The sequence below is a fragment of the Salipaludibacillus neizhouensis genome, assembly GCF_002886185.1.
Lineage (GTDB): Bacteria > Bacillota > Bacilli > Bacillales > Salisediminibacteriaceae > Salipaludibacillus > Salipaludibacillus neizhouensis.
This window is the reverse complement of record NZ_KZ614147.1, coordinates 926,229-983,899: the sequence shown is the minus strand read 5'-3', so window position 1 is coordinate 983,899 and position 57,671 is coordinate 926,229. Positions and strand designations below refer to the sequence as shown.

Sequence of the window (57,671 nt, the reverse complement as noted above, 5' to 3'; positions counted from 1 at the left end):
GGAACTTTACGTGAGTTACAGGACACAAAGAAATTACTAGCAGCCAGCGAAGCGCGAGAAGATAAACAAAAAAAGAATCTCGTCATCAATAATGAGGAATTTAACAAAGACCTTCTCGAGAAAATAGATCAGCACCGTAAAAGCACAGATGAAAAAATGAGAAGAATGGAGGAACGTGATAACAGGATAACGGAAAATTTACGAGAATTAAAGGAAACAAAAAAACTGTTAGTTACCAGCAAAGAGAGAGAAGATAAACAGACAAAGAAATGGTGGGCATTTTGGAAATAATATTTTCGTACAGCGTCAAATATCTCAAACACATACAATGATTTCTCCCCGTTACAAACAAAAAAAGAAGAGGGCATCCTCTTCTTTTTCATCGCCTTATTTAATGAAAACAACCTGATCCTTGTTCAAAATGAAGCAGAGAACCGTCCCCTTGTTTCCTTGCCTACACCATCCTACGAAGCCATTCAAAGCTTTTTTCTCCTGACACTTCATGCCCTCCGTCAAATTGGTCAAATCCAAAAAATGAGCCATTGTCATACTTTTGGTAATGCTGATTAACTTCTCGAATTGCCGTTTCTGCTGCGTTTCGCGGGAACACTTTATCATGAATTCCGCATTCAAAATACAACGGTCGCGGAGCAATGAGCATAAGCCATTCAGGTAAATCGGCATCCTCATACATATGTGGAATGTAATTATCAATGCAGTGAACGCGATCCAATATACTTCCCTGAAACGTACTAGGGAATCCCGACAATACACCACCTTGAATTTCCTTCGCTAAAATCATGGAGTAAGCAGCGATAAGGGCGCCACCTGAAAACCCGACAATTCCTATCCGGTTCGAGTCAACGACAGGATCTTCCTGTATCAACCGCAGTAAAGATCGAACTTCTGCTACTCTTTTTCCTGCTAAAGTTTTCCCTTTAAGGAGTAAAGCGGTTCCGAGTCTTGAGCAAGAAGAGAGATTTCCTTCTGATATATCACGTTTTAAACGCCTTTTTCCGAAACCGATTATTTCTGGGATAAATACTTTAAATCCCTTTTGAACGAGAGAAACACCAAATTGGTGGTGAATTTCTCCGTCTTCTTCATCAACACCTAGAACCGCTTCCTGTCCATACTTGCCATGACCGTGAAGCGCAATGACTGCCGGATAGCGCTCTTTATCCTTTTTCGGAGTAAGAATATACATCGGAAAGGCGCCGTGGTCTTCGGAGATCACCTCCACATACTCTTTTAGATAATCTCCTTCATCCGAACGGCTCATCACACGATTTATCGTTATGTCTCCGGTAAATGCAAATTCACCTAAAGACTCATCTAGTTTTTTAATGAGTTCACAGTTTTCTTGCGTATGATTACTTTTAGGCGGTTCTATTAATTGCTGATAATAATCAGTAGGAGCCCATGTATTTTCAGCCATTATATTCCTCTCCTTTTTAAGCTAATTTATTGAACTATTCATATACTGACTATATACTAAAAATAGGACAGCGATAACAACGTTGTTACCACTGGTATATCAGGAGGGTTGCTATCATGAGTGTAACGATAAAAGATATTGCAAAAACAGCTGGTGTCAGTTATTCGACTGTTTCAAAAGCTTTAAGAGACAGTCCCTTAGTAAAAGCCCCAACCAAGAAAAAAATTACGGCGATTGCGAATGAACTTGGATATCAACCGAATGCGGCTGCTCAAAGTCTTGTGTCAAAAAAGTCACAAACAATCGGTGTCGTATGGTCGAGTTTAGAACGTGAAGCACAAGCTGCTCTTCTTACACATATAAATAAAGCCCTTGAAAATCGACAGTATACAACACTCGTTTCGATCAATGAAATGAAGCAAGCTGTCAATACATTTCAACGCTTCCAAGTCGATGCTATTTTAGTATTTAATGAAAATAAAGATATTCCATCTATCCAAGCTTCTCCCATTCCAATTTTAAGTTACGGAATTGCTGAAGGTGCATGCTTTCCAACTGTGGATGCTAATAGACAGGAAGCCATACGAATCGCTGTTGACCACTTCGCTAATGAAGGACATCAAAATATCCTTTACGTCGGAATGTGCTCCGAAAACGATGCTTTGCAGGATGATAAATTCAGTGGTTATTGTACAGGAATTAAAAAGCAATTCGGACCGTTAAAACAAGCTCTTTATGCAGATACATCAGGCTTAAACAGACATGATGGTTATTTAGCTATGAAAAAATTTTTAAGTACACAAGAGCTGCCCGATTCGATTATTATCGGCAGCTATGATTTAGCACGTGGATCCATTCAGGCTTTATCGGAAGATTCCCGACCTCGTGTGAAGGATATTCCGATAATCAGTTACGACAATCTTCCTCAAGTAGATAAATTAGAGATTCCACTCATGAAAGTTGGCGTTCCTCTCGAAAAAATTGTTGAAACGATCGTTGATTCATTAATAAAAATGATTGAAAATGACGTACCTGTCACAACATCGATTCTCCAGCCTGAGTTAACACTGATAACTCGGCAATTCTAAGAAAAGCGGCATAGCCGTCTTTTGTTAAATACAGCGTGATCTTTAAAGCCACCCCCGAGTAGCACCTACGTATTGCGTGTAGGTGCTACTCGAAAGGAAGCGAACTTCCCTTGACACGCGCGGCGTAAAGATAGCTGTCAACTTATAAATTCTTAACTTCCTAAAAAAATGTGTCAAAAGACCAAAAAATCTTTTGACACATCCTTAAAAACAACGAACAGGGCCACCGCAGTTTTTAAAGGCGATTACAAGTGTATTTCTCATAATCAGCACTCGAACAACGAAGGCATTGCATGTATTTTTTAATGTACCCTTATCTTTTTTCCTTTTCAATAAAGCCTTCCAATAATGCAAATGACGAGTCCGGATCATCAACATAAATTGGGACGATCGCATAAAGCTTTTCGTCATTCAATAACTCAGAAAAAACATCGCTGTGGTGGAGGGGATAGGCATAAACGTTTGATTGATCATCTTCAGGCAATGAATCTAGAACCACATCTGGTACCTGTAAAAGATCCTCTGGAAAATAATCATCAAAGGCATATAATCCTTCTGAGTCGACAGTCATATCTAAGACTTCATCATTTACTAGTAAAATATCGCCATTGTGACTGGCAATTTCAATTAACAGTCGTTCATGAAGTGGCAGAAAAAACTGGGATTCCACCGGTTTCATTTCGCTTTTTGAATTCCACAAGTCACCTACTAGATCATCAATCTCAGACTGTGCAACCTCATCAAAAAGTGATTCAGAGAATACTAGTACCTCTAAGTTTTCACCTTCTTCTCCTGCACATCCAATCAAAAGAAGTATCATGATCCCACTGAAAATTTGGATAAAATGGATTTTCCTCATCGTTCCACCTACATTTCTGAAGTTATACCTGATTTTTATGATAACGATGCATCTGAATACTTGATAAAATAAATGCTCCTACACCGTGTAAATCATTGTCTACTGTTTCACGCTCCATATAGTAATCGTACACACCGATGGACGTGCCAATACAAACCCCTGAAAGGATTAATCGATCGCCTTCAAAACGAACTTTATGTTTGAGAATCCCTTCATAGCCCTTTTTCGCATATTCATAGTATGATTGATCAACATATCCTTGGTTAACCGCACGAATAATCGTCAGTAAGAACAGACTCGTACATGACGTTTCCAGCCAATTATCCTTGTTTTCCCCTTTATCGACAACTTGATGCCATAATCCAGTTTCTTTATCCTGATATCGAACCAAATCTTTAATCAGATCCGCTAAGACAACGATTAATTCCTGACGTCCAGGATGGTCTTCCGGCAGTAATTCTATTAACATCGTTAAAGCCATTCCATACCACCCTAGTGCACGTCCCCAAATTTCCGGAGCATGCCCTTTTTCTGGCACTGCCCAATCCGTTGATATGCTTTCATCCCAGCCATGGTGATAGAGACCGGTAGCCTCACTTTTCGTAAATCTACGCATTAATTTTTCTTGATGTAAAACAAACTCGATCAGTTCAGGTTCATCATACTTCAAACCATATTGCATCGTAAAAGGACCTGCCATATAGAGACCATCCAGCCACATTTGGTAAGGGTATTTATCTTTATGCCACAAACCATTTGATTTTGTCCGATTAACTGTTTCCAGTAGGTTTCTTAATTTGTCCAATGCAACCTTATAGCGTTTATCATCTTCTCTTTCAATAAGTGGATAAAGCAATAACCCTGGCTGAATAGCATCCAGTTCATCACGCCGAAAATAAAAATTCCCCTCTTCATCGACGAGATCATCGACATACTTTTTCACGTATTGGTAATACGCCTCTTTCCCCGTATCTCTCCAGACATCCAATACCCCACAAAGAAATACACCTTGATGATAATGCCAACGATTTGCCGGTGGCAGCTGCAGTGGCTCATCATACTGCTTCATTAAAGACTCACTCGCAATCTCTGCCCATTCCATAGCCGTTTTACCTTGGTATAGTGTTTGATTACCCATTCATATTTCCCCCTCTAAGAAAAACGCAAAGCGTCTTTTATTAAATACAGCGTGATCTTTAAAGCCACCATCATTTAAGCATCAAGGCGAACTTCCCTTGATGCGTGTGGCGTAAAGATAGCTGTCAACTTATAAATTATTAACTTCTAAGAAAAACTGCATTGCAGTCTTTAAAAAATTTTGTGTCTTTGTTATCACTGAAAATTGGAAGAATTACCGCTCGCTTTCCGTGGATGATCCGCGGATTCAAGCACCTCCCTACAAAACACTCACCTCAGTTTATCCAAAAGGAATGTACCCTTGTAAATCCATCGCTTTTCCTTGCCTGTTCATGAAAAGAACCGATACCGATTTGAGCACCTACCCAGTGCCCTTTCACTGCTTGAAACGAAGAACCAATCGGCTCAAATTGTGCATCTTTTCTTTCCTTAAAAAACAACTGACATTCCCCACCGTCTTTTAATTCCAGCCTAAAATAAAGGTCCTCATGATTTGTCATTGCACAAACCCGCTCCCGTTTCTCTCGTGGAAAACTCTGATCAGAATCCCCATTCATAAGATAGAGAATCGTTTCCTTTGCTTCCTTCGTCACAACTAATCCGCTATATTGATACCCAAACATTCCGAAAACAAAAGAGTCACCGGGCTGCTCCCCATGAAAATCAATGACCGTTTCAAACGTACAAGAAGGTGCCGGAATTTTTTGCGTTAAAATTTGCGGAGTATCGTAAAGATCATGAACGCCCAAAGGCTGGGCTCGACAAAAGAGAATTAAACTGTCATCCTTCAACGTATACCACTCTTGTTTTTGATTGCCGCGCCATTGCCACTGTTTTTCGAGATTTCCACCGCTAAAATCATCTGAAGTTGCTGGTACAGTGATATCCACAGCAGAGGAAACGTTCGGTTTTTGCCATTCAGTTACCGGTACGCCTCTTCCTGTCGAAGGATCCAATTGACCAATCACTGGCCAATCATCCTGCCATTGCATCGGTTGCAGATGGGTAACTCGACCATAAGGACCTTTATCCTGAAAATGGATAAACCAGTCTTCCCCGTCTTCCGTAGTCACCCATCCACCTTGATGAGGTCCATTTGTAATGCTATCCCCTTGCTCCATGACAATTTTATCTTCGTACGGTCCCCATACAGATCGGGAACGAAGCACGGTTTGCCAGCCGAACTCCACACCTCCGGCTGGGGCAAATATATAGTAGAAACCATTTCGTTTGTGCATTTTCGGTCCTTCGATTGTCGGATGACGTTCCTCATCAAAAAAGATGATTTCTCCCTCGGAAAGAAGGCTTTCTCCATCTGGAGCCATCTCACATACTTGTAGTCTATGTTTAAAACCGATTCGGCTTCTCGCAAAGGCATGAACAAGATAGGCTTTTCCATCCTCATCCCAAAAAGGACAAGGATCTATCCAGCCATTAGCCTTTTTCACTAAATGAAGCGGAATCCAAGTACCATTCGGATCCTTCGTCTTACTCATGAAGATCCCTTCATCCGGACAGCCAATAAACATCCAAAACCAACCGTCGTGATAACGCAAGCTCGGTGCCCATAGACCATCGCCGTGACGAACACGGTCATAACTCGAATCCGGGAAATCAACCGTGACATGGTTGATAATCGACCAGTTTACCAAGTCTTTCGAATGAAGCACTGGAATCCCAGGTGACATGTTAAAACTTGAAGCGATCAGATAAAAATCATCCTCCACTCGGACCACATCTGGATCCGAATAATCCGCATACAGAATCGGATTCTGATATCGCCCATTTCCTAAATCACTTTTCCAGATAAACCTGTCTTCCATCTTATGTCCCTCCTTATTCAATTGACTGATATTCAAACCATTCAAAATCAGCGGTTTGATTAGACGAATCCCCATTGCTGCTGCAATATATACCGATCACTGCACCGGTAAATCCGCCGGCATGATCGATACTGAGAATTCGACCATCAACTTTTTCGGCAACGGTAATCCATTGTTCAGTACCAAAACCAACAGAGAATCGATACTCCTGACCGTGAGCCTCCACTTTCAAGTAAAAGATCTGCTCGGAAAAATGCTGCGCCGCAATCATCGTTTCCACACCACGGTCCCGTTGAAATAAACATACTTTTTCTTCCCCATCTTGCCACCTTTTCACAAATCGGTAGTGATGGTCCGTGTCTTGGAAAAGGACGATCCCTGCCTCTTCCGTATGTTTTGGTTTGAAGTCAATTTTTGTCGCAACAGCAAAACTTTGATGCTGCTGTCTTCTCCCAATAAAACTAGGATGAACCGCTTCCGATATTCTCTCATTTCTCGCATATAACCTGAGATAACCGGGCCTCTCAGTTAAGGAATAACTAGTCTCATTCGGTGTTCGGATCATCATCCACTCATCCCGCAACTGTGGTCCTGAAAAATGATCACACGCTGGAATTGAATCCCATCGCTTTACGGCTAATTGCGGACGCTTCATGACAAACTCGATTTTCCCTTGTCCTGGACAGACAACCGGCCAATCATTCTCCCAAACTACCGGTGCTAGAAACGTTTCACGCCCTAAATTCCGGTAATAACCTCCATAAGGTCTTGAGCCGAGACAGAACATCCACCATTCTCCTGTTTGCGTCTCGACCAGCTCACCATGGCCAACATTTGTAATCGGATGGGAAGATCCCAGGTGTCTATGCGTCAGAATTGGATTGTGTTTGCAAACCTCATATGGTCCCTCGATAGTCTGACTTCGAGCGATCGTGACAGAATGAGTAAATCCCGTTCCACCTTCTGCAATCATTAAATAATAATACCCATTTCGTTTAAATTGGCGAGGCCCTTCCTGAGCATGGATTTGTTTAAGCGCCCCGTCCCAAAGTGACACACGCTCTCCGACGAGCTGTTGTTTCTCGAGGTCTAGTTCCTGCATCCATATTTCTACGTGCTTTGGATATTCAGGACCGGCTGGAGGTGGACGGTTACCGGTATAATACACTTTCCCATCGTCATCAAAAAATAGAGACGGGTCAATACCTGGTGCATCCTCTAACCAAATCGGTTCAGACCATGAACCAGCTGGATCTTCCGCTGTGACATAAAAGTTTCGTCGTTTCCCTTCCTTACTTTCAACAAATGTCGTCACAACGTAGAACAAGCCTTCGTGATAACGGATCGTTGCAGCATAAATCCCTTTTGAACAAGGCACACCTTGCAAGTTTAACTGTGATGGGCGATCCAACACATGACCAATCTGCTGCCAATGTACTAAATCCTTGCTTGTAAAAATAGGTACTCCGGGATAATACTCAAACGTAGATGCCACTAAATAATAGTCATCTCCAACTCTGCACACCGACGGATCCGGGTAAAAGCCTGGAATAACAGGATTATTAAAGGTCATGAGGAAGCCCCCTTTTCAAAGAAAATTAGATTTCTACCTTTGTCTTATCATCGGTTTGTAGATACCGGAAAGGATCTCGTTGGTACTCTCTGCTGTTTATAGAAAAATCCTTACAGTTCGCAGCAGAAATGACCGGTATGTTCGAATGAAGATGTTTCATTTTAAACTGAAGCACTTCAATATCCTGACTGTCTGAAATCGTCAGAGCGGAACCTTGACGCGTTTCTACTCTCACTTGGTTCAAACTTAGACCATCTACATACCGGATAAACATCCCATCCCCAGCTTTTAAAACAGTCTCTTTCACCATATCTGGTTCTCCACCTTCTTCATTCGGATCGGTTGTCATTTCAACATCGATATTCGATAAGTGAAGGTTTCTGATCGGCATTTCCGGAAGTCCATATATAAACGCTGCCGCTGCTCGTGCATTTCTAACCATAATATGACTAATTGAAATATCCTTTATGATCGGCGTTTTTTCAGACACCTCAATCGCATGTGGGGCATTCATATCGGGATTATTCTCGTCGACGCCGTAACGGTAGAAGGAATTAATCGCGATCGGGCAAAACACATCTTCCATATAAATATTCGAGATTAATAACTGTTTAATATAGGATCCACGTGCTCTGTTCGTCTTTAGACGAATGCCACGATCCGTCCCGATAAAGACACAATTCGTCACCGTGACATTTTTGATGCCACCAGAACTCTCACTGCCGAATACGATGCCACCGTGGCCGCTTGCCATCGTGCAGTTCGTGACGACCACATTTTCTGTTGGACGATTTACGCGCCGTCCGTCCTCGTTAATTCCGGATTTTAGACAGAGACAATCATCGCCTACATCAAAATGACAGTCGGTGATTCGAACATTGGAACAAGAGTCGATATCGAGCCCATCCCCATTCGGAGTGTCCGCAGGATTTTTAATCGTCACGCCGCGCACACTGACATGGTCACAATATACAAGGTGTGTATTCCAAAATGGTGACCGCTCTAATGTCACCCCTTCAATCGTTACACGCTTACAATTCAGCAGCTGCAATAATGGTGGTCTTAAAAACTGTGTCTCCCATTCCAGCACATTCGTTTTTAACGCACCAACATACTCGTCATTTTTTTCACGAATTTCTTTCGTTCTTCCGTTTTCAAACCATTGGTCTTGTTTAATTCCATTGGCAATGTCCCACCAGGCTTGTCCTTGCCCGTCAATGGTCCCTTCCCCGCAGATGGTTACATCCTCTAAGTTCTCGCCGAATAAAAGAGGATGAAACCCGTAGCATTCATACCCTGACCAGCGCGTCCGTGTTGCAGGATATGCCTCAAAGTCATCCGTGAAACGAATTCTCGCTCCTGGTTCGAGGTATAACTTTAACTGACTAACTAATTCAATTGGTCCCGTTACATAATCGCCACTCGGGACAATGATCGTTCCACCATTTGCTTCTTCAATAGCAGCAATCGCTTTTGCAAAAGCATCCGTATTCAACGTTTTACCGTCAGGAACGCCCCCAAAGTCTATAACAGATAGTTGCATCATTTAACCTCCAAATCTTCTTCTATACGTCACTTTTCCCTTGATAGTGGTAGGAATAAAGCTTTGCACTTCCTTTGCCTGTCACCTCAATGCCAGGTCTCAAGCTTAAAAAGCCACCTAATGTATTGTGGTTTAATCCGGATGTGTCGAGAACTTTATCATAGTTCTGCCATTCCGCTTCTTCTGAATCGCGGTACTGAAAACGGACGATATGATCATGATTTATGATTTTTAAGCGTATCTTATTTTTCACAGTAACCGGCTTTTTCCCGACTTGCTTGTAAGGCCTTAAAACTCGGATACCGTCTTGACTGAAGCCAATTCCGACATAATGGTCCTGGTCATAGAAAACGAGTAACTGTAATTCAGCATCACCGGTTACACTAGCTTCTATTTCAAAGGTGTAATAACGATGTCTTGCCATATAGAGCATCGGGGAATAATCACCACTATCCGCCGTACCGAGAATTTTCAACGGTCCAGACTGTTCATACCAATAACGAAATAGAGGAACGGTCCTTTTCCACTGCCAGTAAAGGGAGAGAGATCCTTCCCTGAAACGATCTGCACTCTCTTCTACACTTTCCGCAGGGGCATCCAGCGCTTTCCACTCATTATTCGCCACATCAACCCGATACCAGCCATCTTCGGTCCATGTAATCGGAGAAATTAATGTCTGCCTTCCAATCGTATGGAGATTTTCTTCATACGCATGGTAAACGATGTACCACTGCTCATCAGGTCCTTCAAATATCGTTCCATGGCCTTTCGACCACCATTTTTCATCCTTTGATTTCGTCCTGATAATCGGGTTTTCCGGCGAATGTTCCCAAGGTCCTGTCGGAGTCTTTGACCTGGAACTAACAATCATATGGCTCGTTGGTGGACCAGATGTTCCTCCGAGGGCAATCGTATAGTAATAGTAATCAGCTTTCTTTACTAACTTCGGTCCTTCAGGGCTACAACCTTCTACAATCCAGTCGCTCGGGTATATCCAGTGCTCATAAACCTTTTTTAGTTCGCCCTCTACTTTTAAACCGTCATCTGATAGTTCGACAACATGACCACCTGCCAGATGTAAATACCGTGTTCCGTGATCATCCGTAATATGTCCCGGATCAATCACGTTGACTTCTAAAGGAATCGGTCGACTCCAATCTCCTCTTGGGTCTTTTGTTTTTGTGACCCAATTCATTCGGTTTGCCGGAAAATAGATGACAAACTCCCCCTGCTCATAAACAAGTTCCGGGGCCCAGACAATGCCGTTAAATTCCTTTAATGCTGCCCCAACCGCTTCCCAGTGAATCAGGTCTGTCGAGTGCCAAATGATTAAGCCTGGCATATATTCATAAGAGCTGTGGGTCATATAATAATCGTTGCCGACTTTTACAATCGATGGATCCGCGTAATTGCCACGTACAATTGGAAGTGCCTCGTCATTGACTGTTTTTTGATAATAATCAGTCATTTTTATTCAACAGATCTTCGCGAAGAGGAGTGAAGATATCCAATAAGCGACTTTTCTCCAGAGCAAGAGCATCATGCACCGTGCCGCCTGGAATGACAAGGGACTCTCCAGCTGAAATCACCCGTTTTTCACCATTCAATGTAAATTCGAGCTTACCTTCTAAACAATACGTCAACTGTTCATGCGGATGTGAGTGCTCCGCTCCTACACCACCTTGAGCAAATCTTACCTCCATCGCCATCAATGCCTCTCCAGGCTCGTGTATTTTCCGCATTACCTTTTCATTCACTTGTTCCCACGTATCTAGTTCGCTCATTGTTCATTCCTCCTTGAAATAAGTGTTGGTGTTTCTTCAATTAGCCGTGGTACAAATAATTGCATGCCTAAGACGGCTGCCAGTACCCACGGAATGGTGTCTGTGTTAAGTTCTTGTGCAAATACCATAAACACAATAATTCCGAAACCACGTCCCGCGTTTGTAATCGTTTCTCTAAGTACGACACTTTCCACCCGGAAATGATCTTTCAGTGGGATCACTCCTAGCCATTGAAAATAATGAGCAGCATAGGCATTTGCCTGTATCGGTTTAAAAATCGCGCTTACCGCCATAAACACGATAAAGGTCCAAATCGTGATATCAATAAACAACACGAGTACAGACACGATAAATCCAATTGCTGCCACTGTTAAATAACTACGTGTTTTACTAACATCAGCAATCCGAGATATGACGTAACTCGCTAAGATTGAGATGAATAAGAACAGCACATTTAAATAACCAACCGTGCTTTCTTCGAGTAAAATCGTGTACAGCAAAATCGGAGGGACATACATTAAAATCCCTTGTGGAAATCCGATGATAAACCAACCGATTAACGCCCGTTTAAAACCAGGTGCTCTTTTCATTATTAGTGGTAAATACTTCATATAATATTCGCGGTGATGCGTCGTCATTCTTTTCATCCTAAAGCTGCCAAACGTGGCGATCGTGAACATGACGAAGGCCATTGCGAACACAATCAAATAACCACTTAGCCCTTCAAATTGACTGATGATCGCACCTGATGCTGCAGGTCCAATTAAATTAGCGGATCCCATGGTGATTTGATTCCACCCGAGATACCGGTGACGGTTCAAATCATTGGAAACTTCAAACATGAGTGTAAAATACCCTAACCAATATAACGATTGCGCGATTCCCCGCAAAATCGCAAATAGATAGAAAAATTCAACGATATGCTCTTGTGTCAGTAGTATCGCAAAATAAAACAGTGCCGTTAGCAAGATCCCGTATCGGTATATCGTCAAGCGATCCTTTTGTTTCGCAACCTTCCCGATTGAGAGTGTCATCATTGCTTGGGTAAGAATTGCGATTAAGTTAAAAAGACCATTGATCCATAAATCATTTGTCAACCGCCACAAATATAAATTAAGAAAAATGAGCGACAGAGAATTCCCGAAATGAAAGATTGTGTGATTCATTAACGTTGTGACTGCCAGGGATGATAATCGTTTTTCTTTCTGCAAAGAAAACCAAGACATTAGATGGTCCCTTCTCCGAAAAATTGAGCCGCCCCTTTAACCGGAACGGTTGGGTCTTCTCCAAGCAGTTCACGGCACCGCATTCTAATAAGCGTCGCTTGCGTACTGGCATTCATGTCTCCTTCTACCAATCCTCTGCCAAGATTCACTGCTGGGGGCATATTTGGATAATCATGTCCGGGTTTGACTTGAGCCACATTTGGAGCCGGAGGGGAAGCATGTCTTTCTCTTGAAAAACCGCCATCATCCCGTTTAAATTGACGGATGTTGTTAACCGTAATCTCAACAATTTCAAGACGCTCTTCTTTTGAAATAGGCAAACGAATGTAATGAAGTAAATCTAGTGGATTACGGCTGTAACACATATCAAATGCTTCCTCATGACGAAGCGTCTCGAGAACAGTTTGATAGATCAGCTCTTTGTTTGGCATCTCGATTTGGTGACGCGAATAAAACGTATGAAGCTTAAAAGTTCCAGACAATTGTTCATATAAACTTCCTTCGCCCCAAAAACCGGTCTTTTGATTTTGGATCGAAGCGAGATAGGCTTCCGCTTCCCTTAGAAATTTCTGCCGGCTGTTCTTTTCCATAAGAGAAATGTACACGCAAGAAGTCGCTATTAAATCACAACCTCTCCAGCTATTGGATAAATCAATACTTTTCCATTTTTCTAAGTAAGATTCCGGGCTTTTCGTGTACGCAGGAGCTGCCTTCGCTTCAACGGGAAGAGGATACAATGGCTGACTACCAAGTCTTCTTAAAGCACCCGTCGCGTAGCTTAATGCCCGGTGAACCATCACTTCATCTTGTTTCATCAATGGATTTTCATCATAAAAATAACCGCTCTCTGGATCTTGTTTTGCCTGGTAGAAACGGGTAATACTTTTAATCATTTCTTGAGGGAGTTTTGAAAAAAATTCGTTTCTTACCATAATATTAATTGCCTGAGAGGTTGACTCTATATCGGGAGGAAACCCGCCTGTGTGTCTTGAGCTTTTTGCGTAATAGAATCCTCCACTTTCTTTGTCGTATTGGTTCCAGAGCCAAGAATAAAACCCTTCAAACTGATTTTCCAATTCGTCTAAAAGTGCTTTTTCACTCACGGTATCCACCTCCTTTTTACTGGTTGTTTCGCTTCAAAATATTAAGGTTTTCAAATCCGTGAGACTCCTGTGGAAGAATGATCCAAGCGAGACTCCCGAGCGTTCGTTTGCTCGAGGCGGCTCGCAGATCGCCCACGGAAAGAGAGCGGTAATTCTTCTAAATAACCTTCATATAGATATTATCCTTTTACTGACCCTAATAGAGCCCCTTTGGCAAAGTACTTCTGTAAGAATGGATAGACGATCAAAATTGGAATCGTAGCAACCACAATCGTGGCCATTTTGACTGTTTGTTCCGGTGGTGGTATATTGGTATATTCCCCGCCGTCATAGTTCAATCCACTTGCCAGTACGACAATCTGTCTTAGGAGAACTTGCACCGGCCATTTAGCTGAATCGCTTATATAAAGAATCGCGTGCATATACGTATTCCAATACGTTACTGCATAAAAAAGTGATATCGTTGCTAACGCAGGTTTTGATATCGGTAATACAATTCTGAATAAAATTCCAAAATCGTTACAGCCATCAATTTTTGCTGATTCCTCTAAACTTGTCGGTACATTTTGAAAGAAACTTCTCAAAATGATCATGTTAAATGCATTAATGGAAACTGGAATAATTAATGCGGCTAACGAGTTCATCAAGCCTGTTTGCTGCACAATGAGGAATGTTGGAATCATCCCACCGTTAAACAGCATTGTGAAAATGATCAAAAACTGAATTTTACCTCGTCCAAGTAAATCACGTCTTGATAAACCATAGGCCATAAGTGTCGTCATAAACATACTCCACAAGGTCCCTGCAACGGTGACAAAAATCGAGACTCCCATTGCCTTCATAATCGTATCTGTAGAAAAGATATATCGATACGCATCTAAACTCCAGACTGTTGGAATTAATACAAATCGTCTTGCCGCAAGTTCTGCACTCGTTGTAAAAGACGCAGCAACAACATGTAAGAACGGCAATATTGTTAATAGTGCAATAATGCCTAACAATGTAATATTAAAAACATTAAAGAGTCTGCCACTGACTGACCGATCTTCTAGCATAGTAATTTCCTCCTTCTTCTGTCGTTTTAATAAACGCCCTCTTCACCGAATTTCTTAGCGAGCCTGTTGGCTAACATAACTAAGATTAAGCCTACAATACCTTTAAAGAAACCAACCGCTGTCGCATAACTGAACTGCCCTTGCTTTAACCCAGCCGTATACACGTAAGTATCAAATATTTCTCCAACCTCTCTGTTAGAACCATTTAATAACAAGTAAACGTGTTCAAAACCTAGCTCAAGAACATCTCCTATTTTCAAGATTAACAATACGACAATGACACTACGGATCGATGGAAGTGTGATATGCCACATTTGGCGGAGTCTTCCTGCACCGTCCATCCGTGCCGCTTCATATAATTCTATATTTACAGCTGAGATAGCTGCCAAAAATATAATCGTCCCCCAACCTGCTTCTCGCCAAATAACTTGTATAATGTACATTGGATGGAACCACTCAGAACTCATTAAGAAATTGATTGGACCGAAGCCCATCATTTCTAATAAACCGTTTACAATCCCCCCGTCAAGTGTTAGTACGACGTAACTAATCGATACAATGACAACCCATGACATAAAGTGAGGAATATAAATTAACGTCTGAACACTTCTCTTGTACCAATTCGATCTTATTTCATTTAACATCAGCGATAAGATAATTGGTATCGGGAAAAACACGACTAACTGTAAACCGAATAAGGTTAACGTATTTCGGAATATGATCCAAAAATCGGTTCCTTGGAATAACCTTATAAAGTGTTCTAATCCTACCCAATCGGATGCTAAAATCCCCAAATATGGTTTGTAATCCTTAAATGCGATAATAAGTCCATACATCGGAATGTACTTATAGATGAAAAAGTAAATTAATCCTGGTACGAGCATTAAATAGAGCAACTTGTTCTTTTTGATGCTTTTTATCATTTCTTGTTTTTTAACTTGCCGTTTTTCCTGTTTTGACAGGAAGACTGGTTCCGTGTTTTGATTGTAGTTTAAATTTGGCCCACTCATTTTTTCATCACCCTTTCTCCCTTAGAAGTTAACTAAAATTTTTTTACCTAACGAACAACTGAATTGACGACTTGAAAATGGAATAACTAACTTGTCTTATACTCCATACATTAAAATAGAATAGAGGTAACATCTATAATCATTATGATATATTGATTATCAAAACCGTTGATACAACAGGTTATTTTAAAGCGAACTAAGATAATGATTACTTGATTTGTAAACGGTTACAATAATCTTCAATCAAATGACTGTCTTTTTCAAACCAATTATTACACCATGGGACACGTTCTTCAGAAGCTCCTTCTCCATGGGAATGTATTTCTGTATATCTTGCCGTTTGTTCATTCGCCTCATTTCGCCAATTATCCCAGCCGGCTGTTAAAATGTGACGTCCCAACTTACAATCGTAGAACACCGTATGTGCATATGGGCGCCATGGCCTTCCTAGGTATACTTTATCAGCTTCATTGTCAGCGGTAAGTTCACAACGCAAGAATACAAATCCTGACAGAGCATCTTTTGGTGTGCTAGCCGCAGTAATGTATCCATTTCTTCTTGAATGAATGACACAATCTTCAAATACCACGGATCCTCCCCCAAAGATGAAATCAACATCCCCTTCTATTCGACAATGTAAAAAACGCTGCGTTCCCTTGCTTGAATAAAAAGTATCCTGATAACCTATAAGGCTCACGTTTTCAAATGCGATTCTTTCTCCGTGTGCCGCTACTGCCAATGCTTGACCATACTTTTCCCCAACGCCAACATCATTCTCTATCGTCAAATTAGAAAAAGATATGTCATCACTGAATATTTCTACCGTAGCAGTCTTGAAAGTTCCTAGTGGATTCCCTAGGGTGTCTTTATCTTTCGCCCCTAATCCATTCACAATTATCGTCTCGTTTTCTCCAGATCCCATGAAGTTTATCTCAGTTAAATGTGGCGGTATCATGATTCGTTCCCGATAGATTCCTGGCGCCACTTTAATCGTGACTGCCTCCAATCCATGAGGTCGCAAGTAATTTACAGCGTCTTGAATACATGTAAAACAATTTTCCTCCCCTTGCTTTTCTTGATTAACGATAAGAATCATAATCATATTCCTCCTATAAGAAAAACGGCGTAGCCGTCTTTTATTAAAAAAATGGAGGTCTCCATGGTCTTTAATACCATGATGAGACCTCCTTGATTTTACATTTTACAGATCAGCTAAATGATTATTGTTGCGCTTGATAGCTTTCTGTAAACTCAGCCATAATTGCTTCTCCACCTTCACTCTTCCATTCTTCTACAGTCGCGTTGAATTCATCTAAGTCAATTTGACCGAGCATATATTGGTGCGTAGCATCATTCATCATTTGATCTAAACGGTCACCGTAAGTAATGTGACTTTCAGAATCAAGTGTAATTGTCGGATCATGAACAAGATATTCCTCATTTTCGATCGTTAACTTATCTGCTTCCGCTTTCACGTCGTATGTGGAAGCCATTTCATAACGTCCGCTTGTTGCCGGCTCACCAATTTCAAGTGATAAAAACGGGCGTATATCATTGTCGACTTCATTCAGATTATCCTCAATCCAGTTAACTCCTTCACCTTCCATTTCATAGTGTCTACCTTCTTCTCCCCATACTAAAAGGTTAGCACCTTCAGGAGTCATTAACTTGTCATAAAAGGCAAGAACTTTGCGCAGTTCATTTTCATCTTCATAAGCAGACTTAGGGAATAATACGACACTTCCAAATCCAGGGATTGCCCAAACATTATATTCCCCATCTGGTCCTTCTACATAATTGAATACGCCATATTCAGCATCAGGGTTTAATTCAGTAGCATCAGTATGAATACTAAGTACGTCACCCATTGAGCCTACATAAATACCAGCACCACCGTTTTTAAACATCGCTTGCTGATCATCTTTACTTGTAACCGGAAAATCCTGGTTCATATAGCCATTAGAATGCATTTCTTTTACAAAATCCATCGTTTCGATATACTCGTCAAACATAAATTCCGGTTTAACCTCTCCGTCAACTACTCCCCAATTATTCGGTGTACCAAACCAAGAAGACATCGTTTTAAAAGCACCGTAGACGAGATCACTGCGATCTGTCAGCCCTATTGTGTCATCAGAACCTGAACCATTCGGATCATCTTCTGTGAAGGCTCGAGCCATTTCCATGAATTCTTCTGTAGTTGTTGGTTCTTCAATTCCTAGATTATCCGCCCAGTCTTTTCGATAAATGACACCTTGTCTTGATAGCGGGCGCCCTTGATAAAGCGAGTAAAGTTTGCCGTCAACACGTGTGTTATCAAGTATTTCCGGGTTTAGTTTTGAAAGGTTTTCGAACTCCTCTAAATAAGGTTCAATTTCCCAGAACTGATCGGCCCGAATCGGATCTTTAAATTGATTAAACATATCAAATCCCATCGGTACAACCATTGGTAATGTGTCGGTAGCGAAAGCCGTATTTAAACGCTCTTCATAGTTACCATCCGGTACCCATTGAATATCTAACTCTACATTATACTTTTCTTCTAATTTATCTTTAAGGAAATCACCAGGCGTTTCTGGAGTGTGCAAGTTCGCCATCATTTCAATCGTTACCGGCTCATCATCCAACTCCTCTGTACTTACTTCACTGTTATTTGAAGCATCAGCATTTGCATTTGCCTCTGTGTTTCCCTCATTGTTTCCACCACATGCAGCTAAAATCATCGACGACAACGTAACTGTTCCAACTACTGCCAACCTTTTAGATAATTTGATTCTTTTCATGCCATTCACTCTCCTTCTTTTAATAGGTGCGAATTTCGTTTTTCTCTGGCAAATGCCCCTCTACATATACATGTAAAAAATAAATGATAACGGTTACAAATTTGAAAATGATGCGACTAAACTTAATTTCCAATCCCCCTTTTATTTGAATCAACTCACAATAACAACGTGGTTATTATATTTTCAGTTTACAGGGCTATCACAAGTTTCGTATATAATCATCTCTACAGACTCATATTAGGAAAACGTTTACAAAGCCGTTTTAACAGCTTATATGAGATAATGATTGTTTCCGTTCAGCTGTGTACTTTTAAAAGGTACACTCAGATTCTATTGGTCAAAGAGTCTGAGTGTAACCACTTAGTTAATTATATTCCATTTTCTTTTCGATACTGCCCAGGTGTCATATCTGCGTACTTTTTAAATGATCGGATGAAATTCTGTGAGTTATTGTATTGAAGTCTTTCTGCAATTTCCTTCACAGGCATGTCAGTTTTAATCAGCCACTCCTTTGCTTTTTTAAATCGATGCATGGCCAAATATTCACTGAATGTATGCTTCGTCTCCTGCTTAAAAACGCTGCTTAAATAATTTGCATTGTAATGGAGTTGATTTGCACACTGTTCTAATGTCAGTTCGTGATCATACTGTTCGTGAATCATATCGATCATTTTTTCTGACAAGTTCTTAAACTGAGAATCTCTTTTTCTTAAAAATTCATTGTAGAGAGGTGTAATTAATTTTTCGGTGAACCATTCATAAATCATTTTTTTATCGGACAGTTGAAACAGTTCTTCATAGTAATATTCTTTTTGCTGGTGTTCTTGATCTATTTGAATGAGATTTTCATGATAGACCAAAATGAGATTGTTCAAGAGACGCATCATCGAAATTTGATAATCCTGAAGGGAATGATCCTGTTTAAAAACCTTTCCCATCCATCCCTCAAATGAAGTCACCGTCTTTTCCCAGTCCGCTGTTTTGATAGATAAGAGGAGATCCTCTTCCAGTTTCACTGGATAACTGTACATAATCGAATGCTTTCCTTCATTAATATGTCCATAAGGAATGATCACACCTTTGCCAAGACGAATCCGGTGTTTCAATGCTTCAATCGCTTCTTGATACGCACGATCAGATTTTCTCATATCGCTATAAGACATACTCAGCCCAATACTAACAATAATATTGGTCAGTTTTTCGATCGTATCTTTCAGTCTTTCAGCAATTTGATTAAGAGTAATTTCTAGCTCTTCTTGATCAGCTCGATCATCACTGACTAGACAAACAAGTGTATTTTGAATCCATATCGGCTCAAAGTGCTCTGTCTCAGCTAAGATTTCTTCTAAAATATTTACGATGGAGAAAGTGATCAAATCCCAATCCTTAAATTCGAATCGTGAAGAACTGATAGAATCTATTTCTAACGTCATAACGATATGGTTACGCCAGTGCTCTTTTTTCATCTTAAAAAATGTTAAATTCTCTTCTAATTGCTGCTGATCGACATCTCCAATGAACATTCTTGTCAAGAACATTGTTTTTGCTTGCTTATTATGTTTATCAAGCTCTGACTCCATGATGAACTTCGATGAGAATAAGGATTTAAAACGGTTTTCAATAACTTTTATATCATCCCTGTCGGCGTTGGAATACTCATTTGGATCTCCGCTACCTTCATCAATAAGACTGCGAACGTTTTTGAGGGGGCGGTATAAATATCGACTAGCGATCAGGATAAATAATAAAGACCCGACGGATACGATAATAATCAAACTGATCATCACGAGAGCAATTGATTTTGACTCTTCGCGCAGTTCATCCACGGAATGAACCATTAAATATGACCATTGATTCATATTAGCCTGGGCGTATGAGACAGTAAAGACTTCACCATTATTTGTGGTTTCAAAAAATCCACTAGTTTCAGTGATGCCCTCTATAGAATGAACAAGGCCGGATTCTTCAAGGTCTTGTCCAATAAGTGCAAGATCCGGGTGATAGATAATTTGTGAATCATTATTGACAATCACTAAATCCTGATGGGATATGTCCCCCTGCAAACTTTTTACAAGTTCACAAACAGACATCGGTATTAACACTAATGCTCTCGGTTCACTCGCCATTCGTGGTAGTGATTTTACTAAACTAAGCGTATATGGACAACTGCCTTTTGTTAAAGGTTCTTCAAAATTTGTAGAATTTAGTAATTGCCAAGATTGAACCCCCTGTGACAATAATTCACGGTAAGTTTCAATATCCGGATGTTGATCGGCAATACGACTGCCTCGTTCATTCATCATCCAATTATATTGAAAATTTATAATCACATAATCCTCGATTAACGGGTGTATCGTTTGAACATTGGCAAGCTCTTGACGTACCTCTCGATGTAGAATAAAATCTTCGGCATTCATTGAGGAGTAAATAACTTGTCCCATTGTCGCGGAATCAACCATCACATTAATAGATTGGTCAACCATCGATAGATTTTGCTCAATATTTGTTCGAATCTGCCTGACCGTTTCTACCCGTTCTTCACTTACTCTTTCCTGAACGAGATTTGTAGATTGTATATATGAAAACGATCCCATAATAATCATTGGAAACAAAGCGAATATTGTCCCGAATATAACCAATTTATTAAAAAAACTAAGATTTTTCATGACTATACCAACTCCCCCAAAACCTTATGTAAAATCACCAGTTAGTTAAAGCGCTCTCACTCTAATAAATAAAATAATATCCTACTAATAACTATATGGAAATTTTTCATATAATGATAGTATTTTTTTAGAACTAAGTTTTAGAATTAAAATGTCTTTATGATCTTTATCTTCTCTATATAACAGAAGTAATCATGTTCTCTGTTATTCACAGATTTACCGTACTCAAAAATATTTCTATGCTAAAATTAATTTATTAGATAGTAAAGGTGGGCTGCAAATGGAGTTAACTGGATTAGCAGGTGGTTTTTATAAAGTTTCTGAATGGATGATGCGAATCGTTTATGTAAATTTTTTATGGATCTTCTTCACACTAATTGGATGTGTCATTTTAGGTATCATGCCCGCAACAATTGCCATGTTCACGTTGATTCGCAGATGGTATCGAAAAGAAGAATTTCCAACTTTTCAAACGTACTGGCAAGTTTACAAGCGAGAATTTATTACCGGAAATAAATTTGGAATTATTTTTGGTATCGCGTTGTATTTACTCTATTTTAATCTACAATACTTATCCACGATTTCCGGAAACTATCATACAATTATGCTGTTTGGTTTTTCACTGGCATCGCTTATTTTTATCATTTTCTTGTTATATTTCTTTCCAGTCTATGTACATTTTGAGCTTTCTTTTCGTCAGTACTTTCGACAAACGTTAATGTTAGGGCTTATAAATTTTCACATGGTTGTGGTCATGGTTATTGTGTTAACGATTCTTTACTTTTTATTTATGTCGGTTCCCGGGCTAGCTCCTTTCTTCACGATTGGATTACCAGCATTTTTTATCATGGCGATGGCACAGCTATCCTTCAAATATATGGAGAAAAAAAACCGTAAAAGCCATGAAAAAATAAGTGTATCAAATGCTTAATAAAAACGCGCAGCGTCTTTTATTAAATACAGCGCAAGTATTCGCTTCTGGCGGATACTTGCGCTTTTTCGTTTTAAGAAACATCGTTTTTGAAGACGGAATTCCTAAAATTGTTGGTTTACTTCCATATAGAAGTACTTGAATCCGCGAGACTCCTGTGGAAGAACGATTCAGGGGAGACCCCGCAGAGCGGTAGCTCGAGGAGGCTCACCAATCGTCCACGGAAAGCGAGCGGGAATTCTTCCAAACAACCTTTCGTCATAACAAGCCACTAAATAGACACTAGCGTTTTCTTATATGTAAAGAGCGACTTGTCGAGTTCTTCGAAAGTCGCTCTTCTTTTTCGTTTATAGGATAACCCCATCTTTGAAGATTGAAATCTCTTTGAACCCATATTTTTCATTATTTGCCTTTACTTCACCAGAAGCTAGCGTAAGGATATACTCGAAGAATTCGTCCGTTAATTCTTCTTTATCCTTTCCTTCTACAAGTTCCCCTGCATTGAAATCAATCCATTTCTTCTTCTTTTCGCTCAATGCCGTATTTGTGGAGATCTTTACTGTTGGTACCGGTCCGCCAAAAGGTGTTCCTCGACCAGTTGTAAAAAGAACAATATGTGCTCCTGAGCTTGCTAACGCCGTGACCGAAACAAGGTCATTCCCTGGTCCTTCTAATAGTGTTAAACCTGGCTCTTTCATTCTATCGCCATAATTAAGAACATCAACTACCGGAGCAAAGCCACCTTTTTGAACGTTTCCGAGTGATTTTTCTTCCAGTGTTGTGATACCGCCCTTTTTATTCCCTGGGGATGGATTCTCATACACATTTTGCTCGTGTTTGATAAAGTATTCTTTAAATCCGTTCACCATTCCAACGATTTTATGGAAAACCTCTTCATTTTTTGCTCGTTCCATTAATAGTGTTTCTGCACCAAACAGTTCCGGAGTCTCAGTAAGAATGGTAGAGCCACCGTGTTCAATAAGTTTATCTGAAAAAGCCCCTAAGAGAGGGTTTCCTGTAATTCCGGAAAAGCCATCGGATCCTCCACATTTTAAGCCGACCTTAAGCTTGGAAACGGGAACAGGTTCACGTTTAAACGTTTTTGCATATTCTACAAGCTCTTCTACCGCGTCTAAAGCATCTTCAATTTCATCATCGACTTGCTGCACTTCAATAAATTTGACTCTCTTCTCGTCAAAATCACCAATTACTTCTTTAAATAGGTCAATATAATTGTTTTCACAACCAAGTCCCAACACCAATATAGCTCCAGCATTCGGGTGATGAATCAAATCACTTAAGATCTTTTGCGTGTTCAGAAGGTCATCTCCTAATTGAGAGCACCCGAATAAGTGTGGATAGTGATAAACCCCGTCAATATTGTCTCCTTTATGCATATCATTGGCCGTCCTGGCGACAATTTCACAGGTTTTGTTAATACAGCCAACGGTATTAATAACCCAAACTTCATTACGGATACCAACGTCACCATTTGCCCTAACATACCCTTGAAATGTTCGTTCTGTTGCCTTTTGCTTCACTATCGGTTCTGTCGGAGTATAGTTGTATTCTAAGGTTCCGGAAAGATTGGTTTTTGTATTATGCGAATGGACCCAATCCCCTGCGGAAATATCTTCTGTTGCGTGCCCGATCGGATAGCCGTATTTCATAATGTTCTCGCCTTTATTGATCGGTTTCAAAGCAAGCTTATGTCCGAAACCGATATCTTCCTTTGCTGTTAATTCTACGTCTTCTACTGTCAACGAGTCTCCCTTCTGATAATCTTTTAGAATCACGATAACATTATCAGAACGGTGAACTTTCAAATAATCTGCTATTGCACTCATCATCATACCTCCATTAGTAAAAACGGTATTTCATTTAATACAGTGTGATCTTCTGCCAAATGTTTTAAGAGCCTAAAGGGTTACACTAGAGAGGATTCGATCCCCTCTGTTCTAACAAATCAACAACCTCTAAAACCTGTTTACTCCTTCACACCAAATTGACAATTTACAAATACCGGATCCTTCTTATCTCGATTCAGAATCTCCGTTTGCAAGAGTACTAGATTATCGCAATTGTGGATTTCAAGTGCCTGTTCGCTTTCCACATATATCTTTTCAAAAATCAAGTTTGTTATCGGTTGCTCCGGAAGGCCGTGAATCACAATCGGTCTTTTTGCACCGATACACGTGACCTTTTTAAGGTGGATATCGCTAAATACAGGAGTTTCTTCTGTAACCGCTTCCGTTGTCTCCCCAACCTTCTCTCCATTATTGCTGTAGTGCATCTGAAACGTTATGGCGTCTTCTTTAATATCCATCATTTGGATCCGTTCAATTTGAATTCGTTCAACTACTCCGCCTCTTCCACGGCTACTTTTAAATCGCAATCCACTATCTGTCCCGTAGAAATCACAGTCGTGAACATAGACATCTTTTACGCCACCGGACATCTCACTACCGATAACAAAACCTCCGTGCCCACTGTAGACTTTACATCCTTTTACTTCAACCAGTTCCGTTGGTATCCCTAATTCACGAGCCCATTTACCTTTTCCGGATTTCATACAGATAGCATCGTCTCCAACATCAAAAACAGTGTTTTGAATAATAACCCGTTTACATGACTCAATATCTAATCCGTCCCCATTTTGGGAGTACCATGGGTTCCTGATCGTAACGCCATCAATCAAAATGTCGTTGCTTTCTAGAGGATGCACGTTCCACGCCGGCGAATTTTGAAAGGTTACACCGCTAAGTTTTATGCGCTCACAGCTTCGGAAACTGAGTAAACTCGGCCTTAAAAAGTGCTTTATTTTCTCATACTCGGACTTGTCAGCGTTTTGCAGACGAAGCTGGTGAATGTGTTCTTTTCCATGTAAAGCTTCTATAGATGGCCACCATTCCTGCTCATCCTCTGTCACGACTCCACCTGAGTTAACGAGTGTTTCCCATTGCATCTCCGACATCTTAAATCTTTTGACATAGCGCCAATCCTGACCTGCACCATCGATGACACCGAGACCCGTAATCTCAATGTCCGAGATTTTTTCCCCATTCAATGGTGATTGACAACGGTAGACCCTTTCGCCTTCAAAAGAGCTTTCGATTAAGGGATAATGCTTCGGATCATCACTGAATTGGATCACAGCGTGTTGAACTAAGTCCAATCGCATCTGATTGGTAAACGTAATCGGCCCCGTTTTCCAGATTCCAGCTGGAACTTTTATCGTTCCGCCACCGTGCAGTTGACAATCAGCAACAGCCCTCGCAAAAGCTTCTGTATTGTCAAAACTTCCATCCCCTTTGCCTCCAAAACTCGTGATCATTACTTCTCGTTCAGGAATACTAGGAAGCGTGACTTGAAATGGCTGATCCTTTGTCATTCCGTCTATAACATCCATCTGAATTATCCCTTCTTCCTACACTGTCATCCAACGAGGAGGAATAATTCCTTTTTCCACCAACGCGTTCGCCGTTATTTTCGCAATTTCATGCGAGCCTTTTTCAGTGAAATGAGTATTATCTTCACTACCCTCAGGATAATAATCGTATTCTCCTGGGGAAAGCCACATGAAAAACTGCTTCGTCGCTTCAGGCTGCTGTTTTCGTAACCATGCTTCTGACAAATGCGTGACGTCTACAAGGGGAATGTCCAGGTCTGCCGCGAGCTTTCTCATCGATTTCGGGTAATCACCATGCGCGTCGATCAAATTACCACTTTCATCAAAATATCTGCGTGCAACAGGGGTCAATAAAATCGGTCTTGCCTGTTTGCTGAGAGCAGCATCAATGTACATTTTCAAGTTATCCTGGTAGTCACTCCAAGGGTTCGTAAACCTGATTGGGTCGTCTTTTTTCGAATCGTTATGGCCAAATTGAATGAAGAGAAAATCACCTTCCTGCAGTAATTCCTCTACTTCTTCAAAATGTCCTTGTTCATAAAAGCTTTTTGTACTTCGACCTGGAACAGCATGATTCCGTATTTCAGCTCCCGGGATGTAGTCTTGAAGAACCTGCCCCCAGCCCATTCGTGGATAACGCGCTTCCGGGTAGGTACTCATCGTGGAATCACCAATTAAGAAGATACGAGTCATGACTATGCCTCCTGATGTTGAAGTCCGACACCAAAAAATTCATTCGCATTGTGAAAACAAATATCCTGCACCATGTTTCCAAGTAACGAATAATCTTCCGGAACTTCACCAAGTTCTACCCATTCCCCAATCAGATTACAAAGAATCCTGCGGAAGTATTCATGACGGGTGTAAGACAAGAAGCTTCGCGAATCGGTCAGCATTCCGACGAACAGACTAAGTAATCCATGATTCGCCAAATCTGTCATTTGCTTCACCATTCCAGTCTTTTGGTCGTTAAACCACCAGCCTGAACCAAATTGAATTTTCCCCTTAACTCCGGATGACTGGAAATTGCCGATCGCCGTCGCAATCACTTCGTTATGAATCGGGTTCAGGTTATAAACGATTGTTTTTGGCAGGTCATCTGTCTGATCAAGTTCGTTAAAAAAGCCATTGAGTGATCCGGCCATATCATAGTCATACATGGAATCAAATCCGGTATCAGGACCAAGTTTTTCGAACATTCGCTGATTGTTGTTTCGAATCGCGCCTAAATGAAGTTGCATCACCCACTGTCGTTGTGAATACTGCTTTCCTAGGAAAGTCATCGTATATGTCCTGTATTTTTCTACTTCCTCATGACTAAGTTCTTCTTGGCTTAATTTTTTCTTGAATATTGTCGCTGCTTCTTCTTTTGTGGCAGGTGCAAACGGAAGCGTCTGAATGCCGTGGTCGGAAACAACACATCCCACTTCATCAAAGGCATTCATTCGTTTTTCCAATGCGGTTAACACATCATCATAAGTAGCGATCTCCATTTCTGCAGCGGCAGCCAATTTAGTAATATAGTCATTAAAACCTGGCTGTTGGATTTCAATCGCCTTATCCGGACGGAAAGTCGGCAACACCTTTGTATCGATAGCTGGATTTTCAGCAATCTGCTTGTGGTATCGGAGATCGTCAATTGGATCATCCGTTGTACAAATGCCCTTAACATTCGAACGTTTTAAAATACTGTGTGTCGTTAATTCCGTTCCTTGCAGTTGTTTATTAGCCTCTGTCCATATTTGCTTACTCGTATCTTCATTTAACAAGTCTTCGATACCAAAATAGCTCTTCAACTCGAGATGTGTCCAATGATAAAGCGGATTACCGATCGTGTAAGGAACGGTCTTTGCCCATGCAGCAAACTTTTCCTCATCCGTAGCCTCTCGTCCTGTGACGATATCTTCAGGAACACCAACAGTACGCATGGCCCGCCATTTATAGTGATCTCCGTGGAGCCAAATCTCTGAGATGTTCGAAAACTGATGGTTTTCACTAATTTCCTTTGGACTCAAGTGACAATGAAAATCAAAAATTGGCATATCCTTCGCATACTCATGATAGAGTTTTTTCCCTACCTCATTTTGCAACATAAAATCATCGTGAATAAACGGTTTTGTCATCTTTGTTTCCTCCTCTAATGGAATAACAACGTTGTTATTTTTTGCTGTAAATAAATTTTTCTCTTAATAAGGCCTTTGACCCGCTCAAAAAAACAGGGGCAATGTATCAAGAGAATTTCTGGATTTTGTGCTTGCGGCATCATCAAATCGCACTCTATTACCGCTTCTCGTCGTGATCTTCACTTGTTTTTTTACGTTCATTTTCGTTCTACTTCATTATATCATGTCATAAAACATGCGACAATACTGTATTTTTATAATTCTTTCTTTTCTAAATATTCTCTTGTATTCATTTTATTTATCTATCATACTACAATTATATATAAAAATGACGACGTTTTCATAAAAAGGGGCCTATCATCATGATTTTTTCAACGAAACAATCTCATTTTCCTTCTATTCTTCCGCTACTGGTTGTTGGGATTTTACTTCTCACGCTATCCGGGTGCGGAGTCAATACGGAGCCAATAAATTCTGATACTCCGGGGATTTTTAATAAGATTGTCGTCTATCCATTCTCATTTTTACTTCATTTTTTTGCGACGATTTTTCAAGGAAGCTATGGTTTATCGATCATTCTCATGACTGTTTTACTTCGTACTGCGTTAATGCCACTTATGCTTAAACAATATAAAAACAAAATTTTTATGAAAGATAAAATGGCTATCATTCATCCTGAAATGACAGAGTTAAAAGATCGTTATAAGGAAAAGCAAAGTAAAGAAGATAAACAAGAGATGCAAAAAGAAATTATAAAACTTTATGAAAAACACCAGTTTAATCCGATGGCCTCGTTTGGCTGTTTGCCTGTATTGATTCAGTTACCGTTTTTAATTGGTTTTTACTATGCCATTATTCGAACGCCTGAAATTGCTGGGAGCAGTTTTCTTTGGTTTAATCTCGGTGAAAGAGATGCAATTCTGCCTTTGATAGCAGCAGCGATCTATTCCGTACAATTCCAGTTTTCACGAAAAGAAATGAAGGATTCAAAGCTTGTCGGTCAAGGCGGAGAGATGCAGCAACAAATGAAGATCATCGGTTACATTCTGCCAATCATGATGGGAGTATTCTCCTTTGCTGTCGCAGCTGCACTGCCACTTTATTGGTCCATCGGGGGAATCTTTTTAATTTTCCAATCTCAGTTGGCCCGTTATCTGTACAAGCCAAAGCCATCGGTACCTGTTATTGATCAGGAAGTTTCTTCTGATACTGTTGAGGAGAATAAGTGAGGTAAGAATAGCCGTTCTTAAATAGGTGCTTGAATCCGCTTGGAAGGGAATTCGAGCACCTTCTGTCAAAGTAAAAACATCTAAATTCGTGTGATTATGCTTTGTGTCTCTCCATTAAGTTAATACCTACCCCCATACATATGACGCCGAAAAGCAACATAAGTGATAACGGTTCAACTAAATCAAATACTCCTCTGTCATAAATCGCTGCACCCTTTAAAGCATCTAAGCCATAAGCAATTGGCATTCCTTTTGATAAAGCTATCATGAATGGATTTGATACTACTTCGATCGGCCAAAATGCACCACCAAGCATGGCTATACTTGTAGCAACAAGTGGGACAACTGTTTGAAATTGCTGAGAGGTTTTGACTGCTCCCATAAGCAGCATACTTAAAGCAACAATGGCAAACGTATAAAACCCTATAATAACTAAGATAGTACCAAAACGATCTCCTATATCGAAATGAAATACGTATTGAAAGAACAGGAAAATCAGTAGTATTTGTATAAAACCAATTGTAAAGCTATACATTAAATGTCCAATATATATTTGAGTCTTACTAAGAGGCGATAAAATAAGACGATTCCATGTACCCCATTGTTTCTCTTCGACGATCTTACCTAGACTATACATAATTGTATAAATACTAAAGAACAACGTCATCCCAAATAAAACTTGCAGTTGTCCATCAGATTCATAGGAACCATGTTCTCCTTCGAGAGAAGATGTAACAACCGTCAGACTCGGTTCAGCCAATAATCTCTCCACTTCACCATGGAACTCACCTCCAACTAGTTGGTTCTCCACCTCATTCAAACGTAATTGTTCACTATAAATTTGGTGAATATATCCTTCCACTAGGTAACGACCTGGCTCATCTGCCGCTACAAATATAAGGTAATCCTCCTTCATTAATTTTAAAGCTAAACTTACTTCTCCTTCTGCAACTGCTTGCCTTGCCTGAGATTCCTCCGTGGTTTGAAACTCAAATTCATTGGATTCATTTAATTTCTCTAGCCAGTAGTCCCGGTCTGAGTCAGACAGACTAGCATCTGAAAAGGTGTATACAGTCATTTTATTATCGGTCCCAAAACCCGCTAAAACCGAGATAAACAGGATCGTTAATACAAAAAATGACACTACTAGAACTGGTTCCCTTCGAAATCGTTGCCATTGCAGTAAATAAATAGACTTCATACTCAAACTAACCTCCTTCGCGGAAAAATTACGAGACTAGCTGTTATAAACAAGATCGATGCACCTATTATCCTAAATAGTGAAGGTCTCAATGTATCCAGACCAAACCCCTGCATCCATTGCATATAAGAAGTTAATGCAGCACCATTGGGTGTCCAGTTTCCAATTAAAGCGACCACCTCAGGCATTTGTGATGTTGGGAAAAAGCTCCCACCCGCAAATGCAAAAAGAGTAACAAGACCACCTGAAAAAATGTAAACAAATGCTACGCTGTTAAAACGAATAGTCAATGAAGTTAAGAGTGTTGCAAGCGATCCAACACAGATAGAGAGAAAGAGAGAGATCATTGCCATACCCGCCCAAAATTCTAACGTCTCTGTGATAAAGGATTGAAAAATAAGTGCTGAAACTGAAAATAAAAGAACTAATTGTACAAATGCAATCACAGTAGTGGATACCATTTTCCCAGCTAAATATAATAAGGGATGTTTCCCAGAAAGTAAAATACGATTAAATACATGCTGTTGCTTTTCCACGTATGCTTCACCTGCTATCGTAGAGGCAACGAAAAGCACAAACATAACTGCCATACCTATCGTATAATATTGGAATGAACTAATCGGTTCGCCTGTTGAAACTGTTTCTATACCTCCAAGTTCATTTCTTTCTCTTGATTCTTCTTCAAGAGAGGAAATTGATTGTTCCTCTTCTCCTAAAGCTCTATTTATTGCGGTTTCAAAGTTAAGCGTACGAACAAAATCCTCCACGATAGAATTAAACACATTAGCTGATAAGGAGGAATACTCATTAATCGTTATGTCAAATGCTGTTACATCCCCTTTATTTAACAGCATTTTCTGTAAAGCCTGATACGTAAAACCTTCGGGAATCGTTAATACTGCGTCTACGTCTCCCTCTGCCACCGCTTTATCCCTATCTGCTACATCCATATTCTCTGTCTCCATGATGTCTTGAATACCTTCCTCTTGAAACACTTCATCCAGTAGTGAAACGGGACTAATCTCACCGCCTGCCAAACGAAGCTCACTGACCACTTCTTCTGAAAGATCCATTTCCTCTAGTTCGTTAATGAATTCCTCGATACCAAGTTGCTCATTATCCTTATTAACAATCCCGACTTTCATGTTAAGAGCTTCTGTGTCACCACCAAGTAAACCTTTTAGTGCAAATCCGAGAATAACAATCAATACTAATGGCATCAGTATAAGTGTGATTAATTCTGTTTTTTTACGTAACAGTACGATAATATCTTTCCATAAAAAGGTGCCCACCCGTTTCAACTCCTTAATCTCTTAATTTCCTGCCGGTTAAATGTAAGAAGACATCTTCAAGCGTAGGAATCTGTACATTTACATTCAATATTTGAACTTCATGGCGCTCAGCTGCCTGAAAGACTTTTCCCAATAATTTGCTTCCTTTAGGAACAATGAGTTTCAAACCCTTTTCCGTCTCTGTAGATTGTTGAATCCCCTCAAATCCTTGAAGTTCCATCACTAAATTAGGACTGCCACGGTCTAAGTCGATCCATATCGTTTCCTCTCCAGACAATATGCTTTTTAATTCTTCCTTTGTACCCGAGGCAATGACTTTGCCATAGTCCATGATATATACCCTGTCACAAAGCCGTTCAACTTCTTCCATATAGTGGCTCGTGTACAATACGGTTAACCCTTTTTCCCGGTTTAATTTTCGGACCATCTCTAATATATGACTTCGTGATTGTGGATCGACGCCTACCGTTGGTTCATCCATGATCAGTACTTCTGGGTCATGCAACATGGCAACAGCCATATTAATACGTCTTTTCATCCCACCAGAATACGTACTAATCACTTCTTTTTGTCGATCCTCTAACCCTACAAGCTCTAATATGTTTTGAATGGCCTTTTTTAAAACTTCACCTTTTAATCCATATATCCGCCCGAAAAACTTCAGATTTTCATACGCAGTTAATTCCTCATAAAGAGCTATCTCCTGTGGAACCATCCCAAGTACTTTTCGGATACTATCCGGATCATTAACCACACTCTTCCCATGAAGCTTTACATCACCCGAAGTTGGTTTTATCAACGATGACATCATTGATATTGTGGTTGACTTGCCAGCACCGTTTGGCCCAAGCAGTCCAACCGATTCTCCTTTATCCAAATAGAGACTGACCCCATCAACTGCGACTTTTCCTTTGAAAACTTTTGATAACACCTCAGTTTCTAACATTCTTTTAACCTCCTTGTTATTTACTTGATTCCTTATGTTTAAAGTATATATAGAAAAAGACAGTGCTCCCACTGTCTTCCGTCATTACTTATTATCGAAACCATGACCTTAGTCATTATGGTCAATTTAGTAGTTAGACCAGTTTGTGACGGATCGCATAAATAGCCAGCTGTGTCCGATCTCGAAGTTCTAACTTATCCAAGATTAAACTAACATTGTTTTTGATGGTTCCAATCGAGAGGCCTAATTCATCGGAGATTTCCCGGTTACTTCTCCCCTCACCTACTCTCATAATAATATCTAATTCTCTAGGAGTTATGGAAGAATCCACAGGTTTTTCTTCTTCTTTTTTAAGTAATCGCGGCATTACTTTAGCTGCTACATCTTCTTGCAAGGATAGTCCTCCTGACAAACAACTTCTAATCGAGCGAATTAATGCATCCGGCTCTGCATCCTTAAGCATATAACCTCTAGCTCCGCATCTTAGCGCTTCAAGTGCATAATCTTCATCGTTAAATGTCGTGAGCATAAGAATTTTCCGATCCGGCCATCTCGTATTTATAATCCTTGCTGCTTGTAAACCGTCCATAACCGGCATACGAATATCTAAAATGACGATATCAAAATGCACGGTTTCACAAAGGGATATCGCTTCCTTTCCATTGCTAACCTCACCTGTGACGCGAAGATCACTGTCCGTTTCAATCATCATTTTCAAACCTTGTCGAACCATTCCCTGGTCCTCGGCTAACAAAATTCGTATCATACACTCACCCCACTCCTATCTTTTAAACTCAATGTTCCACGGATAATAAAACGTCCATCGTATTGAACAATCTCCAGCTGTCCCCCGATTTTCTCTATTCGTTCCCTCATTGAAGTCAGACCAAATCCTTCTCGATAATTCACTTTTTCTTTGATTGAATTAGATACTTCAAAACGAAATACTCCTTTACCAGGAGCCTCAAACATAATTTCAGCCTCCCGTGCCGGAGTATGGCGCATAATATTTGTTAACCCTTCTTGCACTGCACGATATATGACAATTGCTTGCTCATTTTCAAGAGGCGCAGACATGACCCCATGTTTCACTGAAAATTGAATACGAATAAAGCTTTCTGCCTCCAATTTACGAATAAGATTAATCACAGCTGAAATTCCACCAACCTGATCATCACGCAATACTTTAACTGCTTTTCTTGTTTCTTCTAAACTTTCCTTTGTTAACTTTTTTAGTTCCTCCAAGCGCTTTTCTGTCTCTCCATCCGCTTGCATCCGAAATACTTCTAATTGCATCAACAAAGCGGTCAATTTATGACCAACACTATCATGAATGTCACGGCCAATTTGTGAACGTTCTTCTTGACGTGCCAATTCTTCGTCTGTAGCTGTGCTTCTTCTCATTTTGCGGTATTCACTTAGTAACGCTTCATATCTTGCAGAGGAATCCTCTGTCCGATTCAATAATTTCCGATATACAATGAATGCAACACATAGTGAGACGGCATAAAGAAGCATAAAAATGACCGAAAACGATGAATATCCTGCTATCCCTGGTGCCACAGCACCTAAAACAAGAATTCCACCAACTATGAACGCCTGGAACGGCTTGAGTCGATAAACAGCCTTCCCTGCTAGTATCGAAAAAACTAGGAGAGTATATGGATTTGGTTCAATGCCATCTACAGGCCAAAGTGTGATAATGGACAGCAATGCAGCAGCACATAATAGATAGGTAAGTTCATCTTGTTTTTTACGAAAAAGAGGAGATATAAAGAATAACGTGAAAAAAACGGCACTTCCGACAATACGAAGAGGGGCTTCGACAGGGTTATCAATGATATGGTAAATGGCAAAAAACCAGACTGTAGTTAATAATAAAAACCAGATCCAGTACGCACGCATTTGTTTCCCTCCGATACTTGAGTTAGGAGACCTCGATAAGTTTTATTTAATAAGTAGTTTAATCATAGCAAATTGTTTGAGACAAAAGAATAAGTTCTTTATATACATAGAGGACTTTTACAGACGAAAATCCTCATCTATAGGAAGATAAGAGAACGGTGGAGAAGCTGCTAATTACTTTTAGTGCCCTTTAGATGAGCACGGCAGGCTGAATGTAGTTATAAGCTTTCTATAGTGCCACTCAGGGTGACCAAACTTTTCTGAAAGTTACTATAAGCTTCCTATAGTAACTTTCAATCTGATCCCAGACATTTGAGTGTTACTATAGGGAAGCTTCGTTTTATCGGTGCCAGTGTCACCGTTTTCTCAGAACAGGCTAGCAGCGTGTGTAGCGCCATTGCAATACCTTTTTTAAGAAAAACGCAAAGCGTCTTTTATTAAATACAGCGTCAGCTTCCACCGCCCCGAGTAGCACCTACGTAATGTGTGTAGGTGCTACTCGAAAGGAGAGTGGGTTTCCCTTGATGCTTGCGGTGTGAAGGTAGCTGCCAATTTTATAAATTCTTATCTCTGAACAAACTCTCAAAGACTTCTATCTACGGTCGCAACACTTTCTGATAGCAAAAAAGACCTTTATGGAGTTTTCACTCAAATAAAGGTCTTTTAAAATTCCATTTTATTTTATCAGCTTATCGCCTAAACCTTTTCCAAGAAAATTCAGCCTTGGGTCAAGCTCCTTATACAGCTCTGTCACAAACCTTCTACTATAGCCAAAGTCAGTAAATAAGATCGTATCTGTCGAGGCCGAAAAATCAACGGAAGTTCGGTTAGGACTAACCATAATAACAGTGGCCACTAAAAAAACCTTTTTTTTACCCGTCACACGAACGATGATTTCGCCTCGTTCTTCTGATACCGAAGCCACCTTGAAATTTTTTTTACCGTTTAACATACTCTCCACTTCATGCAAAATCTTTTTTTGCATCCCTTTATAATAATGTGTCACGAATTTCTCATCCGGATGATGATCACGCGTTTCTGTCCCTGTTGAAAAAATCTTTTTTAACGTCAACATAAATGACATTCTATCTTCTCCTCCTGAGTTTCGCATCGTCGATCCAAATCGGACTGCTGTCAAAACATGCGATTTATTCCCGTTCCTGCTTACTAAATCAAAGTGACTCTATTCGTCGATAATCTCTCATAATCGTTTGAAAACGTTTTTTATTGTTTAACCATACCATATCAGTGAGATTCTTAATATACTCTTTCAACACGATCCGAGTGAGTTTTTAGATTATTGTTTACGAATAGTTTAAGAAAAGTACGTTTTTTGTCAAGATAGGGAGAAGGTTTTGCGAGGATATATTGTTTAAGAAAAACGCATAGCGTCTTTTATTAAATACAGCGTAATCTTTCGCCACTATCTCTTGAGCATAAAGGGCGGGCTTCCCTTTACCCTTTATGAGTGTGGTGTAAAGATTGCTGTCCCATACAAAAAAGAAGTGAGGGATTCCACCCCACACTTCTTAGTATTATTCAAGTAACTTTACGAATTTACTGACTCTTCTACTTTTGGAGGATTTTTTTTGTTTCTCATTATTCCAATTGCAAAGATCGCAGCTAGAATGGCTAGTATGAATGTAATAAATACTACTTGCGAAGAAAATAGTTCAACAATACCTCCAAGAACAATACCAACTAATCCGAAGTCGGAATCACCGAAAGTTGTTCCTTCGAATCCTAGAGTACCAAGGACTGGTAATAATAAGGCTGGTAAGAAACTAATAAGAAAACCATTAGCCATAGAACCGAATACTGCACCTCTTCTTCCGCCTGTTGCATTACCGAATACTCCTGCCGCAGCACCCGTGAAAAAGTGAGGTACAAGACCCGGTACAATAACACTTAAACCAAAAAGCGGAAGTAAAAACATGCTAATTAAACCAGCAATGAAACTAAATATGAAACCAATTATAACTGCATTATTTGCAAATGGGAATATTGCTGGACAATCCAATGCTGGGATCGCATTTGGTACGATTTTATCCGCAATTCCTTTAAACGCAGGCACAATTTCAGCTAACAGCATTCGTACACCAGCAAGAATAATATATACACCTGCAGCAAACGTCAAACCTTGTAAGAAAGCAAATACTAAGAAATTTGTTCCTCCACTAAGTTCTGATTCAATAAATGCAGGTCCTGAAAAAAGAGCTACGATGAAAAAGAGAATAAACATTGTTAATGCCACCGCAACGGAAGTGTCCCTTAAGAATCCTAGCGATTTAGGAACTTTAAGTTCTTCCGTAGATTTAGAATTTTTACCGACCTTTTCACCAACAAATGCTGCAACGAAGTAACCAATCGAACCAAAGTGACCAACAGTGAAATCATTTGATCCAGTAACTTTGCGCGTATAAGGTGTAATTAAAGCTGGCATTAGCACCATAAGAGATCCTAGAATGATAGATCCGATAAATACAAGTGGAAAACCGGACATTCCGCCTGTCATCAAAATAACTGCGATCAAACAAGCCATGAACATCGTGTGGTGTCCCGTAAGGAAAATATATTTATATGGGGTTACTCTTGCTAACAGGATATTTACGAGCATACCGAACAGCATAATCATAGCAGTTTCCGTACCGAAAGCGTCCTGTGCCAATGCTACGATTGCTTCATTATTTGGAATAACACCTTGAATGTTGAAGGCATTATCAAACATGCTTGAAAATTGATCAAGGGAACCTATGATTACTCCAGCACCGGCCCCTAATATAACAAAACCCATTACAGTTTTTAATGTACCGGAAACAATATTTGTAATAGCAGCTCGCTGTAGAATTAAACCTAAAAGTGCGAATAAACCAACTAAAATGGCTGGAGTACCGAGAATATCATTCATTATTAAATCTACCATTATTTAAGCCCCCTTCATATTTGTCTCTATTGCCTCACGGAGTTCTTTTTTATCCATAATGTTAGTTAATTTAATAAGATTTCTTTTTCCATCTTCTAAATTTTCTAGTAAGTCTGCTGCCCCTAAATAATAATCCGCTTGTTCTGACTTACTTGTCGTCAAATCAGTGTGAGAGACTTCCGCCTCTATACCTAACTCTTTTAAAATTGCTTTTACATTCATCTCAACGATAAAGCTAGTTCCTAATCCGTTTCCGCAAACAACTAATATTTTTCTCATTCGAAACCTCTCCTTTTATATAGTAGAATGATGGTCAATACATGTTATGATATCTTCAACACTTTCAGCACCCATTACATCTTGCAGAACTTCTTCATCTGATAGCATTGTAGACAATTGAGCTAATGCTTTTAAATGTTTTTCATTATCAACAGCCGCTAAGACAACGATTAATCTCGCACGATGCCTTTCTTCTTTTGAAAAATAAGTACTCTCTCCTAATAGTAAAAGGCTCATACCAATTTTTTCTACCCCGTACTCAGGGCGCGCATGTGGAAGGGCAATCTCTGGAGCGATGACAACATAAGGCCCCAACTCATCCACATTTGTGATCATTGCTTCAACATAATCCTCAGTAATACTCCCATTTGCTATCAATGGTTCTGAAGCGAATCGTATAGCCTCTTGCCAGTTTGCTACTTTGGTTTTTAATTGAATTGTTTCCTTTGTAAGCAGTTCGTTTAACACAGGTTTCTCCTCTCTAACCTTGTTTGTACCTTGTTCTAAACTAAATAATAATGATAAATCTTGAATCAATTCTTTTTCATCAAAAATTGATGTATGTTTTCTAACGATATTCATGATTGTATGAAGGGTAGGGGTTACTGTTTTTTCATCTATAGAATAATCATTGTGGTTATTTACAAAGGATAAAACTGCCTCTTTATCCCTATCTGTCAGGATAGGATTGACGATTAGAACTGGATGTTTTTCACTTTTTATAGGGGCTGTAGCAAAAACAAAGTCAACGTCATACGGATTACTTTCATATTGCCTTTGTGAAATAGATCCGATGATGTCAACGGCTGCTACAATTTTTTCCAACTGTCCCCACAGTATATTGGATGTACCTAGACCATTCTCGCAAACAATCATTGCTTTCTTCCTTTGAACTGGCCTCTTCCCTTCCCGTTGAAGCCATCCGCCTAAATGCATGGAAATATACGCTACTTCCGAATCCTTTACTTGTGCACCAAGTAATTGCTCCAACTGACGAATAGATTTCTTTGTTAATTCAAAAATCTCTGGGAATTCTCGTTGTAAATTTTCCGTATTTTCATCTTTTAGACTCACATTATACTTAACACGATAATAGGCGGGCTTTAAATGTTTGAATAAAGACTCTTCAAGCTGAAAACTGTCTTGAAAGAGAATACAAGCATAGTGTTGAAAATCTTGAACAATGCTTTTAACTGTAACTCTAAGTTTCTTCATTTCTTGATTTTGACTATCTTCTAATTCTGAATAATTTACTTTGGATCCCAGTAGGTTCATAGTGATAAAGCATATTTCACTATCTGGAATATAAATGCTATATAACATCTCCAATTTCCTGGAGATATTTACAGAAGCCTGATATTCAGTAGTTGAAGTTAACGCTTCCTGTTCATCGTTATCGATAGTGATTCGATTTCCATGCATTAATCTCTGAATAATTACGATCAATTTTAATGCTAATAGGTGAACCGCTTCGTCCGTTAGCTCAATCGACAATTCTTCTTCACATTCTGTGATGAGCGGTTTCATACTGTTTAACTGAACATAGAACCCCTTAGGTCCAAAGTCATTCTCATAAAAAGGAAGTTTGATCTGATCTATCAAATTATTCCATTCTTTTTTTGTTGTCATTAATTCTGCCAAATAATTCACTAACAATTGCCGCTTGAGTTCTTCTTTCCCAGTAATTTTATAACCGCTATTTCTATGAAAACTCACCTCTAATTGATGCTGTAAAAAGGTCCTTTTTATCTCTTTCAGGTCATTCGAAACTGTTGCTCTACTAACTTGTGTTAACTCCATCAATTTTTCTATAAATACTGGCATTTGGCTAGTTAATAACTCCACAGCAATTAAACACGATCGTTCTTCCATGCTATAAAAGTATTGAAATTTATTAACTTCACCAATAAGCTTTGGAATAATTTCCTTTGCTTCTTTTTCTAGATAATAACCCTTACTGTGCTTTTTTTTGACTTTCTCTAATTTATTTTCTTCCAACCAAGTATTTATTTTTTGAACGTCATAATACACCGTCCGCTTCGATATCCCCAATTGGTTTGTTAGCCTTTCAACGGATACACATTTCTTTGAATTAAATAGGGCCGTGATGATTTGTGTACACCTTTCATCCAACGTCATAGAAACACAACCTTTGCACATGTGCAATTTTAGATTTTCAGAAAAATTAAATTAACTAGTTAACCTCATTATAGATATTGCCAGCAAAGAATGTAAATGCTTACATAATCTTAATTTTGTAGTGCCTATTTGTGCAATATTATACTTACAAAACCATTCAAATTTTCTTTCTGCTATCTTTTACATTTAAAACGATGTCTCGATTTAATAGTTTGTCTTTATATTTTTAAGTGTGGTGGGGAAGGCTTCTTCTTCACCTAACATTTAGGCTATGGTTGCTAACTCGACATGATAAGAAAAACGCTTAGCGTCTTTCACTTAAAATGACTGTTTTCTTAACCCTGCCTTTTTTTAAAAGCTAGAAGTAGTGAAGGCGGCGACTCCTGGGGATAGTAACGACTGAAGACCCCGCCGGGACGAGCTTTACTGGCAGAGGAAGAGACATATTTTTGAGGAGGCTGAAGCCGTTTCCCGCGGAAAGCGTCCGCCTAGAGCTGATTGAGCACTTCTGTTAGGAGGAAAATAGCAATCTATAAGACGACAATTCTCCCTTAAGAAAACATGGTCCAAATCTATTCTTTCTTACCAATCAAAAAAGGCCTAAACGTAGCACATATCCACGTTTAAGTCTTTTTTGAAGCAAGCTTTTACTTAGTTTTTTTCAGCAATAATATCCCTTCCGTATCATATTTACTTTTCCGATAACCACTCCGAGAGTATAAACTATGAGTTAATTGAACTCTACTTTGAAAAAAACTTAAAAATCAAACCTTTCTTTCTTCACAATAAACCAAGGATTAAGCAAATTTTCTTTGTTATAAACTACTGGTTCATTCGTTTCCGTGTTTATTACTGTACCGTTAGCTTGTTCCACAATGGCTTGTCCTGCACCCGTGTCCCATTCCATGGTGGGCGCAAATCTTGGATAGACTTCTGCTTTGCCTTCCGCTACTAAACATAACTTAAGAGAACTGCCCGCCGAAGTAATCGTTATTTCTCCGTATTTTTCTTTTACTTTGTTTAAATATTCTTCCGTTTCTGCTGATAAATGCGAGCGACTTGCTACGGCAGACACTGTATTATCTTGTTTTGGTATAGGTAACTTGATTGCGAGGTTGAGAAGCTCCGTTTCTGAAGACATTGATTGTTTGGAGGCATTTGCTAGTTTAAAGGAACCTAAACCTCTTTTTGCAACATATAATATATCTAAGACTGGGGCATAAATTACGCCAATTACCGGCTGACCATTATGTATTAAGGCGATATTTACTGTGAATTCATCATTTTTTTTAATGAATTCCTTTGTTCCATCAAGTGGGTCTACTAACCAAAAGTATTCCCAATTTTTTCTATCTGTAAAACTAAGGTGGGTTCCTTCTTCACTAAGGATAGGAATCTCCGCATAATTTTTTTGTAAAAAATCCGTAATGACATCGTTCGCTCGTTTATCCGCTTGCGTTAACGGAGAATCATCGACTTTGCTTTCCACTCCAAAGTCGGCCGAATGATACACATCTAAAATTTCGTCACCAGCTTTGATAGCAAATGCAATAATATCTGTTATTTGAACACGATTTAGCAAGGTAAAACCTCCATTTTTATAGCTTATGAATTTTAAGTTTGCAACTATTTCTCAGTTACTCGGTAAAAAGAAAGCTACTACCTGGGAGAAAGACAGATAGTAGCCTCGTAAGTTTCTAGATCAAATATATCATAATTTCCTTCTTAAGGTAATCTGGTGATCCTTTAAAAGATTGCAGCAGTGTATCGATATTACTCAGTAATGAAGCAGAGAACCGTCCCTAACGCTTCCTCGAAAGGAGGCTGGCAGTGTAGTTAAGAATGTTGATTGAGGAAGTCTAATAATATAACTATCTACTTCGAGTATGAAATGGAACATGTACTATTTCTGAATTCCCCTAAAAAATTTTAAGTTCATGAATGTTTAATTGACCATATTTTATCATATTCAATCTATCCTACATGCAAAGTTCCAAGCGTGAATTGCTCTTCTTCACGCCTGGGGCTTTTCTATTTATTACTATATCGTCAATCTAACGAATATCCCCTCCTAACTATCGTCCAAAACAGCCAAATACCAACAGATAACGGCAGAACTCGTCCTGTCCAAAAGAAGCAGAGAAGCGTCCCGGGACAAAAGGATTTGGCCTGAGACGAATAGACTAATTCTTCAAATCTAATTGACAATGATTCTCATTTTCAATAAGATGAACACATCGAGTCGGGCAAAGATGGTAAATGATGTAAAACTAGCAATCCGCCACATAGACTCCCACCTACACTACTAGTTTTGTTTATTAATAGTAGACAGATAGGGATTTAACACATGATTTATTTATAGGAAGTCTGTTTTCGTATACTTTTTGTTTTTGGAAAAGGGACTCCAGCGGGAAAAGCAACAATCTTTTAGAAAACAGCCTATAAGGAAAGTGGGGAGGTCACATAGAACTATTTATACATTGAACAGTTTCTTACATCCAGATGCATGTGATTACAGAATTCATTTTATCTAAGGCTTATCTCGAGAAACAGTTAAAGCGTCTTTATTAAAGGGCTGCTTAGTCCAGGAGGTGTAAGAATGGTCATTAAACAAGCTAGTTTACTAGAACCGGTCACGCATGGATCAGCTCAACTTAATAATCAAACATTTAATCATTACTTTTTAAATAGTACAAAAGAGAGCCTCGATAATTATGCTAATGCAATGGGGCGGGCACAAGATGCTTTGGTACATCAGTTTTCTAATAACAAAAAACCTTATAGTGGTTTAAGTCATGAAGAGTTTACGGGATTATTCAATGAAACCTTTGAAGAAATATTACCTGATGACGAATCATCGATGGATACAGTGCTTGAAAACATTGGTAAAACTATTTTGAGACATTCCATTGTCGTCTCAAACCCAACATGCCTTGCCCATCTTCATTGTCCACCTTTAAGTTCTGCTCTTGCAGCAGAGGTGATGATAAGTGGAACAAATCAATCCATGGATTCATGGGATCAAAGCGCGTCGGCGACCGTACTTGAAGAAAAAATGGTTGATTGGTTAAGCGATCTCTTTTTTCAAAGGAAACGAGCAGACGGAGTATTTACAAGTGGTGGGACACAATCTAATTTTATGGGATTACTTTTGGCTAGGGATCGCTATCTGAAAAGAACGTTTAACTGGAATGCCCAAAGAAACGGATTACCGATCGAGGCCAATAAACTAAGAATCTTATGCTCTAAGGATGCACATTTCACCGTTCGTCAGTCTGCTTTTTTGCTTGGTTTAGGGGAGAAAGCAGTCATACCAGTGGAGACAGATAGTCATCATCGAATGTGCGTAGACAGTTTAGATCGTTGCTTAAAGGAAGTAAGAAATCAGGGGTTACATCCCTTTGCACTGGTCGCAACAGCAGGGACAACAGACTTCGGCAGTGTCGATCCACTAGCTGAGATAGCGACACGTGCCTATCAGCATCAAATCTGGTTTCACGTTGATGCTGCCTATGGAGGGGCACTTATGCTTAGTGAAAGTCACAAACATCAGTTAACTGGAATTAATCTTGCTGACTCGATCTCCGTCGATTTTCACAAGTTATTTTATCAGCCGATTAGTTGTGGTGCTTTCCTAGTAAAGGACAAATCGAACTTTGATTTTATCAAGCTACACGCTGATTATTTAAATCCTGAGGACGATGAAGACACTGGTATTCCCAACTTAGTAACCAAGTCGATTCAAACGACGAGACGCTTTGATGCTTTAAAGCTTTTTGTCTCTTTCCAAGCTCTTGGTAAAAAAACGTTTGCTGACATGATTGATTATACAATTAAGCTAGCTCAAGATACCGCAATAATGATTGAAAAGGATTCTGATTTTGAGCTTATGAATCACCCTGAAATTAATGCCGTTGTTTTTCGATATCGAGCTGAATCAAAAGAGAAAATAAACGATACAGAAGAACTTAATAGGCTGAACAGATTGATACGGAACAAGCTTTTGAAACAAGGGCATACTGTACTCGCACGAACCAGAGTTAACAACTCTGTTTACTTAAAATTGACCCTACTAAATCCAAGTACAACTGTAGAGGATATTCAATCTATCTTAAGCCAAATCAAACATTTAGTTGAAACAGAACAAAGGATATAGGAGAGGATGGACGAAATGAATTCAAAACAGATTGCGGAACAAGCGACGATTCAAAGCTTCTTAAATTGCTATTTAAGAGAAACAGGAGATTATAAGCTCGAAAAGGATAATAGCCTCTGCGACTTGGTTAGCAGATTAGCAGATCGCAAGGAAGTAAAACAACTAATCGATTGCGAATTATCCAACCAAGATATTCACTTATATATTCCATTAAGATATTGGTCGATCACTGGAAGGCATATTTTTTCATTTCCTCTCTTTTATTCTCTTTCCTCTGACAGTAATCAACTGTTTGAGCTTGATTATGTAACGCTCACAAGTATGGTGATCAAGGAGTTGAATATGAACGCTGGGGCTGCAAGCAATGGGACTGGATATCAAGATGAACTGATGATGCGAGTCATTTTAAGTTGCCAAAATATCGAAAATTTTGTGCGAGCGCGTTCTAATGAGGCGGATCATCTCTATCAGTCTGATATGAACTTCATAGAATCAGAGCAAGCATTGATATTTGGTCACTTACTGCACCCGACACCAAAAAGTCGTCAGGGAATATCTGAATGGGATGCCCCCTTTTATTCGCCAGAGTTAAAGGGAAAGTTTCAATTACATTATTTCCGGGTCCATATATCGATTGTCGAACATGGGTCCGCCCTAGAAAATACAGCAATAAAACTTGTAAAAGAACAATTAAAGGAAGATCCTCAAATAACAAGTGAATTCAAAGCGAACTATTGTCAAGTCGATGAGTATGCGCTTATCCCGATTCACCCGTGGCAGGCCGCTTTTCTCATGCGGAAACCACACGTAAAAGCATTGATGGAGCAAGGATTAATCGAAAGTATTGGAAAGCAAGGGCGTCCCTTTTATCCAACGTCTTCTGTTCGGACAGTCTACCATCCAGAAGAAAAATATATGTGGAAGCTTTCCCTGAACGTGAAAATTACAAATTCTATTCGTGCGAATAAGAGGATGGAGCTTGAAAGAGGAGTAGAAGTTAAAAAATTGCTTGACGGCAAGATTGGTGAAGATCTAAGAAACAATCATCCTCATTTTCAAATCATCAGCGATCCTGCCTTTTTAACTGTTGCGATTGATGGAGAAAAGGAATCTGGATTTGAAGTGATTTTAAGAGAAAATCCATTTTATTTAGAACGTGCTTTGAATGCAACTTCAGTTGCTGCACTATGTCAGGATTCGATCGATGGACATTCCTCAAGACTAGCAGAAATAATTAAAGAATTAGCGGTTAAGGAGGAACGTTCAACGGAAGAAGTGAGCTTGGATTGGTTCCGATGCTACCTAGGTCGTTCTTTGAAGCCGATTATGTGGCTTTACTTAACTTATGGGATCGCTCTTGAAGCGCATCAACAAAATAGTGTTATCCAATTAGCAGAAGGTTATCCTGACCGCTTCTATTATCGAGATAATCAAGGTTATTATTATTGCCAATCTTATCATGAGCGGCTTAATCGACTTTTACCAGGGATTAGCGAAAAAAGTAACACCGTATGCACGGACGCGATTGCAGATGAACGTTTACTGTACTATTTTTACTATAATCATTTGCTCGGCTTAGTTAACGCATTTGGTGTAAGTAATCTGATAGAGGAAAAGAAGCTCCTGTTCGAAATCAAGGAAGCATTAGAACAGATTGAACTACCAGTGGAAACCTCATCGCAGCTTATTAATAGCATACTTACATATGAAACCCTGCCATGCAAAGCAAACTTACTCACGCGTTTCCACGACATGGATGAGTTGACTGGTTCCTTGGAAACACAATCGGTTTACGTGGACATCGATAATCCTTTAGTTGAGAAGGAGTTGGATACAATTGAGGCTTATTGATGAGGAAACAGGTTATGAAATCTCATTCCGGCGAGTCGAGCTAGAGGACGATTTGGATCGCTTGCATCATTGGCATCATCAAGCCCACGTTATTCCCTTTTGGAAGCAAAACTTTCCTTTACCAAAATATAAGGAGCATTTGTACAAACTATTATGTGATCGCCATCAATCTTTATATATTGGCTATGTCAACGGAGAACCGATGAGCTATTGGGAATGTTACTGGCCTACCGAAGACATTATTGGGAATTACTATCAGCATGAAGACGCAGATCAAGGGATTCACCTATTGTTCGGTCCTGCGAAATTTTTAGGGAAAGGATTAGCCTTACCACTCGTACGTGCGATGACAGCCTTTATGTTTCAGCATGAGGGTACGAATAAAATTGTAGCTGAGCCAGACATTCGCAACGGAAAGATGATTCATATATTTAAAAAATGTGGTTTTGAACCACAAAAGGAAATCGTACTGCCTGATAAACAAGGATTACTTATGTTTTGTGAGCGATCAACCTTTTTTAGGAGGTGGAAAGATGTCAACTTCATTCAGCAACTGCATGTATGATGTCATTGGCGTTGGTATTGGTCCATTTAATCTCGGCTTAGCTGCTTTAACAGAAGAGGGATCGGAAGTAAAAGCACTTTTTTTTGAACAAAAGCCTCATTTTGAGTGGCACGGAGGGCTTCTTATCGAGGAGACGACCCTTCAAGTCCCATTTTTTGCCGACGTTGTCACGATGGCGAATCCGAAGAGCAAGTTTAGTTTCATTAATTATTTACACGAGCATGAACGATTGTACAAGTTCTATTTTCTGGAACGATTCCACATCCCAAGAAGAGAGTACAACCATTATTGTAAATGGGTCTCTGAGCAACTGGCAAGTTGCCACTTCGGGAAGAAAGTGACAGCGATTCAGTGGCAAACGAATATCGCTGAAGAGAGCTCCTTGGAAGAAGAACTAGACAACCGTAACGGTTACTTTAAAGTCGAAATAGAGGACGTGGAAACAAAGGAAATCCGCTACTATTATGCCCTTAATCTCGCCATTGGAATTGGCAGTGCTCCTTATCTTCCAAATAGCATGTCTGATCATTCGAAAGAAGACCTTTTTCATTCTGCTGAATTTTTAAGAAATCGAGATCGGTTGCGTCAGGCGGATTCCATTACGGTGGTAGGATCGGGACAAAGTGCCGCTGAAGTTTTTCTTGAACTGGTAAAGGAACAGCATCTTTATCACTATCAATTGGATTGGTTTACCCGGTCAAAAGGCTTCTTTCCAATGGAATATTCAAAGCTAGGGTTGGAGCATTTTTCACCGGATTATATCGATTATTTCTATCAATTATCGCAGGAGAAAAAGGACGAACAGCTACCGAAACAAGACTTGCTATATAAAGGAATTAGTCCGACGACGATTGCTGATATTTATGATGCACTCTATGAATATTCCGTTGGAGGAGATACTCCTCCTGTTCGATTGCTCGCTAAAACAGAGATAACGAACGTGAAGGAAATCAGCCAAGGTAAAAGCAGGAATTATCAACTACATTGCAGGCAATGGGAACAAGAGAAAACTTTTACGCATGAAAGTGAGGTTATCGTAGCAGCTACAGGCTATCAACACCCTATACCGAAGTTTCTATCCGACCTGCACTCGCTGATTGAGTGCGATGAGAAAGGAAGGTATAGCGTACAGGAAAATTATCAACTTACGCTTACGCAGGATATTTCCAATAAAATTTTTATACAAAATGGAGAAATGCATACCCACGGAGTTGCGGCACCTGACTTAGGCATGGGAGCCTATCGGAATTCGATCATTATTAATCAACTCGCGAATCGGGACGTATATCCTGTTACGAAGCGAAATGTTTTTCAGCAATTTGGAGTTACCTAAATGACTACTTCCAAAGCAACCCAGACAGTGTTATTTTCCTTGATTTATTATTTCGTATATACAGATGTAGCACTGTCTCCCTTTTATCCTCAGTTTTTTGAGAAGGTATTTGGAATTACTGATTTGGAATATACAGCTTTTTATATTTTCATCGCTCGTTTTACGGTGGTCATTGCTGTTCCGATTTTGGGGATTCTTTCCAAGTACTTTGAAGTAAAGCATTTGTTATATATTGGTCAATGGATCTCCGTTGGAATGTTAGTTGGAATGGCAGGTGCGCAAAATGTCCAGCAATTTTTATGGTGTACTGTTTTACTTTTAATTGGGAAAAGTAGTTTTTTTCTCATTTACCCATTGTTGATTGCTCTGAATGGAGAGAAAAAACGTTCTACGGTTGTTGGGATTTACCACACAACCTTTCACGGCGCCATCATCCTAGGGACATTATCTGGTGCGTGGTTCATTAACCTTGAAGACCCTTTGCTTTTATTTTACGGATGGGCTGTGGTTGAGGCCACTCTTTGGTTTATATGTTGTATCTCCTTACGAAAGCTACCATCCAGAAAAAAAATCGTGGCTAAAAAGACTTCGGTTCAATCAGGTGGAAAACAATTTCGTTTTTTAGTAGCAATCGGACTTGTCATTTTTGCCTTTCATGTAGCTAACAATATGATTCGTCCGTATTTTACAACCTTTACTATCACTGATTTTAATCTGTCGTTACTTGAGAGTAGTATCTTATTTTTGATTCCGAGTCTGATGGCACTTATTGCTTATCCAACTATTCGAAAATTCTGTTCACCTGATAAATTATCATTTGTTTTTGCATTCGCTTTAGGTATTTTAGCAATAAGTCTCACTTTACAAGGAATGACAAATAGTTTACTTGTCTTATGTATAGGAAGAGCTTTTTATGGTTTTTTTCTTGCAATCGCACAATCTACACTTGAACTTTACTTATTCCAAAAAAGCAGCAATCAGCTAAACGTCAACTATACAATTGCATCCTCTTTTCAAAATGCAGGTTTGTTAGTCGCTCCATTGCTCGCATCAACTTCCGTTGTTACCTATAACTTAGCAGCGCCTTTGGTTGTTGCTGGAGCAATTTGTTTGCTAACATTTTTCGTTGCATGCTTAACCATTCTTAAAGATCGAAAAACACCAATTCAAAAAGATGTCGCGAAAGAAGTCGTATAAATCAAAATCGAAGGAAGTGTAATCATGCAAAATAGTAATCATGTACAAGAAATATTAACACCTGAAATTTGGGATCAAGTTAGTCTGAACTTATTAGTAAAAATGATTTCAGAGTTTATGTACGAGGAAATTATACATCCGGAGGTTATGGAGGAAACAGCAAATTTCACTCTGTATAAACTAACCCTGAATGAAGGAAAAGCTGGTCAAGAAATTTGCTATCAATTTAAAGGAAAAAAACGGTTGATGGATAGCTATCGAATTGATCCGGATACGATTCATTGCGTGAGAAATGGCCGAAGGGATAGAGCGTTAAAGCCAATTCAATTTCTTTTAGATATTCAGCAAACCGTCGGAATCAAACCTTTGACAACAGGACATCTCATCAAGGAATATAACAACACTTTACTAGCAGATGCTCATATTTTACATAAAAAGCAAAAACAAAGTGTTGAAGATTTAATTGATATGGATTATGGAGAATTAGAGGGAGAAATGGAGGGACATCCTTGGATCACTTACAATAAAGGACGTATTGGATTTGATTACCAAGACTATCTCTCGTATTCACCCGAACAAAAAAAACGGGTGAAGCTTTCATGGATAGCCGTTCATAAAGATTATGCAAGCTTTCATTCTGTTTCAAAATTAGAGTATGAAACATTCATCCAAGCAGAGCTAGGAATTGAAAATTTCGATTCTTTTTTAGAGCTTTTAAAAAGGAAAAAAGTAGAACCTATAGACTACCTTTTTCTACCGGTTCATGAATGGCAATGGAATAATGCCATCATTCAATATTTCACGGAGGACATCGCTCAAAAAAGAATCATTCCTCTTGGTGAAGGAGGAGATGATTATCTACCACAACAGTCGATTCGTACGTTCGTTAACACAAGTGACAAAAGCAAACATCACGTTAAATTACCAATAAGTATTTTAAATACCCTAGTATACCGTGGTCTTCCTGGGGAACGCACCGTTGTCGCACCAACCATTACAGAATATATTCATAGCATCCGTGATCAGGACTCTTTCCTGCGAGAAGAATGCCGGTTGATCTTGCCTGGAGAAGTGGCTAGTGTTAACTATGACCATCCCTATTATTCACAGTTGGAAGGGGCTCCTTATCAATGTCTTGAAATGTTAGGAAGCATTTGGCGTGAAAGCATCTACTCATTTTTAGATGAAGGAGAACAACCTATCACATTGGCTTCTCTGCTTTATGTAGACAACGCTGGCAAGCCATTTGTAGCATCACTCATTGAAAGGTCAGGATTATCGGTCGATGAGTGGATAGACAAACTACTTCGCGTAACATTGCCGCCACTATTGCATTTTCTTTATCAATATGGAACGGTGTTTTCACCGCACGGGCAAAATACAGTCATCGTGTTAAAGGATTATGTTCCCCATCGTTTAGCTATGAAAGACTTTGTGGATGATGTGAATGTTAGTGGCGAACCACTTCCTGAACTGCTGCATTTACCAAAGGAATTAAAACCTATTCTTCGCAGTGAAGAACCAGAAGGGTTATGTCAATTTATTTTCACTGGGCTTTTTGTCTGCCATTTTCGTTACTTATCGGATATTTTAGATATCTATTATCACTATGATGAGGAAAGATTTTGGCTCTCACTACGAGAAACAATTATCGCTTACCAAAGCCGTTTCCCTGAATTAAAAGAAAGGTTCCAACTATTTGATTTGCTGAAACCGTCTTATACGAAGCTATGCTTAAATCGTAACAGAATGATTGATTACGGCTACGAGGATGACGACGATCGCCCTCACGCATCTAAATTTGGAAAAGTTAAAAATCCCTTGCATCTTCATCTTCCATTTATTAAAGAAAAAGTAAACGCGTAAGGGGAATCTAAAACAGTCTGTATAGGCGAAAGTATTCTTTCTACTGCCTTGTGTGAGGAGCTTTTTTCACACTTGGCAGTTTTTGTTCATTAGTATTATCACTGATTCGTAACCAAATCCGTCCATTTTATCGACAAAATCACTAAAAATACCTGTTCCTGCACCAGGGAGAACAAAACCGGTTATATCTGGCTTCCATATCTAATCTCCAGCGCTAACAAGCCTACAAATGAAGCAGAGAACCGTCCCCATGTTTCCCTAGGCGGGGATGGTGAGGTGGAAGGTGGTGCCTTTTCCTTTGGTGGTTTTTATATTTATGGAACCGCCCAGCTTGCTGACAGTGGAATAGACCATAACCATACCGAGGCCTGTCCCTTCTTTTTTCGTGGAGTAATAGGGCTTGCCAATGTCCGCCATTTCTTCTTTTGTCATGCCAACTCCGGTATCTGTAATTTTAATACTGATCTTGCCTTTATGTTCCCCGACATCGATAAAGAGAGTTCCGTTCTGATCTTTCATCGATTCAATTCCGTTTTTATACAGATTGACCAAACATTGCTGGAGCTGATTTTTGTCATACTTTTTTAATAAAGTGTTGTCAAAATGATAGTCCAACTCTACTTGATGAAGGTTGGCATAGGACTGCATAATCTTATTCACATATTCGAATTCTTCCTTTAAGTTGGAATGAACCATATGTTCCGCCTGAGGTTTAGCAAGCGAAAGAAAATCAGTCACAATCTCTTCCGCCCGCTTTGTCTCTTGTAATGCAAGGTCTACATACCGCTTATCGTCCTTCGTTATATCTTTTGATTGATGTAAAAGTTGAAGAAACCCGCTAGTAACCGTGAGTGGGTTTCTTATTTCATGAGAAACACTCGCTGACAATTCACTGATGATATGAAGTTTTTCGGATTCCAAAAATTTTTCACGTGTTTTAATATTGGTAATCGTTTTCTCAATGAAAACCATCATAATAATCATCCCTGCAGCATGAATCACAAGGACATTGACCGCCATAAACCAGAATTCAGTCGTTATCGTTTCGTATAAACCTGCTAGAATCAAGAGATAACAGGACATCGTTCCAATAGAGGCAAGAGCTGCTATTTTTAGTCGGTCTCTCCCGTTTTTTTTTAAGAAGTATTTGCTCAATAAACACACGGCCACAAGTACGATAGTTGAGAATAAAAAGGAAAGTAATATTCCTTCTCCACCAATCATAAATCGATAGACGTTTAAAACAGCGTATAATGGTAAGCCAATTTTAAAGCCACCGAAAAGCGATGCGATAATAAAAGGAATATAGCGCAAATCATAGATGAATCCAAGTTCTAATTGGATAGGATACGTCATACATAGAACGATCGAACAAGATGATACTAGTAAAATAAACAGGTTGTTATTGTAACTATTTAGTCGATGTTCAAAGAAAATAACATACAACATGGCAGGAAAAAGCAGAAAGAAAAAGTTCAAAAGCAAGATTTCAGTCAAGGTAAATCCTCATTTCAGTTGGAACCATTTTTTAATAGTATAGCAAACAAACAAGGTGAAACAAAGGGACGGTTCTGTGCTTCATTCCAGCAACTAAAAACAAACCAGTCTGCGTGAAGCGATCTCTCTTTCACGTAGACTGGTTTTCTGTTAATAACGTTGTGTTCCTAAATTTTTAAAATGGATATGATACAACTCGAATTTATTATAGGTCGATTGTTTTCTATGGAAACCTTTTACGGCTCCTCGGGAAACCCATCCTGCGAGATCTTCGGAAATTACTTTTCCCTTTGCTTTCAGCAGCTTGAGCGTTTGTAACTACTTCCTTCGCTTCGCTATAGGCATGATTCTGTTTCACTATAGTGGTACCCAACTGCCAACCACTATAGATGATACAAAAAGCACCCCCTAGGATTAATAGTCTTGGAATACTTATCTTCATTAAACCGATCCTCTCTTCCTATATAGCATTCTTTAAAAGCAAACACCCTCATATTAATGAGGATGTTTGGCTTATTACAATGAAGCTGTTTTTCTTCTACGTGCAAAATGAGTGGTAAGTCCTAATAATAGGGAAAGTATCCCCAGTAATAACGTATTGTAGTAAGATGTTGCGGTGTCAGGAAGCAATTTACCATTCGAATTATATGCAGAAGATTCTACTAGGAATTCTGATTCGTCGGAATCCTTGTCTTTTTCTTCTTGCTTTTTCTCTGCCTTATCTTTCTCCTTCTTTTGCTGATCTTCTAACTTCTCTTTTTCTTTATCCTTATCTTTGTCATTGAGATTCTCTTTCTCTTTCTCTTTTTCATCCTTATCTTTTTCCGGATTCAGTGGCGTTCCTTCATCTTCTTCCGGATCAGTTGGTTCTGGATCTGGTGGTGTCTCTTCATTGATCCCTTTTGTGAATGTCCAAATATCAGATAATGTTCTACCTGTATATTGGTCTTCGGCTGCTACGTACCAAGAGTAGGTTGTATTATCGGAAAGGGTTTGCCATACTAATTCAGCATTTGCACCACTTTCAACACCCTCTACTTTACCTATCTCTGTATCGGTATAAATATTGACAGAAAAATAATCGGTAGCTACTCTTTTTTCTTTCACGGATAAATCGACATCAATCGTAAACTCATCTTTTCCTGGGTACTCCACTGGATCATAGTAGTTATAATCATCCAAATATGGTGAGTACGTATTAATCGCAATTTGATTATTGTCTTGGTCAAAGTGCAGTAGTCTCAAATACCCTTGTCCGCCTTCAGGTCCACCTTGGTAATCTGCAAGCATTTGATAGACTTTTCGATCTACTGAACCATCGCCATTATCATCTATTTCACTGATCAACGTTTCTGCGTCATGATAGTGTCCACTTAAAACAGCAATGACATTTTCATTAGGTTCAATTATTTCATTGAAGATCCGATTTCCTAATGGGCTTCGGTTTCCAGAGACGAGCAAATATTCATGAAAATTCAAAATCGCTAATCGATCAGGGTATTCTGCTAAAACGGCACTCATCCATTCGATGTCTTCATCCTGGATTCCCCAACCCATGTACATCATAATAAAATCATTCCCATTTTCGGAGATTAAGTCGAAGTGACCACGATTGTTTTTATAAGAGCCTCCGTAATAAGGTTTGTCTTCAAAACGGTCTTCACCAAACCACTTAGAATACTCCGTATAATCGTCATTCAGGTAATCGACATCATGATTTCCCGCTAAAACACCGTATGGAATATCATTCTCATCTAACGTTCCCATATACTCATCGGCGTTTTCCCATTGATACTCTTGATAATACTTGTCAACGAGGTCACCTGTATGGAAAACATATTTTATTTTCATCTCATCCTTCATCTCAGCTATCCATTGTGTCTGTTGATCAAAAATTTGAGGATAGCTTTCTGAATAATACTGCGTGTCAGAAATCCATGCAAACGTATAGTCATACTCATCAGGTGAGCTTGGAATCTCATCCTGAACGATCACATTAATTTTTTGATCCTTCACAAACGGACCATAAGCTACATTTCCTTTTAATTCAAAATCCTCTGTTCCTGCTACCTTATAGATGATTAACTCCCATTTAGAAGTATCATGGTTCCATGCATACATGGAAACTTTTCGCCCATCTAATGAGTTTCCGTTCCAAACGAGTTCAATTGTATCGTCTACATCCACTTCAGCATCCACAGATACTTCAAAACGATGGTATGGGAACTGTGAACTTGAATCATTCACTAAATACTCCCCGTCTAATTCAGAGATAACAGCATAATCTTCTCCTTGAAATGCCATTTCACCATCTGGAATCATTGTGTCAGGTGGCTCAAAATCAGAAGCATTTGAGAATCCAGCTAGATGATCCGGTCGATTTCCATCATATTTAAAGCCTTGATAAAAGGAGACATCTAACTCATCCTTCGTTGGGTCACTTACTTTTACCGTTAACGCAGGATTCCCGTCAACGGAACTTGAAACACCATCGGTTGGTGCAATGAGTTCGGGTTTTTCCGGATTTTCATTCACAACAGAAAATGGAACGACTAACTCTTCTTCGTTTCCAGCATGATCTACTGCAAGCACAGTGAGTTGGTGATCACCTGCTGCTAGCTGGGAAGAAGCTGTCTCATACGGAGTTTCGATTTCCTGCTCATCAAGAAATACCGATACAGATTGAACCCCTGCAATTTCATCCGTAGCTGTCACATCAATCGTGAAGGCTCCTTTGTACTTTTTCCCCTCTTCTACATTAGTTGTGATTTCAGGTGATGTATTATCCACACGGATAGTGACACTCTTTTCATTCGTTTGATCCTGCACCATAACAGAGTGTTCGCCGTCAGACACAGCTGTTGTGTCCCATTTATAGGTTTTTGAAGGCGTAATATCTTCGGTGAGATCGAATGTAAAATGTTCAAACGGGCGATATGTTCCATCGTCACCCATATCAAACGTTTGATTCGGATCACTCTTCACCGGATCTGTAAGAATCGTTCCATCAGATAAAACGAGACGAACATTACGAAGATTAAAGTCATCGCGGTTTTCCTCAACTATGTCTAATTCAAATGGGGACGATTTATTTCCAGCACGGACAGTTATCGTATTTTCCCCTAACTGCAGTCGACCAGCTTCAATTGGAATCGTAATTAATGTCCAATCCGACATCGTTTTATCAAACACGTGTAAAATATCTTCGTCCATAGTTACTCCGTTTTGGAACAGCGCATTTATTCCGCTTACTTCATAAGCAAAATAGGCATCATATTCAAGTGATTGATAGAGATCTTCCGTTACTTCGGTTTGATCAATGAATAAATTGACATCGTCTGAAGAACCGGATTTTGATGTTCCCTTCAGCGTTTTTTCTCCGCTTAAAACCTCACCCTCTATTACATTAAGACGAAGGTCCGATCTATCGTAGAAACTAGTAATCTCTATCCGTTTCACGTCACTTTTCACTTCATTTACACCATCAGACACAAGATAGTAATACTCTATGAATTCTTTACCGATAATATCTGGGGAAGGAATGGTATATTCGAAGATGTCCGTTTCCTTATTTTTATCCAATATATTTTCGGAAAATGCTGTTTCTATATTTAATTTAGTAAACAAACGAACGGATATAACCTCTTTATCATCGTTTGCTTCCGCTTTAATATGAATATCTTCCGTTTCGCTAACTTCCGTTTGCTCTGTTAAATCGGTAATCGTTGGGTTTTCGTTATCCTCTCCAAGCTCAACAGCTTGATTAGGTACCTGAAACGATTCGACAATTCCTGGTGTAGCATCCTCAATACCGGCACTTATCTTTGTTGATTGCGTCGAACCATCCACCGGGTACTTATAAAGGATTCCTTTATTTGCCTTGGTATCATCTTCACTCGGGTTATCATTGTAATAGGAAACCCCTATTTGTTTTTTAGCATTTGTTGCAACAAGAAGTCCCCTCATTGCTCCATTTGCCATACCAGCACTGTGCACGCGAACAATTTCTTGATCTTTGATTAAACTCGTTCCATAATTTTTGTTGAAGTCCGCTACGGTTTGATCCCCATTTTGATCGTTAATGATCCAGAAAACGAGCGTCTCCTTTGAAGGAATGACAACCTCTTCTGGAACAGACGGCCAAACGATATCCGTATTAGGATCTGATCCATATCTATACGAAAGTTTATAGTCATTAAAATTGATATCTTTGTTTGTATTGTTATAGATTTCAACAAACTCAAATCCATCAGCTGTCCCCACGTTTGTGGAATCAGGTACAATCTCTGTAACAAGAAACTGTGGCACGCTGTTATAGTCAATGTCTTCCACAGTTTCCACGGAAATTTCATACTCCTCCGTATTGCTTACAGTAAATCCATCTGTCGCTTCGATCATATAAAACACGTTTGATTCCACATCTAAACCAGGTATTTCCGCTGTATACAAAGAGGAATCTTCTGAACGCTTCATCGGTATTGTTTTTTGATCCATTCCTTCTATCCTGTACGAAAGCGTTGCTATCGGCACAGCAACATTATCCGTAATGGTCGCTTCAATCGAAATAGATTCAAAGGCAGTGCCTTTTGTTACCGGTTCATGTGTAATTACTGGTGCTTCGGTATCTTCCGGTGTTTCAGGTAAGGATACTTGCTCGCTTGGTACTTGAGCTTGTTTCACTTCTCCTGGAGTAGATGCTGCCAAGCTTTCATACTTGTCCATTGAAGTTCCTGACTCCGGGAACATATAGTGGATACCAGCTCCAGTGTTATCATTATCTTCTCCTAAGTAGCTAGCTGAAACTATTTCCTTTTCTTCCTTGTCTTTAAGTACTAATGCACGGTCCCCACCATTTGCAAATCCAGGGAATACGTCTGTAAATTCAACCACTTGATCACTGGTTAATTCAGTACCGTGATTTTGATTAAACTCGTCTAACGTCAGATCTCCAACATTGAACCAAAAAACTATGGTTTCTTTTGAATGAATCGTTGTTGCTGGAATCTGAAAAGGAAGTTCAGTTCCAGAAGATGTATAATGGTATATAAATGAATAGTTTAATAACGATAGAGATTGATCTGTATTATTATAAAGCTCGAAAAACTCATAATAATCGGTTCCACCACTTGCTGAGTTTGGAGATAATTCCGTAATGAGTAACGGAAGTTCACTCACTGTTTGCTCTACTGCTGATACACTCACTTCTTCTTCCTCTTGCTCTGCTGATTCTTCTTCTTTTACTTCTTCTTGCTCTTGCTCTGCTGATTCCTCTTCTTTTACTTCTTCTTGCTCTTGTTCTGCTGATTCCTCTTCTTTTACTTCTTCTTGCTCTTGTTCTGCTGATTCCTCTTCTTTTACTTCTTCTTGCTCTTGCTCTGCTGATTCCTCTTCTTTTACTTCTTCTTGCTTTTGTTCTGCTGATTCCTCTTCTTTTACTTCTTCTTGCTTTTGCTCATCTGTTACTTCTTCTTTTATTTCGCCTAGCTGGTTTCCCCCTTCACTAGGCTTTGTTTGGTTTTTAATTTGTACTTCTTCGACTGATCCAGGAGTCGGCTCCGACAGTTTTTCTAGGTTGTCCATCTCTGTCCCTGATACTGGATATTGGTATTGAATTTTAGTAACGAGCGTATCCTTGTCTTCCTCTGAACAGATTGCTGAAACAACTTCATTTCCAGCTTGATCTTTCAAGATGATTGATTTAGAGGGGTTTCCATCCTCATCAATCTTCGGAAATATATCAG

Annotated in this window: 41 protein-coding genes (2 of these 41 cut by a window edge); 10 read left to right on the top strand and 31 right to left on the bottom strand. The window is 39.4% G+C overall.

What is annotated here, in order from left to right; genetic code table 11:
• A protein-coding gene (locus CEF18_RS21420) for a YheC/YheD family protein (protein WP_223292449.1) crosses the window boundary here: on the top strand, nt 1-291 show its end. It extends 1,299 nt beyond the left edge of the window; only the last 291 of its 1,590 coding nucleotides appear in the window; its start codon lies off the left edge, out of view; its stop codon occupies nt 289-291.
• Between the two features lie 163 nt (nt 292-454).
• Here CEF18_RS21420 and CEF18_RS21415 read toward each other — a convergent pair whose 3' ends face one another.
• Nucleotides 455-1,438 carry an alpha/beta hydrolase family protein gene (locus CEF18_RS21415; protein WP_110938521.1) on the bottom strand — a complete coding sequence of 328 codons (984 nt, stop codon included), beginning with the start codon at nt 1,436-1,438 and terminating at the stop codon, nt 455-457.
• 116 nt (nt 1,439-1,554) lie between these two features.
• Here CEF18_RS21415 and CEF18_RS21410 point away from each other — a divergent pair, with 116 nt between their 5' ends.
• The gene (locus CEF18_RS21410; protein WP_110938520.1) at nt 1,555-2,526 is read left to right on the top strand and encodes a LacI family DNA-binding transcriptional regulator; all 972 of its coding nucleotides are present in this window, start codon (nt 1,555-1,557) and stop codon (nt 2,524-2,526) included.
• Between the two features lie 313 nt (nt 2,527-2,839).
• Here CEF18_RS21410 and CEF18_RS21405 read toward each other — a convergent pair whose 3' ends face one another.
• The 14 genes from CEF18_RS21405 to CEF18_RS21340 form a co-directional block, all read right to left on the bottom strand.
• A complete protein-coding gene (locus tag CEF18_RS21405; protein WP_110938519.1) occupies nt 2,840-3,385 on the bottom strand; it encodes a hypothetical protein in 546 nt (181 codons plus the stop codon).
• Nucleotides 3,386-3,407: 22 nt separating this feature from the next.
• Complete coding sequence (locus CEF18_RS21400; RefSeq protein ID WP_110938518.1) at nt 3,408-4,523, bottom strand: glycoside hydrolase family 88/105 protein; 1,116 nt, start codon at nt 4,521-4,523, stop codon at nt 3,408-3,410.
• A gap of 274 nt (nt 4,524-4,797) precedes the next feature.
• Entirely contained in the window at nt 4,798-6,345 is a 1,548-nt protein-coding gene (locus CEF18_RS21395; protein WP_183040983.1) for a glycoside hydrolase family 43 protein, read from the bottom strand.
• A 13-nt stretch (nt 6,346-6,358) separates the two neighbouring features.
• A complete protein-coding gene (locus CEF18_RS21390) occupies nt 6,359-7,918 on the bottom strand; it encodes a glycoside hydrolase family 43 protein (RefSeq protein WP_110938516.1) in 1,560 nt (519 codons plus the stop codon).
• Between the two features lie 25 nt (nt 7,919-7,943).
• Nucleotides 7,944-9,461: a glycoside hydrolase family 28 protein gene (locus tag CEF18_RS21385; protein WP_223292424.1), complete on the bottom strand. Its 1,518-nt coding sequence runs from the start codon at nt 9,459-9,461 to the stop codon at nt 7,944-7,946.
• Nucleotides 9,462-9,483: 22 nt separating this feature from the next.
• On the bottom strand, nt 9,484-10,929 hold the full coding sequence (locus CEF18_RS21380; protein ID WP_110938514.1) for a family 43 glycosylhydrolase: 1,446 nt from the start codon (nt 10,927-10,929) through the stop codon (nt 9,484-9,486).
• A complete protein-coding gene (locus CEF18_RS21375; RefSeq protein ID WP_110938513.1) occupies nt 10,922-11,245 on the bottom strand; it encodes a cupin domain-containing protein in 324 nt (107 codons plus the stop codon). Before CEF18_RS21375 ends, CEF18_RS21380 begins: the two co-directional genes overlap by 8 nt.
• Nucleotides 11,242-12,471 carry an MFS transporter gene (locus CEF18_RS21370; protein WP_110938512.1) on the bottom strand — a complete coding sequence of 410 codons (1,230 nt, stop codon included), beginning with the start codon at nt 12,469-12,471 and terminating at the stop codon, nt 11,242-11,244. The genes CEF18_RS21375 and CEF18_RS21370 overlap by 4 nt, the downstream gene beginning before the upstream one ends.
• Nucleotides 12,471-13,574, bottom strand: coding sequence for a prenyltransferase/squalene oxidase repeat-containing protein (locus CEF18_RS21365; RefSeq protein ID WP_223292423.1), 1,104 nt, complete (start codon nt 13,572-13,574; stop codon nt 12,471-12,473). Before CEF18_RS21365 ends, CEF18_RS21370 begins: the two co-directional genes overlap by 1 nt.
• Before the next feature lie 179 nt (nt 13,575-13,753).
• Nucleotides 13,754-14,629, bottom strand: coding sequence for a carbohydrate ABC transporter permease (locus tag CEF18_RS21360; protein ID WP_110938510.1), 876 nt, complete (start codon nt 14,627-14,629; stop codon nt 13,754-13,756).
• A 26-nt stretch (nt 14,630-14,655) separates the two neighbouring features.
• Entirely contained in the window at nt 14,656-15,552 is an 897-nt protein-coding gene (locus CEF18_RS21355; protein WP_223292448.1) for an ABC transporter permease, read from the bottom strand.
• A 295-nt stretch (nt 15,553-15,847) separates the two neighbouring features.
• Nucleotides 15,848-16,735 (bottom strand): pectinesterase family protein, encoded by an 888-nt coding sequence (locus tag CEF18_RS21350; RefSeq protein ID WP_183040982.1) that lies wholly within the window; start codon nt 16,733-16,735, stop codon nt 15,848-15,850.
• Between the two features lie 124 nt (nt 16,736-16,859).
• Nucleotides 16,860-18,422: an extracellular solute-binding protein gene (locus CEF18_RS21345; RefSeq protein WP_110938507.1), complete on the bottom strand. Its 1,563-nt coding sequence runs from the start codon at nt 18,420-18,422 to the stop codon at nt 16,860-16,862.
• A gap of 368 nt (nt 18,423-18,790) precedes the next feature.
• Nucleotides 18,791-21,088, bottom strand: a complete 2,298-nt coding sequence (locus CEF18_RS21340; protein WP_110938506.1) for a helix-turn-helix domain-containing protein — start codon at nt 21,086-21,088, stop codon at nt 18,791-18,793.
• A gap of 280 nt (nt 21,089-21,368) precedes the next feature.
• Between CEF18_RS21340 and CEF18_RS21335 the strand changes: the two genes are divergently transcribed.
• Nucleotides 21,369-22,019, top strand: a complete 651-nt coding sequence (locus CEF18_RS21335; RefSeq protein WP_110938505.1) for a YesL family protein — start codon at nt 21,369-21,371, stop codon at nt 22,017-22,019.
• A 347-nt stretch (nt 22,020-22,366) separates the two neighbouring features.
• Here CEF18_RS21335 and CEF18_RS21330 read toward each other — a convergent pair whose 3' ends face one another.
• The 4 genes from CEF18_RS21330 to uxaC form a co-directional block, all read right to left on the bottom strand.
• Nucleotides 22,367-23,869 carry a UxaA family hydrolase gene (locus CEF18_RS21330; protein ID WP_110938504.1) on the bottom strand — a complete coding sequence of 501 codons (1,503 nt, stop codon included), beginning with the start codon at nt 23,867-23,869 and terminating at the stop codon, nt 22,367-22,369.
• Between the two features lie 137 nt (nt 23,870-24,006).
• On the bottom strand, nt 24,007-25,428 hold the full coding sequence (locus CEF18_RS21325) for a glycoside hydrolase family 28 protein (RefSeq protein WP_110938503.1): 1,422 nt from the start codon (nt 25,426-25,428) through the stop codon (nt 24,007-24,009).
• 18 nt (nt 25,429-25,446) lie between these two features.
• A complete protein-coding gene (locus CEF18_RS21320) occupies nt 25,447-26,121 on the bottom strand; it encodes a rhamnogalacturonan acetylesterase (protein ID WP_110938502.1) in 675 nt (224 codons plus the stop codon).
• Nucleotides 26,122-26,123: 2 nt separating this feature from the next.
• On the bottom strand, nt 26,124-27,551 hold the full coding sequence (gene uxaC, locus CEF18_RS21315) for a glucuronate isomerase (protein WP_110938501.1): 1,428 nt from the start codon (nt 27,549-27,551) through the stop codon (nt 26,124-26,126).
• 362 nt (nt 27,552-27,913) lie between these two features.
• On the opposite strand from uxaC, the gene yidC reads away from it, so the two are divergent.
• Nucleotides 27,914-28,780, top strand: coding sequence for a membrane protein insertase YidC (yidC, locus tag CEF18_RS21310; protein WP_110938500.1), 867 nt, complete (start codon nt 27,914-27,916; stop codon nt 28,778-28,780).
• Between the two features lie 94 nt (nt 28,781-28,874).
• On the opposite strand, the gene CEF18_RS21305 is transcribed toward yidC, so the two are convergent.
• From CEF18_RS21305 to cysQ, 10 genes are all read right to left on the bottom strand, one after another.
• A complete protein-coding gene (locus CEF18_RS21305) occupies nt 28,875-29,981 on the bottom strand; it encodes an ABC transporter permease (protein WP_110938499.1) in 1,107 nt (368 codons plus the stop codon).
• A 2-nt stretch (nt 29,982-29,983) separates the two neighbouring features.
• The gene (locus CEF18_RS21300; protein ID WP_110938498.1) at nt 29,984-31,273 is read right to left on the bottom strand and encodes an ABC transporter permease; all 1,290 of its coding nucleotides are present in this window, start codon (nt 31,271-31,273) and stop codon (nt 29,984-29,986) included.
• A 13-nt stretch (nt 31,274-31,286) separates the two neighbouring features.
• Nucleotides 31,287-32,219 (bottom strand): ABC transporter ATP-binding protein, encoded by a 933-nt coding sequence (locus CEF18_RS21295; RefSeq protein WP_110938497.1) that lies wholly within the window; start codon nt 32,217-32,219, stop codon nt 31,287-31,289.
• Between the two features lie 133 nt (nt 32,220-32,352).
• Nucleotides 32,353-32,985 carry a response regulator gene (locus tag CEF18_RS21290; RefSeq protein WP_110938496.1) on the bottom strand — a complete coding sequence of 211 codons (633 nt, stop codon included), beginning with the start codon at nt 32,983-32,985 and terminating at the stop codon, nt 32,353-32,355.
• A complete protein-coding gene (locus CEF18_RS21285; RefSeq protein WP_110938495.1) occupies nt 32,982-34,124 on the bottom strand; it encodes a sensor histidine kinase in 1,143 nt (380 codons plus the stop codon). The genes CEF18_RS21290 and CEF18_RS21285 overlap by 4 nt, the downstream gene beginning before the upstream one ends.
• A 676-nt stretch (nt 34,125-34,800) precedes the next feature.
• Nucleotides 34,801-35,208, bottom strand: coding sequence for a DUF1499 domain-containing protein (locus CEF18_RS21280; protein WP_110938494.1), 408 nt, complete (start codon nt 35,206-35,208; stop codon nt 34,801-34,803).
• Between the two features lie 465 nt (nt 35,209-35,673).
• Nucleotides 35,674-37,047, bottom strand: a complete 1,374-nt coding sequence (locus tag CEF18_RS21275) for a PTS ascorbate transporter subunit IIC (RefSeq protein ID WP_110938493.1) — start codon at nt 37,045-37,047, stop codon at nt 35,674-35,676.
• A gap of 3 nt (nt 37,048-37,050) precedes the next feature.
• Nucleotides 37,051-37,326 carry a PTS sugar transporter subunit IIB gene (locus CEF18_RS21270; protein ID WP_110938492.1) on the bottom strand — a complete coding sequence of 92 codons (276 nt, stop codon included), beginning with the start codon at nt 37,324-37,326 and terminating at the stop codon, nt 37,051-37,053.
• A 15-nt stretch (nt 37,327-37,341) separates the two neighbouring features.
• Nucleotides 37,342-39,465, bottom strand: a complete 2,124-nt coding sequence (locus CEF18_RS21265) for a BglG family transcription antiterminator (protein WP_183040980.1) — start codon at nt 39,463-39,465, stop codon at nt 37,342-37,344.
• Nucleotides 39,466-40,222: 757 nt separating this feature from the next.
• Nucleotides 40,223-41,047: a 3'(2'),5'-bisphosphate nucleotidase CysQ gene (cysQ, locus tag CEF18_RS21260; RefSeq protein ID WP_110938490.1), complete on the bottom strand. Its 825-nt coding sequence runs from the start codon at nt 41,045-41,047 to the stop codon at nt 40,223-40,225.
• Nucleotides 41,048-42,064: 1,017 nt separating this feature from the next.
• Here cysQ and CEF18_RS21255 point away from each other — a divergent pair.
• From CEF18_RS21255 to CEF18_RS21230, 6 genes are read left to right on the top strand one after another with little or no spacing between them, the layout of a single operon-like run.
• Nucleotides 42,065-43,621 carry a pyridoxal phosphate-dependent decarboxylase family protein gene (locus CEF18_RS21255; protein ID WP_110938489.1) on the top strand — a complete coding sequence of 519 codons (1,557 nt, stop codon included), beginning with the start codon at nt 42,065-42,067 and terminating at the stop codon, nt 43,619-43,621.
• A gap of 15 nt (nt 43,622-43,636) precedes the next feature.
• Entirely contained in the window at nt 43,637-45,472 is a 1,836-nt protein-coding gene (locus CEF18_RS21250) for an IucA/IucC family protein (protein WP_110938488.1), read from the top strand.
• Nucleotides 45,459-46,037, top strand: a complete 579-nt coding sequence (locus tag CEF18_RS21245; protein WP_223292422.1) for a GNAT family N-acetyltransferase — start codon at nt 45,459-45,461, stop codon at nt 46,035-46,037. Before CEF18_RS21250 ends, CEF18_RS21245 begins: the two co-directional genes overlap by 14 nt.
• The gene (locus CEF18_RS21240; protein ID WP_110938486.1) at nt 46,006-47,370 is read left to right on the top strand and encodes a lysine N(6)-hydroxylase/L-ornithine N(5)-oxygenase family protein; all 1,365 of its coding nucleotides are present in this window, start codon (nt 46,006-46,008) and stop codon (nt 47,368-47,370) included. Before CEF18_RS21245 ends, CEF18_RS21240 begins: the two co-directional genes overlap by 32 nt.
• Nucleotides 47,371-48,567 (top strand): MFS transporter, encoded by a 1,197-nt coding sequence (locus CEF18_RS21235; RefSeq protein ID WP_110938485.1) that lies wholly within the window; start codon nt 47,371-47,373, stop codon nt 48,565-48,567.
• Between the two features lie 24 nt (nt 48,568-48,591).
• Complete coding sequence (locus CEF18_RS21230) at nt 48,592-50,433, top strand: IucA/IucC family protein (protein WP_110938484.1); 1,842 nt, start codon at nt 48,592-48,594, stop codon at nt 50,431-50,433.
• A 258-nt stretch (nt 50,434-50,691) separates the two neighbouring features.
• On the opposite strand, the gene CEF18_RS21225 is transcribed toward CEF18_RS21230, so the two are convergent.
• Nucleotides 50,692-51,930, bottom strand: a complete 1,239-nt coding sequence (locus CEF18_RS21225) for an ATP-binding protein (RefSeq protein WP_110938483.1) — start codon at nt 51,928-51,930, stop codon at nt 50,692-50,694.
• A 516-nt stretch (nt 51,931-52,446) separates the two neighbouring features.
• Nucleotides 52,447-57,671, bottom strand: partial view of a lamin tail domain-containing protein gene (locus CEF18_RS21215; RefSeq protein WP_110938481.1) — the 3' portion only. 430 nt of this gene lie beyond the right edge of the window; the window shows 5,225 of its 5,655 coding nt (coding positions 431-5,655); its start codon lies off the right edge, out of view — the gene reads right to left on this strand; the stop codon is at nt 52,447-52,449.

What these genes read in the sequence shown, in the direction of transcription:
- CEF18_RS21355 (WP_223292448.1), bottom strand. Translation starts at nt 15,552, where the DNA reads ATGATAAAAAGCATCAAAAAGAACAAGTTGCTCTATTTAATGCTCGTA.
- CEF18_RS21280 (WP_110938494.1), bottom strand. Translation starts at nt 35,208, where the DNA reads ATGTCATTTATGTTGACGTTAAAAAAGATTTTTTCAACAGGGACAGAA.
- uxaC (WP_110938501.1), bottom strand. Translation starts at nt 27,551, where the DNA reads ATGACAAAACCGTTTATTCACGATGATTTTATGTTGCAAAATGAGGTA.
- CEF18_RS21320 (WP_110938502.1), bottom strand. Translation starts at nt 26,121, where the DNA reads ATGACTCGTATCTTCTTAATTGGTGATTCCACGATGAGTACCTACCCG.
- CEF18_RS21350 (WP_183040982.1), bottom strand. Translation starts at nt 16,735, where the DNA reads ATGATTCTTATCGTTAATCAAGAAAAGCAAGGGGAGGAAAATTGTTTT.
- CEF18_RS21405 (WP_110938519.1), bottom strand. Translation starts at nt 3,385, where the DNA reads ATGAGGAAAATCCATTTTATCCAAATTTTCAGTGGGATCATGATACTT.
- CEF18_RS21230 (WP_110938484.1), top strand. Translation starts at nt 48,592, where the DNA reads ATGCAAAATAGTAATCATGTACAAGAAATATTAACACCTGAAATTTGG.
- CEF18_RS21305 (WP_110938499.1), bottom strand. Translation starts at nt 29,981, where the DNA reads ATGAAGTCTATTTATTTACTGCAATGGCAACGATTTCGAAGGGAACCA.
- CEF18_RS21335 (WP_110938505.1), top strand. Translation starts at nt 21,369, where the DNA reads ATGGAGTTAACTGGATTAGCAGGTGGTTTTTATAAAGTTTCTGAATGG.
- CEF18_RS21415 (WP_110938521.1), bottom strand. Translation starts at nt 1,438, where the DNA reads ATGGCTGAAAATACATGGGCTCCTACTGATTATTATCAGCAATTAATA.
- CEF18_RS21395 (WP_183040983.1), bottom strand. Translation starts at nt 6,345, where the DNA reads ATGGAAGACAGGTTTATCTGGAAAAGTGATTTAGGAAATGGGCGATAT.
- yidC (WP_110938500.1), top strand. Translation starts at nt 27,914, where the DNA reads ATGATTTTTTCAACGAAACAATCTCATTTTCCTTCTATTCTTCCGCTA.
- CEF18_RS21240 (WP_110938486.1), top strand. Translation starts at nt 46,006, where the DNA reads ATGTCAACTTCATTCAGCAACTGCATGTATGATGTCATTGGCGTTGGT.
- CEF18_RS21275 (WP_110938493.1), bottom strand. Translation starts at nt 37,047, where the DNA reads ATGGTAGATTTAATAATGAATGATATTCTCGGTACTCCAGCCATTTTA.
- CEF18_RS21270 (WP_110938492.1), bottom strand. Translation starts at nt 37,326, where the DNA reads ATGAGAAAAATATTAGTTGTTTGCGGAAACGGATTAGGAACTAGCTTT.
- CEF18_RS21330 (WP_110938504.1), bottom strand. Translation starts at nt 23,869, where the DNA reads ATGATGAGTGCAATAGCAGATTATTTGAAAGTTCACCGTTCTGATAAT.
- CEF18_RS21390 (WP_110938516.1), bottom strand. Translation starts at nt 7,918, where the DNA reads ATGACCTTTAATAATCCTGTTATTCCAGGCTTTTACCCGGATCCGTCG.
- CEF18_RS21325 (WP_110938503.1), bottom strand. Translation starts at nt 25,428, where the DNA reads ATGGATGTTATAGACGGAATGACAAAGGATCAGCCATTTCAAGTCACG.
- CEF18_RS21380 (WP_110938514.1), bottom strand. Translation starts at nt 10,929, where the DNA reads ATGACTGATTATTATCAAAAAACAGTCAATGACGAGGCACTTCCAATT.
- CEF18_RS21235 (WP_110938485.1), top strand. Translation starts at nt 47,371, where the DNA reads ATGACTACTTCCAAAGCAACCCAGACAGTGTTATTTTCCTTGATTTAT.
- CEF18_RS21250 (WP_110938488.1), top strand. Translation starts at nt 43,637, where the DNA reads ATGAATTCAAAACAGATTGCGGAACAAGCGACGATTCAAAGCTTCTTA.
- CEF18_RS21385 (WP_223292424.1), bottom strand. Translation starts at nt 9,461, where the DNA reads ATGCAACTATCTGTTATAGACTTTGGGGGCGTTCCTGACGGTAAAACG.
- CEF18_RS21400 (WP_110938518.1), bottom strand. Translation starts at nt 4,523, where the DNA reads ATGGGTAATCAAACACTATACCAAGGTAAAACGGCTATGGAATGGGCA.
- CEF18_RS21265 (WP_183040980.1), bottom strand. Translation starts at nt 39,465, where the DNA reads ATGACGTTGGATGAAAGGTGTACACAAATCATCACGGCCCTATTTAAT.
- CEF18_RS21340 (WP_110938506.1), bottom strand. Translation starts at nt 21,088, where the DNA reads ATGAAAAATCTTAGTTTTTTTAATAAATTGGTTATATTCGGGACAATA.
- CEF18_RS21290 (WP_110938496.1), bottom strand. Translation starts at nt 32,985, where the DNA reads ATGATACGAATTTTGTTAGCCGAGGACCAGGGAATGGTTCGACAAGGT.
- CEF18_RS21370 (WP_110938512.1), bottom strand. Translation starts at nt 12,471, where the DNA reads ATGTCTTGGTTTTCTTTGCAGAAAGAAAAACGATTATCATCCCTGGCA.
- CEF18_RS21295 (WP_110938497.1), bottom strand. Translation starts at nt 32,219, where the DNA reads ATGTTAGAAACTGAGGTGTTATCAAAAGTTTTCAAAGGAAAAGTCGCA.
- CEF18_RS21375 (WP_110938513.1), bottom strand. Translation starts at nt 11,245, where the DNA reads ATGAGCGAACTAGATACGTGGGAACAAGTGAATGAAAAGGTAATGCGG.
- CEF18_RS21360 (WP_110938510.1), bottom strand. Translation starts at nt 14,629, where the DNA reads ATGCTAGAAGATCGGTCAGTCAGTGGCAGACTCTTTAATGTTTTTAAT.
- CEF18_RS21410 (WP_110938520.1), top strand. Translation starts at nt 1,555, where the DNA reads ATGAGTGTAACGATAAAAGATATTGCAAAAACAGCTGGTGTCAGTTAT.
- CEF18_RS21285 (WP_110938495.1), bottom strand. Translation starts at nt 34,124, where the DNA reads ATGCGTGCGTACTGGATCTGGTTTTTATTATTAACTACAGTCTGGTTT.
- CEF18_RS21255 (WP_110938489.1), top strand. Translation starts at nt 42,065, where the DNA reads ATGGTCATTAAACAAGCTAGTTTACTAGAACCGGTCACGCATGGATCA.
- CEF18_RS21345 (WP_110938507.1), bottom strand. Translation starts at nt 18,422, where the DNA reads ATGAAAAGAATCAAATTATCTAAAAGGTTGGCAGTAGTTGGAACAGTT.